Below are 57,671 nucleotides of genomic sequence, written 5' to 3'. Positions count from 1 at the left end.
TCATTGAAGACGTGAGAAGGAGGTCGCGGTCCGATGACTCTTCCGATGGAGGGCATCCGGGTACTGGAGGTCGCACAGTTCACCTTCGTGCCCGCGGCAGGAGCGGTGCTCGCCGACTGGGGCGCCGAAGTGATCAAGGTGGAGCACGCCGAACGTGGCGACGCGCAACGCGGCCTGGTGAAGGTGCTTGGGCTCGATGCGGTCAGCAAGGATTCCAGCTTCGCGCCGATCATGGAGGGCCCCAATCGGGGTAAGCGCAGCATCGGCCTGGCGTTGGGTACGCCCGAAGCCACCGAGGTCCTGCACGAACTCATCCGGCGAAGCGACGTCTTCTTGACCAACTATCTGCCCGGCGCGCGGCGCAAGATGGGAATCGATGTCGATGCCGTGCGCGCCGTCAATCCCAACATCGTCTACACCCTTGGTGCCGGATTTGCCTATCAGGGTCCTGAGGCGGACAAGGGCGGTTATGACGCCACGGCCTTTTGGGCTCGGGGTGGAAGCGGTGACGGTGCCACGCCGCCGGGGGCGGATGCGTTTCCGGGGATGCCGGCCGGTGCGTACGGCGACAACATCGGTGGGATGACGATCGCGGCGGGTGTCTCGGCCGCGCTCTTCACCCGCGAGCGGACGGGGAACGCGCCCGTCGTCGACGTATCGCTGCTCGGTGTGGGCGCGTGGACGACGCAATACTCCGTGAATCTGGCGTTGATGGCAGGTGGCCCGCTGCCAAAGGTTGCTCCGAGTAGCGTTGGCGCACCGACGAATCCACTCATCGGGGGCTACCGGACCTCGGACGGGCGTTGGCTGATGTTGTCGATGCTGCAGCCGGGGCGGTATTGGCCGGAATTCTGTGCCGCCGCCGGTCGCCCGGAGCTCGCCACCGACGAGCGGTTCGACTCCGCGGAGAAGTTGATGGCCAATGCCGCCGTGGCGGGATCGTTGGTGCGCGAGATCGTGGCCTCGCGGACCAAGGACGCGTGGGTGACCGCTCTTGAGGGCATCGAGGGTCAGTGGTCGGTGGTGCAGGATGCCTGGGAAGTCGGCCATGATGTGTCGCTGCGTGCGGTGGGGCAGATTGCAACGGTGGTCGACGCCGAGGGTGTCGAGCGCGAATTGGTGGCCAATCCTGTGCAGTTCGATCGCTGCCCACCTCATCTGAACCGGGCCCCGCTGTTCGCCGAGCACACCGACGAGATCGTCACCGAACTCGGCTACGACGAGGATCAACTGCTGGCGCTGAAGGTCGCCGGTGCCATCACCTAGTCCTTCGCCGCAATCCGGTACATCCAAGTTCTCGGACGAGCCTGTGGTCCGGGTGGCACCGCAGCCGACGCTGGCGAGCCAGGAATTCTGGGCGTCCGGGGCCGACGGGCGTCTGCGGATCGCGACGTGCGCGTCCTGCCTGGCCCGGGTCCATCCGCCGCAACCGATCTGCCCGCAATGCCGGGCACGTGGTCTGGAGATGGCCGAGGTTTCGGGTAGGGCCACCGTCGTGGCGTTCACCATCAACGAACAGGTGTGGTCGCCGGCGTTTCCCCCGCCCTACGTCGTCGCGGTCGTCGAACTTGCCGACGCACCGGGGGTCCGGCTCACGACCAACATCGTTGGCTGCGATCCGTCGGGCGTCTATATCGGGATGCCGGTGAGCGTGGTCTTCGAGCAGGTCGAGGACGTGTGGCTGCCGCTGTTCGAACCCGCTTCGACAGCAGACGACCCGGTGACGATGCCGGATCCAGGCGACGTAGGCGCAGGGTTACGGATGCCGGTGAGCGCTCGCAAGTACGAGGACGCGGTCGCGATCACCGGTGTCGGCAAGTCGCGTGTCGGACGCCGGCTGATGGTCGACCCCCTGTCCCTGACCGTTGACGCGGCGCTCGAGGCGGTGTCGGACGCGGGCTTGACGCTCTCGGAAATCGACGGCTTGTCGACCTATCCGGGTGGCTGGATGCCGGGCATGTCCGAGGGCGGCGCAAGCGCCCTCGAGGAGGCGCTACGCATTCATCCGGTCTGGGTCAACGGCGCCTCGGAGACACCCGGCCAGTTCGGGTCCGTCACTGCGGCAATGCTTGCAGTCGCATCCGGCCTGTGTCGCCACGTCTTGTGCTTCCGAACGGTGTGGGAGTCCTCGTACGCCGCGATGGTGCGGTCGGGGCAGTGGCCCGTGGCACCGGGCCGGGCTTCTGGCATGGTTGAGTATCTGGTGCCGTTCGGAGCCTATTCGCCGGCCAACTGGATCGCCTGTCAGGCGTCCCACTACATGCATCGTTATGGAGCCACCCGCGATGTGCTGGGTTGGATTGCCGTCGTCGCACGGCAGGGAGCGGCCCGCAATCCCGATGCGGTCTAACGTGATCCACTCTCGATCGAGGAGTATCGGGCAGCGCGCATGGTCTCCACGCCTCTCGGACTGTATGACTGTGACGTCCCCGTCGACGGGGCAGTGGCCGTCGTCGTATCGGCTGCCGAAACGGTCCGCGACCGACCACGTGCGCCCGTGTTCGTCGAAGCGTGTGGCACTCAGATCCTTGAGCGACTGTCCTGGGACCAGGGCACGCTGACGCATCTGCCACAATCGCTCGGTCCCGCAGCGCATCTATGGACACGGACGACGCTGAGCCCGGCGGACGTCGATGTCGCCCTGCTCTACGACGGATTCACCTTCAATGCCTTGTCCTGGCTGGAGTCTTTGGGCTTTTGCGGCTTTGGCGAAGCGACCGATTTCATCGATGAGGGCCGTGGCATTGCGCTTGGCGGAGCGCTGCCGCTGAACCCACATGGCGGACAACTGTCCGCAGGACGGCTTCACGGTTTCGGGCTGTTGCACGAAGCTGTGCAGCAGCTTCGCGGCACCGCTGACGGGCGCCAAGTTGATGGTGCCAAGGTAGCCGTCGTGACCAACGGGGGAGGCGTTCCCTCGGGCGCCATGCTGTTGCGTACCGACTGACGCTCCGAGAAGTTTTACTATCAAGTTATTCCTTTGTATATTTATCTATCTAGACACCCGCTGTGCAGACGCACAGAGACTCACCGGAAGGCAACAGTGACCGAAGCCATGATCGTGAGCGCGGTGCGCACCCCGATCGCCACCGCGTACAAGGGAACGTTGCGAGATACGCCGGCCGAGACGCTCGCGACCCACATCGTCAGCGAGTCCGTCCGGCGGTCCGGGTTGCGGGCCGACCGCTTTGACGACGTCATCCTCGCCGAATCACTCTACGGAGGCGGCGACCTCGCCCGATACGCTGCGGTCGCATCAGGAATGACCACTGTAAGCGGTCAAGCCGTGAACCGGCACTGCGCAGGCAGCCTCGCTGCGGTGGGTAACGCCGCAGCCTCTATCAGGGCTGACATGGATGCGGCCGTGATCGCCGGCGGAGCGCAGTCGACGACGCTGAGCCCGACCCTGAGCTGGAAGGCGATAGGCAGCGACTGGTCAGTTGAAAGACTGCCCCCAACCTTTCCTCACACCGCGGAAGCGACCGACGACGTCTCGCTCATCGTGGGTTGGAGTACCGCGCTCCGATACGACGTGTCCCGGGAGGACATGGACGCGTGGGCGCTGCGCTCGCACGCCAGGGCAGTCGCGGCCATCGATGCGGGTGTGTTCGCCGACGAGATCGTTCCATTGAAAGTTACCCAGCCGGACGGATCGGTGCACGACTTCGCCGTGGACGAGCACCCCAGGCGCGATTCGTCGATGGATCGTCTGAGTGGTTTGAAGCCATTGCATCCGGAGATTCCGGGGTTCTCCATCACTGCGGGAAACTCGAGTGGATTGAACGACGCTGCAGCGGCGCTCGCGCTCGTATCGGATGGGCTGGCACGGTCGGAATCACTCAATATCCTTGGGCGGGTGCGCGCCTGGGCCGCCGTCGGCGTCGATCCGCGCTATTGCGGCCAGGGTGCGATCGATTCGATTCGCAAAGTCCTCAGTCGGGCGAATCTGTCGGTGTCTGACGTCCATCTGTGGGAGATCAACGAAGCGTTCGCATCCGTACCCATCGCCGCATGTCGCGAGTTGGACATCGACGACTCCACCGTTAACGCCTTCGGCAGCGGTTGCAGTCTCGGCCACCCCATCGCCGCCAGCGGAGCGAGGATGCTGGCGACACTGACGTTCGCGCTGCGCCGTCGTGGCGGGGGGATCGGCGTGGCTGCGATGTGCGCGGGCGGGGGCCAGGGCGGCGCCATGGTCATAGAGGTTTCCTGACAGCGTCTTTCGCGAGACCTCGGGGCAATCTCGCCCGATTCTTCAGGCGTATCACCGCAAGGGGCACAGAAAATGAACAAGTCGGCGCTTGCCATCACTGACGATCACGCATACCTGGCTGACTCCGCCATCGGGCACCTCCAGCGGCTGNACAGCCGGGCATCCGCGCGTGCGACGCTCGACGGGGGTACGGCCCACCCGGGCGACATCTGGTCGGGCAACGCCGCTCTCGGATGGAACGGATTGGCGCTCGACGAAGCGTACGGGGGCTCCGGGTTCGGACTGGCCGAACTGGCGGTCGTACTGGAGTCGCAGGCGCGGCAGTTGTGCCCGGGACCCTTCCTGCCGACTGTGGCCACCGCAGTGCTGATCGACCGATACGCCCCCGGGTCGCTCCGTGAACAGCTGGTACCCGGACTGGCCGACGGGAGCTCTGTTGGTGCACTGGGTTTGACGGGCGCGGCCACTGTGGACGGCCACACCATCTCGGCGGGCGAGTTCTCGGCCGTGCTGGGGGCTCCGGACGCCGACGTGATGGTCTTGGTAGTCGGAGATGATCTGATAGTCGTCGATCCGCGCGCGGACGGCGTGACGGTGAAGCGCTCTACTGCACTGGACACCACGCGAAGCCTGGGTTCGGTGACGTTGCGAGATGTGCCCTTGGCAGCCCATGATGTGCTGACGGGTGCCGCCGTTCACGCGCGCACTGTGTTCCGGATTCTGGCTGCTGCTGAGGCGGTGGGAGTCAGCTGGGCGACCCTCGAGATGGCGGTCGAATATGCGAAGGTCCGCGAGCAGTTCGGCCGCACGATTGGGACCTTTCAAGCCGTCAAGCATCATGCCGCCAACATGCTGATGAACGCCGAGCAGGTGACGGCCGCCGTGTGGGATGCCGCTCGTACCAGCGAGCTTGCCGATTCCTCGTTCGCGTCTGCGGTGGCTGCTGCGAACGCGATTCGCGGGCAGATAGCGAACGCCCAGACCAACTTGCAGCTGCATGGCGGCATCGGATACACGTGGGAACACGATGCGCACCTCTATCTGCGGAGGGCGCGCACGCTGGCCACGCTTCTCTCCGACGCGGGCGACCCGCTGCTGGATGTGGTGGACGCCGTTCGCCGCGGCGAAGCCCACGGTGCCTCGTTCGCACTGCCACCGGAGGCTGACAAGTACCGTCAGCAAGCCCGCGAGGTGGCGGACAAGGTCAAGGCGGCACCTGCGGCGAAGCAGCGCGAGATCCTCGCTGAAACCGGCTATTTGGTTCCGCACTGGCCCGAGCCGTGGGGTCGCGCCGCTGGCGTGCTCGAACAGCTGGTCATCGACGAGGAGTTCGACGGGATGACCCGCTGGGACCTCAGCATCAGCGGTTGGGTGATGCTCACGATTGCTCAGGCCGGCAGCGAAGAACAGGCACAGCGGTGGGTTGGCCCCGTCCTGCGCGGTGAAGCGCAATGGTGCCAGCTCTTTTCAGAGCCGGGTGCCGGTTCCGACGCTGCAGCTGTGCGTACCGCGGGCCAGAAGGTTGAGGGCGGCTGGCGTGTCACCGGTCAGAAAGTATGGACCAGCTTGGCTCAACACTGCCAGTGGGGCCTGGCCACTGTCCGTACCGACCCGGAGGCCGCCAAGCATGCGGGCGTGACCATGATGGCGATCGATATGGCGGCAGCGGGTGTCAGTATCAATCCGCTGCGTGACCTTACGGGCGGCAATCACTTCAACGAGGTATTCCTCGACGACGTATTCGTGCCCGACGCCCACGTTGTCGGTGAGGTCAATGGCGGATGGCGCGTGGCGCGCGCGACGCTGGGTAACGAACGTATCTCCATCGGCGGCGGAGCGGGGCATTCGGGCGGGCCTACTGTCGGCGAGCTCGTCGAACTACTCGACAGTGGATCTGCAGCAACGGCTTCACGCTATGCGTCGCAGTGCGGTGAGGTCATCGCCGAGGTGCACACAACCCGGCTCCTCAACCTACGTCAGGTGTCGCGGGCGATGGCCGGTGCCGAACCGGGACCAGAGGGCAATGTGACCAAACTGCTGGGAGCCGAACTGCAGCAGCGAATATCGCAGCTCGCAATGGACCTGGCAGGGACAGCCGCCGTGACGGGCGAGCGAGAGGATCTTTGCCAGTCGTATCTCGGTGACCGCGCGTCCACCATCGCCGGGGGAACATCGGAGATCAGCCGGAACACGATCGCTGAACGCATACTTGGGCTCCCTCGCGATCCGTTGATGAGGTAGGCCCCGCCTACCCGGCGGTCTGCGGTCCATATCGCTGATAGGTTGCCTGTGCGGGTGCAGTACCGAAACGCTTACAGTGTCTTGCTGATTGGACCCACCGAGGAGCACACCGAGCCCTGTGGGGCGGTGCTGCCGCACCCCCGCCCGGTGACCTCGTAGGTGATACCTGGGCGGTACACCTGGTAAACCTGCGCTCCGGCCGGGCCGTACCCTTCGGCGCACTGCGGGCGGTAATCGCCGGCCAAGGGCTTCAGGCATACCGTTGATTGATTCGGAGTGATAGACCCGGAGCAGGGGAAGGGCGCGATGGTGGCGGTTGCCATACGCGCCGCACCGACCTGCACCACTTGTGGTTCGGACAGCGTGTAGACGCACGCTGGCACACCTGGGGTGGGCGAGGGATCTGCCGAAGCCGGCGCAGAGATGCCGATCGTCGCACCAACCAGTAAGAGGGCCGCAGACATCGTCTTAGTCGCCATGGCCGCATCCTAGCGGGCTTAGCGGCTGCTGTGCGGCGGACTCGAAGATTGTCATCGTCTGTACGACATCTACCGCCGTCAGAAGCCCGGTAGGTCCGCGAATTCACGTATCTGCCAGGAAGATCCCCGGAAACACCGTAGGCAGTCGCGGCAACCACTATCAAGCCATTAAAGAGGCAAACAGTAAAACAATTATCGTTTGCCTTAAAGCGCGATTGGCGCCGTGGAGATAGTGCGGTGCGCACAATGTCTGGGAGCTCTCGCCGGGGAAATGGAGAGTGCTGCCAATGCGGATGACCGACGGGATCGCCGCCAGTGTCGCGGGTCGTCGCGCCGTGCGTCGGCACGTTGGTGGAGACCATCGGTTGCGCCTCAGGCACGCTCCCAGGAAGCCATATCGCCTGGCTGTGACCCTCCTGACCTAGGTGGACGGTGTGACGTCCCGGCGCTCCGCGGGAAGTGGGCGCGCTAACGGAGTCGCGCGGGCGGTGAGTCGCGCACTCGCCTGAGACGACTGTGAAGCGCGACGACTGAACGTGTTGAGCGCGCAATTCGGCAGTTCCATATTCAACATATGGCGTCGAATTTGATCGACAATGCACGGTAGCAGAATGGCAAGTCGCCGTCCCTAATAATAACCGCGCCCATTTCTCCAGAAAAATCAACGCTGATAATCCAGCAAACTATTGATATTTCGATGTATGCCCTATCGGTGGCCCAGGGGCCACGGCGGTGGTAGCGGGCGAGGGCGACGTCGCGGTGCTGACACACGGCGGGCTACGGTCTCTTGATGCTACTAGCTGCACTAACAGCCAGAATCCTACCCTTGTCGCGCCTCACGCGGCTCGGCTGAGCGTGAAGGGCGGGCCGGATCCTCAGTTTCGACGCGTTCACAACAATCAGCCAGCAGCAATCTTGGTGCGTTCGCAATAGAGCAAGAGGCAAACCGGCGCATTTGGTTGCCGTATTAGAAATACGTGGTGTACCGTTCTGCCCCGACGCCAGCATCGGTGTTGCGTGTCACACGCAACGGAAACTGTGAACTGGCTCGCCGCAAGAAGGGACCAGAGGACCATGCCGATCTTGCCGAGCGGCGCCCACCCACAGGGCGGAGCATGAGCAGCGCTGTGCTCGCCAAGCCGTTTAGAGGCATCGGCGAGTTCTTCGCGATGTCGCTGGACACCTTTGTCCAGATGTTCCGCCGCCCGTGGGCGTGGCGTGAGTTCATCTTCCAAGCCTGGTTTGTGGCCAGGGTCGCCTTGGTGCCGACGATCCTGTTGTCCATCCCGTTCACTGTTCTGACGAGCTTCACCATCAACATCCTTCTCGTCGAGATCGGCGCCGCTGACTTCTCCGGGAGTGGCGCGGCGGTGGCCACCGTGACACAGACGGGGCCCATCGTGACCGTCCTCGTTGTCGCCGGTGCGGCGGCTACCGCGATGTGTGCCGATCTCGGGGCGCGCACCATCCGGGAGGAACTTGATGCGTTGCGAGTCCTCGGAATCAATCCGATTCAGGCTCTGGTGGTTCCGCGCGTCGCCGCCGCGACCGTTGTGTCGCTTCTCCTCACGGCGTTGGTTTGCCTCGTGGGCATTGCCGGTGGGTTCTTCTTCTCGGTGTTCTTCCAGGGGGTCACGCCAGGGGCTTTCGCAGCCGGACTTACCCTCCTGGTGGGCACGCCACAGGTTGTGGCCGCACTGCTCAAGGCTGCAGTGTTCGGCCTGGCCGCGAGTCTGATCGCCTGTTACAAGGGGATTTTCGTAGGAGGCGGAGCACAGGGCGTAGGAAACGCGGTCAATGAAACCGTGGTGTACACGTTCATGGCGCTGTTCGTCATCAATGTGTTGGCTACGGCGGTCGCGGTCAAGGCGGGAGCGTCGTGACCGTCGCCGGTGCCACCTATCCCCGGCTTCGGCGGAGGTTGAGAGCCTTTGCCGAGGGTTGGAACGACATTGGCGTGCAGGGCCAGTTCTATGCTCAGACCTTGCGAGGGCTCGCGGACGCCGTCACCCGGTACCGCGGAGAGGTATTGAGGCTGATCGCTCAGATGGGCCTCGGCGTCGGCGCGCTGGCGATCATCGGTGGAACTGTCGTGATCATCGGCTTCCTGACACTGTCCGCTGGGTCGCTGATCGCCATCCAGGCCTACAGCCAGCTGCAAGACATCGGAATCGAGGCCCTGGCCGGCTTCACGTCGGCATTCCTCAATGTGCGCCTGGTTGGACCGCTTGTCGCCGGTATCGGGCTGGCCGCCACGATCGGTGCCGGTGCCACGGCGCAGCTGGGTGCGATGCGCATCAGCGAAGAGATCGACGCGCTCGAGGTCATGGGCATCCGCGCAGTGGCCTACTTGAGCTCTACACGTGTGCTCGCCGGCACCATAGTCGTCATACCGCTGTACTGCGTCGCGGTGATCATGGCTTTCGTGGCGACCCGCGTCGGAACCACGGCGATCTACGGACAGTCGACGGGGGTCTATGACCACTACTTCAACAGCTTCCTCAACCCCGTGGACGTCATCTACTCGTTCGTACAAGCGGTGTTCATGGCGGTTGTGGTGATGCTTGTGCATACCTTCTACGGTTTCAACGCCGCGGGCGGTCCCGCAGGCGTGGGGGAGGCGGTGGGACGCGCCGTTCGCACGTCGATGATCGCCGCCGTCTTCGTCACCCTGTTCGTCTCACTCGCCGTGTACGGACAGTCCGGCAACTTGAATCTCTCGGGGTAAGTCGATGACATCGCGCAACCGGAATACGCTGCACCCAGCTTGGTGGACGGCGATCCTTCTCGTGACGATCTGCTCGCTGATATTTGTGGCATCGAGCATGTTCGCCGGAACGTTCCGGTCTTTTGTGCCGGTCACGTTGAAGTCCGATCGCGCCGGCCTCGTGATGGAACCCGGCGCGAAAGTGAAGCTGCGCGGGGTGCAAGTCGGCCGGGTGGGCGCGATCGAGAACTCGCCCGATCAGGTCAGCCTGCAACTTCAGATGAATCCCGATGATATGCAGTGGATTCCGCAGAACGTCACAGCTCAGATACGCGCGACGACGGCGTTCGGAGCCAAGTACGTCGACTTGGTCTACCCCCGCGATCCCAGTCCTCTGCGGCTGACGGCGGATTCGATTGTTCAGTCGTCGAATGTCAGTACCGAGGTGAATACGGTCTTCGAGAACCTGCGCGGCCTGCTACAGAGAATCGACCCACTGAAGCTCAACGCCGTCCTGTCCGCACTTGCGCAGGGCCTGGGTGGCAGAGGCGAGCGGATCGGCGAGGCAACCACCGACGCGACCGAGGTACTGAGCGCCTTGAATGCCCGCGCCGACACGCTGCGCGACGATTTCAGGTCGCTGAAGGACTTCAGTGACACCTACGGTGTTGCCGCACAGGACATTGTGAGGACGCTCGATGCGGCGAGTGTGGCAAGCACTGCACTAAGAGACAATGCGTCGAACCTGGATGCGTTGCTCGCCAGCACGATAGGCCTGTCCGATAGCGGGATCAAGCTCTTGGCGCCGTCGAAGGACAATCTCATCGAGGCAACGAAAAAGTTGGTGCCTACGACGGACTTGCTCATGAAGTACAACCCGGTGCTTACATGTCTGCTGGTCGGGGGTTCGGATTACGTCAACAAGAGCGGAGCGCTGGAACAGTCAGGTGGCCTGAACGGCAAATCCCTGACACTGGACGTGGCGCTGCTGCTGGGCGACGACCCATACAGGTATCCAGAGCATCTTCCGATAGTGGGCGCCAAGGGCGGCCCGGGTGGCAAACCCGGGTGCGGCTCCCTGCCCGACGTCGCCAACAACTACCCCGTGCGTTACCTGGTCACCGACACTGGCTGGGGCGGCGGAAATGACATGCGGGTCAACCCCGGAATTGGGTTCCCGGGCTATGCGAACTACTTCCCGGTGACGCGCGCAGTCCCCGAACCACCCACGCTCCGCAATCGAAATGGGCCCGCACCCGGTCCAATTCCGGCTCCGGGAAATCCGCCTTACGGTGCGCCGCAGTACGGACCGGACGGCACACCCCTGTACCCCAACCTGCCGCCCGGCGTCCACGGGGTGCCCGGCGAGGTAGGGCCTCCGCCACCGGGATCGGAGCCATTTCAGCCGGCATTCCCGGCACAGGTCGAGCCCACACCGGCACCACATCGGCCGCCGGCAGCGCCGCCGCCACCGCCGCTGCCACCCGTTGCGACGCAGGGCGTTCCACCTACGGATGTGGCCAATGGCGGCGGTCCCTTACCTGCGGAAGCCCCGACAGCACCGTGAACGAGATGCATCCGAAGTCAGNCACGAGGAGATGGCCATGACGAGCAATATGGGCGCGACCCTGTGGCGCCTCGGTGTGTTCGTCGTGGTGTGCGTACTCGGAATCTTCGCGATCTTCGCGGTCTTTGCGCAATTTCGCTTTCAGGAGGGACGCACCTACAACGCAGAGTTTTCCAACGCCTCCGGCCTGAAATCCGGGCAGTTCGTGCGCATAGCGGGTGTCGAGGTCGGCAAGGTACGCGATGTCACGCTGAATCGGGACGCGACCGTCACGGTGGCATTCACTGCCGACGACACCGTGATGCTCACTCGCGGAACTCGGGCAGTCATCCGCTACGACGACCTCATCGGCGGGCGTTACCTCGAGTTGCAGGAAGGTCCCGGCGACGTCTCGGCGCTTCCCGTGAACGGCACCATCCCCTCCTCGCAGACATTCCCCGCCCTGGACCTGGATGCCCTCATCGGCGGGTTTCGGCCACTGTTTCGGGCACTGGACCCCGACCAGGTCAATGCGTTGGCAAGCCAGCTCATACAGGCACTGCAAGGCCAAGGCCCTACCATCGGGTCTTTTCTGGCTCAGACAGCCGCATTGACCAACACCCTGGCTGACCGTGACGACCTGATCGGACAGGTGATCACGAACCTCAACACCGTTCTGGGTTCATTCTCCGAGCAGCACCAACAGTTTGACCGCGCCGTCACGTCGCTGTCCCAACTCGTGTCGACCCTTGCGAGCCGAAAGCAGGACATCACCAACTCCGTCGCATACACCAATGCGGCGGCCGGCGGTGTGGCTGACCTGCTGACGCAAGCCAGGCCGCCACTGACGAAGGTCGTCGCAGAGACCGACCGGACATCCGGGATCGTCGTCGCCGACAAGGATTACCTCGACAACGTCCTAGCCACCCTGCCGGACACCTACAAGACCCTCGAACGGTTGGGGCTTTACGGCGACTATTTCAGCTTCTACCTCTGCGACCTGGTGCTGAAGGTCAACGGCAAGGGAGGTCAGCCGGTTTTCATCAAGATGGTCGGTCAAGACACAGGCAGGTGCACACCGCGATGATCGAATTCTCCGAACGCAACCCCTTCGTCATCGGTGCCATCGGGGTCGGCCTCACCGCGGTGGCGGCGCTAGCCGCCATCAACTACGACCGAATTCCGCTGGTCGACCGCACCGAGGACTACTCGGCCTATTTCTCCGAGGCGAGCGGTCTGAAAAGCGGTGCACCGGTTGAGCTGTCGGGTGTGGAGATCGGAAAGGTCACCGATCTGGCGCTCGCTGGTGACAAGGTCCTCGTTACGTTCAAAGTCGGCACCGATGTCGCCTTGGGTGAACGCACTGAGGCGGCGGTGAAAACAAAGAGCCTGTTGGGAGCAAAGTTCCTCGAGCTGACATCACGTGGCAACGGAAATCTGTCAGTCCCCATACCGCTCGACCGAACCAAGCCTGCCTATCAGCTAGCCGACGCCCTCGGTGATCTGACGACGACGATCAGTGGCCTGGACACCGGCCAGGTGACGCAGTCTCTACAGGTTCTGGCCGATACCTTTGCAGATACCCCACCGGAACTCAGGGTTGCGGTCCAGGGTGTGGCGCGGTTCTCCGAGACTCTCGACAAGCGTGACCAGCAGCTGCGAGATCTGCTGGCGAACGCCAACAGATCGACTGCCGTATTGCGGGAGCGCGGCGATCAGATTGCGAGTCTGGTCGAAGACACCAACGCGCTGTTGGCAAATCTGCGGACGCAAAGGGCTGCCCTCGACCAGATTTCGGGCAATATCACCGGTGTCACTGAGCAACTCAAGGGCCTCATCGCTGAGAACCGCGACACCCTCAAGCCCGCCCTCGACAAGCTCAACGGAGTACTGACGATCATCGACAATCGCAAAACCGAGATCCAGGAATCACTGGTCCGCCTCAACAGGTACGCGCTGAGCCTCGGCGAAGCAGTGAGTTCGGGCCCATTCTACAAGGCCTACCTCGCCAATCTACTACCGGGGCAGTTCATTCAGCCGTTCGTCGATGCCGCATTCTCAGACCTGGGTCTCGATCCGAACGTGCTCCTACCCTCAGAGACCACAGACCCGCAAGTAGGTCAGCCGGGCACGCCGGCACTACCCGCGCCCTACCCCAGGACGGGACAGGGCGGAGATCCGAGGCTGACGCTGCCCGATGCCATCACCGGCAATCCCGGTGATCCGCGCTACCCGTACCGTCAACCACCTGCCGCCCCGCCCCCGGGCGGACCGCCCCCCGGCCCACCGGCGCCACCACCTGCTGGGCAAGAATCCATCCCGCCGCCCGGCCCGGGCTTGATGCCGGCCCCCGGCGAACAACCGCCGGCTATCCCACAGCCCGGCTCGCCAACTCAGGGGGAGGGAACACGATGAGACGCCGCGTCATCCGTAGTCCTCGACTCGTTATAGGCGTGCTTCTGGTAGCGGTACTTACCGCCGGGTCGGTCCTGGCGATCCGCCTCGGCGACCTGACCGGGCACAGAAGCATCGTTGCGTACTTTCTCAACAGCAACGGGCTCTATCCTGGCGACGAGGTCGTGATCCTGGGCGTGCCCGTCGGCGAGATCGACAGCATCGAGCCGCAGCCGGAGCGTGCGAAAGTCACCTTCCACGTCGATGACCAGTACAAGGTGCCCGCCGACGCCAAAGCGGTCATCCTGTCGCCGACGCTGGTATCCGCGCGCCAGATTCAGCTCACTCCCGCCTACACACGGGGCCCGGAAATGACCGAGGGAGCGGTCATTCCCCAGAACCGCACTGCTGTACCTGTTGAATTCGACGACCTTCGCGCTCAGCTCCAGAGGCTCGCCGAGGCACTGCAACCGACGACTCCGGGCGGTGTCAGCACTCTGGGTGCATTCGTCAACACCGCGGCAGACAACCTACGCGGCGAGGGCGACAACATCCGCAACGCGATCATCGAGATGTCACAGGCCTTTTCGGCGCTGGGCGATCACAGCCCTGACCTGTTCAGCACGATGAAGAACCTGTCCGTCTTCATCAGCGCGCTGCAGAGCAGTCATGGCCTGTTACGGAGTCTCAATCAGAATCTCGCCGAGGTCACGGGTCTGCTGGCCGACGATCCCGACGAGGTCGGGCGCATGATCGAATCGATCAACAGCGTCGTCGGTGACGTGCAGAGCTTCACCTCCGACAACCGCGAGTCACTGGGCACCGCGAGCGACAAGCTCGCATCGATCTCGGCTGCGCTCGTCGAAAGCACCGACGACATCAAGCAACTGCTGCATGTCGCTCCGAACTCGTTTATTAACTACGTCAACATCTACCAGCCTGCGCAAGGCAGTCTCACCGGTGCTCTGGCCTACAACAACTTCGCGACCCCGGTCGACTTCCTCTGCGGTGCCATTCAGGCGGCGTCCAGGGAGGGCGCAGAACAATCCGCGAAGCTATGCGCTCAGTATCTCGCACCCATCATCAAGAACCGGCAGTACAACTTCTTACCGTTTGGCGAGAACCTCTTCGTCGGAGCGGCTGCCCGGCCCAACGAGGTCACCTACAGCGAGGACAGACTCCGCCCGAACTACGTACCGCCGGCCCCTGAGCCCGCTCAGAGTTCGCCGGCAGGCGGTTCGGCTGCGGAGCCCGTGTCCCTGCCGAACAATGCGCTTCCGGCGAATCCGCAAAGTGCCTTACCACCAATACAGTCGACGGATCCGAACGCAGGTCTCGAGGGATTGATGGTGCCACCGGAAGGGGGGTCGTGATGGAAGCGCAAGCGGGGTCTACAGTCTCGCTGCCACACCGTGCCGGGCGAGCAGTCGCGGCGATCCTGGTCGCGGCGTTCGCCGCCGGATGTAGTTCCTGGCAAGGCGCCAACTCGCTTCCGCTGCCCGGCACGGTGGGTACCGGTGCGGACTCCTTCACCGTCCAAGCCCAACTGCCGGACGTCGGAAACATGGAGCGGAATTCTCGGGTGCGGGTAGGTGACGTCACCGTCGGTAACGTGTCGAAGATCGAGCGACAAGGTTGGCACGCCCTTGTCACGATGTCGATCAAGAACGATGTCGTACTGCCTGCCAACGCTATTGCGACCGTCGGGCAGACGAGCCTGCTCGGCTCGCTTCACTTGGAGCTGGCACCGCCGCCGGGCGTACCTCCGGTCGGTCGACTCAGCAGCGGCGCGGTGATTCCCCTGGCTAGCGGCGCAAGCTTCCCGAGCACCGAGCAGGCACTGGCGTCCCTGTCCGTGGTCCTCAACGGCGGCGGTCTAGGTGAAATCCAGGAGATCACGAAGTCGTTGAGCACTGCGTTCAAGGGACGCGAAGACGATCTACGAAACCTCATCATCCAGCTCGACACGTTCGTGTCACACCTCAATGATCAGTCTGGCGACATCATCGCCGCAACTGACAGCTTGAATGAGCTTGTCAGGCAAGTTGCCGACCAGAAGCCGGTGCTCGATCGGGCACTGACCACCATTCCTGACGCGCTGGCGGTGCTCGACGACGAGCGCGACGCTCTTGCGAACGCGCTCACCGAACTCGGCAAGTTCAGCGCCCTGGCAGCCGATACCACGAACCAGACGAAGGACGCGTTGGTCAAGAACCTCCAGAACATCGGTCCGGTTCTCGAATCGCTGGCCAATGCCGGGCCGGCACTCACTCGATCTCTCGACGCCTTCGCCACCTTCCCGTTCACCAGACCGACAATTCACAAGTGGATCAGGGGGGACTACGCCAACCTGAGCGCAGTCGTCGACCTGACGCTGAGTCGGCTCGATTCCTCGCTGTTCACAGGCACCCGCTTCGAGGGGGAGTTAACCGAACTCGAGATGCAATGGGGACGCACCATCGGCCAGCTCCCCAGTCCGTACACGGCGCGAAATCCTCTCGTCGCGCCCTACCGCTTCGATCAGGGGCCATAACCGTGCGCTTGAACAGACGAATCAAGATTCAGCTCGTGATCTTCGCGGTTGTCTCGCTGGTCGCCGGCTCCGTGATGGTTTTCGGCTACATGAAGCTGCCGCGACTAATCGGGGTTGACACCTACCCGGTGACGCTTGAGTTACGTTCGGCCGGTGGACTTTACGAACGCGCGCTCGTGACGTACCGCGGCACGGAGGTCGGACAAGTCAAGAGCGTGAACCTCGACGACAACGGAGTCCGAGCTGTCTTGGCGCTCAAGTCCGGAGTGGACATCCCGTCGAACCTCACGGCAGAGGTGCACAGTCAAAGCGCCATCGGTGAGCAGTACGTCGCCCTACTCCCGCGGGATTCTGACTCGCCACCGCTGCGCAAGGGCGACATCATCGACAGCGCGCGCGCCAGCGTTCCGCCGGACATCAACGACCTGTTGAGTGCTACGAACCAGGGGTTGACCGCAATCCCCGGAGATAACCTGAAGACGGTGATCGACGAGTCGTACCAAGCCGTCGGGGGTCTGGGACCTGAGCTTTCGAGGATCGTCGACGGGTCCACAGCTCTGGCGACGGACGCCAAGAGGAATCTCGCCGAGCTGACGAACGTGATCGATAACGGCGGTGCCTTGGCTGACACCCAAACCGACACGGCAGACTCCATCCAGTCGTGGGCGGGGCATCTTGCCGAGGTGACGCGTCAGGTCGAAGGGAACGACAACAACCTGCGCGGGGTCCTCAACGCGGCGCCCTCGGCGGCGCGGGAGGTCGCCGCGCTGTTCGACCGACTGACGCCGACACTGCCGGTCGTGGCCGCAAACTTCGCCAGCGTGAACCAGGTCGCGGTCGCCTACAATCCGAGCATTGAGCAGATGCTGGTCCTGCTCCCGCAAGGACTGGCGGTCGCCGGTGCCACGTATGTACCGGGGCAGTCCACCAACCAGAGGTACAAGGGCTCGTACCAGAGTTTCAACCTGAACCAGAACCTTCCGCCTCCGTGCACGACGGGCTACTTGCCTGCGCAGCAGCGACGCTCGCCGATCTTCGAGGATTCACCGGAGCCCCCGGCGGGTGACCTCTACTGCCGGATCCCGCAGAACAGCGACAACAGTGTGCGAGGTGCGCGCAACTATCCGTGTGTGACGAAGCCCGGCAAGCGAGCCCCGACAGCCAAGATGTGCGAAAGCGACGAGCAGTACGTTCCGTTGAACGACGGTTACAACTGGAAGGGCGATCCGAACGCGACAACCACGGGACAATCCATCCCGCAGCCTCCCAGTGCCGCGCCGCCGGCACCGATCGCCGTCGCTGAATACGACCCCGCAACGGGGGAATACATCGGACCCGACGGCAAGGTCTATCGGCAGGCTGATCTGGCCAACACCGCACCTGCGGACAAGACGTGGCAGTCCATGCTCATACCCGGTGGCTGACAGTAATCCGAATTGATTCGTCGCGTCGCCGGCGCATCGGGCGCATTGCGCGGAGGTAGTGGTGAGTCCCGGTTGCTGAGTCCACCCGTCGGGTCTGTTCAGGATTCACTTGGTCTCGCAGGCCACCGGGGCGGGACACTCGTAGGATGCGGTCGCCGATTCGGCGACCGAGGCGAGAACGTCCCTCGGGTCGATGTCCGTTCTCCGCGCGGCGCCGGGGCTCCACGCCAATGAAAGGACGTAGGCTGGCGGCGGTTGGCGGAACTGCCGGACTGCGAAAACCGGGTCGTCGAATACCCGCCATGGTCCCCCGGCTTCCGGGCGCAGTGACGGAATCACGCTGTGGTGGGTGCGGATTCGGCTGGCTATTGCAGCCACGTCGAGGCTGTCGATCCGATCGAATCGGGTCGCTCCGTGGCAGACCATGAAGTCACGCAGGTCGTTGAGCACTGAGGGGAACGGCGTGTCGGGTGGCAGTGTCACTTCCCTGCCGGTGATGTCGGCCCATTCGATGAGGTCACATGCGGTCAGCGGGTCGTCGCAACGCATGGCGAGCACATAGTCGAAAACGGCGACCGGCTGGTGCGGCAGCCCGACACAGTCAGACGTCTGGTTCAACAACGCGAAGTCCAGTGTGCCGGTCGCGAGCCGGCCGGGCAGCTGGGCGGGTTCGACGAGCTCGATGTCGACCCTCGACGTGGTCAGGTTGCGCAGAGCAGCGACCGTGCGGTCCAGTACGGACGGTGGCGAAAGATGCGATGCACCAACGGTAATAGAATGCGGAGGAGTCCAGAACGACCGCGCGTAGTCGCTCAGCGAGGCAGCGTGGCGCAAGGTTTCAGCGGCTCGTTCACGAAGCGCCGATCCCGCGGCGGTGAGGCGGACGTCGCGGTGGCCGCGGATGAACAAGGCCACCCCGAGCTCGCTCTCCAGCGCTCGCACCGCCCGGCTGACCGGTGCGGTGCTTAGGTGCAGCCGCTGCGCGGCCCGACCGAAGTGCAGCTCGTCGGCAACCGTTATAAAGCAGCGCAGGTGGTGCAGTTCCACTGCGCCAGTGTGACACTCGATAGCGGTACCCGTTGCGATTTGGGCAACACCGCGGTGCGCGAAACGCACTGGACACCGCTGGCCGCGGACCCCAAGATACTCGGCATGCCAATTCCGTTGACGTTCGACGTGACGGCCGGTGTCGGTACCGGTGAGCATCTGACGCAGGCTGGATGGGCGTTTCTTCCTCCGCGACCCGCCGACGCGGTGGGCACCTTGCTGTGTCTGCCCGGCGGGCTCTATGACAAACGCTATTGGCACATGCAGATTGACGGACATCCAGGTTACAGTTTTGCTGAGCACCTGGCCGCTGCTGGCTTTATCGTTATCGCCGTAGACCACCTCGGTGTTGGCGAGAGCGCTGACCCGACCGCCTCCGGTCAGCTAGGACTGAGTTTGCTGGCCAGCGGCGATGCCGAGGTGGCCCGGCAGGTCCGTGAAGGCCTGCGCAACGGAGACCTCATCGGGAACGTTCCGCCGCTGGCGGTCCCTTTGATCGGTGTGGGTCACTCGATGGGCGCATGCCTGACCACGATGGTGCAGGCCAACACGGGCGTGTACGACGCGGTGGCGCTGCTCGGGTACGGGGTGCAAATCACCAACGTATTTGAAGAATCGGCCGATGCCGATGACCTCGAAAACCGGGTCCAGCAGTCGATTGCGGCGGTATGCCAGCTCTCAGGTGCCAGTCCACAGGACAGTCACCATATAGCGCCGCGCTCGTATCTTGAGGATCTGTTCTATGCCGGAGAGGTACCGCGGCAGGTGATCGACGCCGACACCGCCGCACAGAGTCGGTTGCCGCTGCGCGCAGGCGCTGAGGTCGCCACGCCTGGATTCGTCGAGCGCCACGCGCCGCAAGTGGACGTGCCGGTACTCTTGGCATTCGGCGCGGCGATTGACGTTTCGCCCAATCCCTACTGTGAGCCCGCCAACTACACCGGCTCTGCCGATGTGACGCTGCTCCTGGTCTCAAAGTCGGGACACTGCCAGAACTTCGCCAGCCACCGCCAACAGCTGTGGGATCGAATCGCAGCGTGGGTTCCGGCGGCGACTTGACGGTCTGGTCATGGTGTCGACCGGCGACCGGTGCGAGTGTGCGGTGGCAAATCCTTGAGGTGTCCGGTCAGAATTTGCGGGGCAATGCAGGATCATTCCTTGATGTTTGGCCTCGATGCAGAGGCCCGGGCGGACGGCTAGACCGCAATCGTCGGCGGTGCCTTCCGCGGCCTTCGATTGGTTCTATCGGTTGCGCTGCGGTGTCACAGCGAGGGCTGCCCGTATACCGCCACAACGACTGAACGGTCGAGCGCGTTTTCCGACCACACGCCGATCGATATGTTGGCGCAATCCTGCATCGTGCCGCGTGAAACCGGATCCGGCCACCATCGGTCCAGGATCTCTATACCGCTGATCGCGAGCGCTGGATTGATGGCAATCGTCTCCGCGACGGTGCCGGTGAAGCCCGCCGCGGCTGCTCGATCCGACACCGTTGAACCGTCGGATCCGATGCCGCCGTTGAGTTCCCGATGATGGAGTAGGTCGAGCGCATGTCTGCGCGCCGCTTCGTCCAGCCGGCCATCTCGCTGAGGAGGCACAGGACACCCGTTCATTTTCTGAGCAGTGTAAATATTGCCAAAGACGCTTTCGTTGAGCCGCCTATTGTCGGCCGGCGCCGGAGCTGCCGAGGAAAGCGCCATCGCTGTCAGCGAACCGGACACAAGAATGACTCGGATAGTGCGCTGGAAACTGCTCACTTCTGCTCCTCAGTCACGGTGGGTCAATCGTGCAGCATATCGCGATATGAACAAAGGGTTGTCAGTTTTACTACGCCTGCTGTCCGCGGTTGGCAGTGACCTCGCCCGTGACCAGACCCCACGGGTTGTCACACGCGAGAGTGAGCCGGCCCAATTGATGCGCGAAGAGCCGAGCAGTTCCATAATCGCCGACCCAGCTCTGGGCCCGAAGCGTGAAGAGCCACAGGGGGTGCTCGCGGGTCACTCCGATTGCGCCGTGAAGTTGGTGGGCAGCGGTGGTCACCGGCCCCACGACCTGACCCAGCACGATCTTGGCCACCGCGACAGCCAGTTCCGTGCGGTCGTCACCGAAGCCGTATGCCGTGGCCGCACTGATGGCCGCATCCACGGCAGACCGTGCGCGCTCGATGTCACCCGCCATGGCAGCGAGGGAATGCTGCACTGCTTGGAGTGCGCTCAACGGACGACCGAACTGCACACGCTCTCGGGTGTGCGTCACGGTCAGTGTCGCCGCGGCGTCCAGTGCTCCTAGCACCTGAATGCAGCGTGCCCAGGCGCCACGCGTCAGCAACTCCCGTCCGATAGCGCTGTCAACGGTGGTCAATTGACTAGTCAGAAGGCCGGTTTCAATCCCGTCGCGGGGTTCGCCGGCGAGGTTGTGATCCAGAACCAGTTTGTCGACGATTACGTCGACGACACCGACCCGTGTTCCGTGGCTCCCAGGGGCCGCGAGGACAATGTGCTTGCAATCCCGAGCCCAAGGCACAGCAGTGACTCTGCCGACGGACGCCTCGCCCGTCGTGGCATCCGCGATGGCGACGGTAGCTACCCCCTCGGGCAGTTCGATGCCCGCACGGGTAGCAAGCCAGCCACCCAACAGATCGGCCTCGGCGATCGGCACCGCTGCCGCGTGGCGAGCCAAGCCGTACAGCACGATGGCCGCCTCGGTGGGCCCCGCGCCGAGGTCGGACGAGGACGCCAGGCGTGAAAGCCCGGTCTCCTCGAGCGCGGCCCAAAGCTGGGTGTCGAATGGCTCCGGGATGCCATGATTGCCCATCGCGGCGCTGTAGAACTTGCCGGCGATCCCGTCTACGAGTTCGCGCAGATCGGCATGCTCGTCCGTCGCGGTTTCGGAATCGAATACCCCAGCAGTCGTGGCACTCATCGCAATCCCATCCCGCGAGCCACCAGCCCGCGCAGTACTTCGTTCGTCCCGCCGCGAAGGGTGAACATCGGCTTGTGCAGCCAGGCGGTTCGGAGCATGGTGTCGATATCTGGTGGAGTGCACTGCCCTTCGAGCAATTGGGCAGCCACCCGGACGGATTCGGCTTCGAATTGCGTGCCGAGATCCTTGACGAGAGCGGCTCGATTGCTCGCGTCGCGGCCGTCGTTCAAAGTGCGTGCCACCGAGAACGACAGCTGGCGAAGCGATATCAGATGCGCGAGTAGATCGCCGACGTCTGACAACGTGCGGTCATCCGATACTCCGCCGTTCTGTAGCGCGCGAACGACTGCCAGCAACAGCGGCGCGGTGGACAGTATCCGTTCTGGACCGCTCCGCTCGAAGGACAACTCAGCCGTCACCTGGTGCCAGCCGTTGCCGATGTCGCCCAGCACGTCTGCATCGGCGACAAAGACCTGATCGAACGTGACTTCGTTGAAGTGGTGGGCCCCGGACATCAAGATGATGGGTTCGATGAGTACGCCGGGGCGATCGCAGGACACGAGGAATTGGCTGAATCCGGCGTGACGACGTTTCGGGTCGGCGGGTTCAGTACGGGCCAGGACCACTACCTGGTGTGCATGGTGGGCGCCGCTGGTCCACACCTTGGTCCCGGAGAGCAGCCAACCGCCGTCGGTCCGTGTCGCCTTGGTCTTCACGGCAGCCAGGTCCGAGCCGGCACCGTGCTCGCTCATGCCGATCGCCGAGTAGAAGGACCCGGCCGCGATTCGCGGAAGCAGCCGAGCGCGTTGGTCCTCGGTGCCGTAGGTGATCAGCGCCGGTGCGACTTGCCGGTCGGCAATCCAATGTGCTGCGACGGGAGCGCCTGCGGCGAGGAGTTCTTCGGTGACCACGTAGCGATGCAGATGCGACAGACCACGTCCGCCGTACTGCTGCGGGATCGTCACGCCGGTGAACCCAGCGGCACCGAGCCGCTGCGAAAACTCCTCATCCCATCCGGCAAGCCAGGCATCGACGGCGGGAACCCATCCATGTTGTTCTCGGTCGTCTGTGAGAAAGCACCGCACTGAAGCGCGTAGCTCCGCGAGCTCAGCATCCTGAGCGTTCAGGTCGCAGGGAGTCATCAGGCTCTGTCCTCGCGTTGGTAACCAGCGGACCGCTAGCGCATCACATCGCGACGGGACGCGGCACGCTGACGACACGCGGAGGGTATCCGTTAACTATTTAAGGGTATAGCCGGACAGCGCCAATGCCAAAACTGCACGCGTTGCGCGCAGCGACCGAATCAGCGAGCGCCTTGCACAAGGGCCGAGCGCGGGGGTCTACTCGAGAAGATCGACCACGGTCGACAAGTCGGAGCGGGAAAGGACGAATTCTTCGACCTTCTTGAGGTGACGCTCCCAGAGCTCGCCGGCAGCTGTTGCATCGCCTGCCTTGATGTAGTCGAGGAGCATCCGGTGCGTCTTGGTGGAGCGGCGCACCGCCTGTTGGGCGCGGGGGCCTTCGATCGATGGCAGCGACCGGTGGGCCTTCTCGATGATGTGGCGAAGCATGTCGGACACTATTTGCAGCGTCTTGTTGCCCGACAGTCGGGCGATGGCGGTATGAAAGTCGATCAATTCGTGCGGAGACTCGCCGGCCCCAGCGAGTTCCGCTTCGCGCTCGACGATCTGTTCGAGTTCGGCGATGATCTTCGGATCCCGATCGGTGGCCAATTGGACGACCATAGGGGTCTCCAAGAGAACGCGAGCGTCGAAGACATCGCGCAGCGTGACGCCCTCGTACTCGAGAATGAGGCCGGCATAACGAGCAAGGGTCTCCCGGCGCGGGCGTGTGACGCGAGCTCCACCGCGGACGCCGCGCTCAACCTGGATCAGCGACTCCGACTCGAGGACTCGGAACGCCTCACGCAAAGTGGGACGGGATACCCCGAAGCGCTCCATCAACTCCGATTCCGGAGGTAGCATCGCGCCTTCGGCAATCTCCCCGCGGATGAACATCCGGCGGAGCACTGTGGCTACCCGATCGGCCATCTTCGGCTCTCGAAGACTGGTGACCTCCACAACGACCTCCCCGGGAAAGCATCAATAAAAGATCTAACTGTCGAACACCTTAACCGAGATCAGCGAGAAGCACGGGGCCATGTCGCTGCGCAGCTTCTCCGGCTACACCGTCTGCAGGACCACGACGTCGCCACGACAGCGATACTCCGATGGATTCGACGGGCGACGCAGGCAAGCTCTGCGGACTCGGCCGCGACATCGCTGTGCCAGAACTGTCGGCTTCGGCTCACTCGCTGAGGTCAGCCCATCCGTGGCAATGGAGTGGTCAGGGCCCCCTACCCGCTGTGGTGAGTCGGGTAACTTATGCCGTATAACAGTTATATATGTCACCGGATGTAGCCGATCGTCGAGAGTGTCACGGACATGTCACTGCCTGATTTGGTCCTCGTGCACGGTGGTGCGCACGCAGCAGATTGCTGGGACCCCACTGTCGCCGAGTTGCGCACGCAAGCCCCGCACCTGCGGGTACTTTCGGTGGACCTGCCCGGTCGCCGGGGCAAGCGGGGCGATCTCGGAGAGGCCACGATCGCCGATTGGGTCGATTCGGTTGTTGCCGATATCGATCGGCACCGACTGGGCGATATCGTGATCGTCGGTCATTCGATGGCTGGGGTAACGATACCGGGGGTCGTCGCCAAATTGGGTTCGTCTCGGGTTCGCGAAATGATCTTCGCGTGTGCATTTGTTCCCCCGCAGGGCACCGCCATCGTCGATACGCTCGGCGGACCGCTGGGCTGGTTTGCCCGCCGCAAGGCCAAGACAACCAGGACGACGGCATTGCCGAAATCCATGGCGCGTTATGCCTTCTGTAATGGCATGACACCCGAGCAGCGCGAGTTCACACTGTCACGCCTCTACACCGAAGCGATTGCGATAGTGGCCGAGCGAGTCGATCGCAGCAGTCTGCCCCCCGAGGTCCCGCGCACATGGATCATGACCACTCGTGACCGTGCGCTGTCGACTCGGTCTCAGCGCAACAGCATCTCTGCGCTGGGCGGAGTCCAGACCCTGATCGAGGTCGATGCGTGCCACGACGTGATGATCAGCCACCCACAATTGCTGGCGGAGAAACTCATTGAGCGGTGCCAAGCCCGCAGTTGATGCTGGTCGGGCCGGCAGTGGCGCGGCCGCGTGGTGCGGTGGCGCGCCGCGCGGGTTGACCGTGACCGAGGACGTCGTTTCAGGGCGCCAATGTCAGCACGGACGGAAGCGGCTGCCCGGCAGTGCAAATCTCAAAAAGCCGCTCTCCCAGAACGGCCTCGAGGTGTTCGTGAGATCCGCAGAGAGCGTCGAGTTGCATCCCGCGAGCCACGTACCTGGCGATCAGGGGTTCTCGCGTCCAGCTCTGCAGCCCCAACGACTGCAGCGCCAACTCGCTCACGGCACGGTGAGCACGGCCGGCGGCGCACTTTGCGGCGAGAGCAGATAGCCGACCGCCGTAGCGCCATGATTCGGCGAGCAGTGCGCGGGCTCCTTCGAGGACCGCTGTTGCTTGGGCGACTTGATGGCATGTGACGTCAACGAAGCTCGGGAGCTCGCGGGTGGAGGTGTGGTCCCCGCCGCCATCGACGAAGACCATCAACACCGAATCGGCGAGGGCGACGAGTTCTGTGGACAGTCCGCGTTGAGCCGCCGAAACTGCCCGGTACCACTCCGTCGACGCCTCGACGAGAGGGAAGTCGAGTGGTCCGCTTACCGAGGTCCACGAGACGGACGAGTCGAAGGTGTCCAGGCGTTGGCCTTCGAGTCGCGATGCCTCGACGACCCCTACTGACACCGTGCCCATCGGACCCGACACCGGAACGGCGACACGTCCGCGAAAGGGGCCGATAATGATTCCAGAAACCTCTTGAGCTGCTCTGGGAGTCTCACCCCATCTAACATCTGGCAGCACGATGCCGTTGACGTCGTCGGGTAGCCACGATAGTTCGGCCAACATCGCTCGGCTCAAGCAGTCGGTCTGTGCAAGCGTGCGGCCCTGCGCCCGGAACAGCAGTTCGCACGCTTCGGTCGGGAAATCGGCTTCGATGGCGGGCCATCCGACATCGGCTAGCAGCGCGTCGACCGATGCAAACTCAACTGGGGTGATAGCCCCACCGCTGTCCGCAGGTTCTTGCGAGTGCGCCAGTTCTTCGAAGAGGCGGTGCACGCGTTCTTCGACGAGGTCCCACTTGATGTCACTCACGGCTGCTGAACCTTCCTGGACGAATGACCGTCGAGACCCACGTGAGGTTGACGGCGTGCCGGATGAGCAGCGTCGGCCGCGCGTGAGTACCACCAGTCCGCCCGGGCGGAGCCGAGTGACTCACCGCCCGCGTTCGTACCTCTGATGATGTGGGACCGTCCCACGTCGAGGATCAGATCGCTGACCCGCTGGCGCACCTGCCGAAGCAGTATCGTTTCGACATCTGCACCGCCGGGTAGCTGCGGAGCCTCGGCTCGGATCGTCTCACTGGCGAGTGCCTGGGCAGAAACTACGTCGACGTACACCTGTGCGAAGCGTTGCCGCTGCCCTTGGCTGGATCCATGCGTTGCCATAGCCTCTCGTAGCAGGCCGAGGTCGAAGAGAAGCTTGCTGAGATCCGCGTAGCACCCAAGGCCGCGCGGGGCTAACGAAATACGTTGCATCACAGATAGTCCAGCACCGACGTCGCCGATGACGCGCGATCCGGCGACCCGAAGGTGATTGACGGTGACTTCGACGATGTCGGGGCGGCCGCCCGCCGCCGGAACTCTGCGAATCGCGGAGCCAGGCGCGGCGGCGCTCACCAGGAACATCGATGCAGCGCCGTGCTCAGTCTTGGCCAGGAGCATGAGCTGGGTCGGGTTGGGGCCGATGTAGCTCCACGTCTGTGGGCCGCGCAGGATCACATTGTCGCGACCGGCGGCTAGCGCAGAGATCGCGAGCGTCGTCGGATCACCACATGCCGGCCAGTCGGCTGCGTTCGTAGACCACCATTCAGTGCCGCGCAGGTACTGGGGCAGGTACACCGCCGCGAGGTCGGGTGCGTGCTCGATCAGAGTGGGGAGGAACCGCTCGAGAGATTGATGCTGCAATGGTTGAGGCAGCCGGGCACGCGTCAATTCGTCGAAGTACGCCATGCGGTGCTCCTGGGTGCCGCCGAACCCGCCGGCCCACTCGGGCCAGCCGAACCGGCTCCAACCGTCGGCGTAGAGCCGGTACATCCGGTCGGCGTCGTGCTCGAACACCGACTCCGCGTTGCCAAAGCGCGCCGAGCGCCACTGATCTGCGTCGCCGAGATCCCGCAGATAGCGCCGGAATCCGTGCCGGAACGTCGCGGCTTCGGATGCGTACTCGCTTCGCGCGGCTGTATCCACGGTCTGGGTCTGCTCCTTCACGCAGTGTCACGACTTTGACACGTGAACCAACTAAACAGTTATATGTTATGGATAGCACAGGGTGTCAGCATGCGACAGGAGCAAAGATGGTGACGGTTCAGCCGACGATGAACGACACCGAAGTATTCAGTCCGGAGACGCGGCTGTACATCAACGGCGAGCTTCGGGGGGCCGTCCGCGGCCGAACCGCAAATAACATCAATCCGGCGACCGAGGAGATCCTGGGTGTCGCCGCCGACGCAGGCCCGGAGGATATGGAGGCGGCGATCGCGGCAGCACGGCACGCCTTCGACAACACCGGATGGGCGAACAACCACGGCTTCCGCGAGCATTGCCTGCTGCAGTTGCACAACGCGTTGCTCGAGGAGCTGGAGCAGCTTCGGTCGGAACTGATAGCGGAAACCGGATGCCCACTATCGTCGACGTTCGGTCCTCAACTCGACTGGCCGATGGCGGACGCGATCCGCTGGCCTGCGCATTACATCAATGTATTCCCCTGGGAAAGAGAGCTTCCCGACGCAGCTCTATTGGGCTCGCCGTATCGGCGCCGGGTGCTCAAGGAGCCACTCGGCGTGGTGGGTGCCATCTCGGCATGGAACTTCCCGTTCGAGATTGCCCTCAACAAGATCGGGCAGGCTCTCGCCACCGGCAACACCGTCGTGCTCAAACCGGCGATGGAGACGCCGTGGAATGCGCTGCGACTCGGCCGCGTCATCGCCGAGAAGACGGACATTCCGTCGGGCGTGGTGAACATCGTGCCGACGTCGAGCAACGAACTCGCACAGACACTGGTCACGGACCCGCGGGTCGATATGGTCTCGTTCACGGGTTCCACCGCGGTTGGCCAGCACATCCAGAGCCTGTCGGCAGCCACTATGAAGCGAACGCTGCTCGAACTCGGCGGAAAGTCGGCCTACATCCTGCTCGACGACGCCGACCTCGAAACCGCGCTGCCCGGGTGTATCGGTGCCTTCATCCACGCGGGGCAGGGGTGTGGTCTCACGCCGCGCGTGCTCGTACCTGCCAGCCTCTACGATGCGGCGGTCGAGGCGATCACGCAGATGTGTTTGGCTGTGCCCGTCGGTGATCCGACCGATCCCGCTACTCTGTGCGGACCCGTGATTTCAGAACGTCAACGGGAGCGGGTACTCAACTACATCAAGATCGGCAGCGCCCAGGGGGGACGTCTGACCGTCGGCGGTGGGGTCCCGAAGGATCTGAACCGCGGATATTACGTGGAACCCACGGTGTTCGCCGACGTGGATCCCGGTCACCGCCTGTTCAACGAGGAGATTTTCGGACCGGTTCTGACCATCACGGCGTACGAGGGCGGTGACGACGGAGCAGTCACGCTGGCGAACGCATCGAGCTACGGGTTGGCTGGTGCGGTTCTGGGTAGCGCTGACCGTGCCCTGGCGGTCGCTCGCCGGGTCCGCACAGGCACGATGAATGTCAACGGTGCGGTCTTCTACGGGGCTGACGCTCCGTTTGGCGGATACAAGATGAGTGGTATCGGGCGCCAGAATGGGCACGAGGGTTTCGAGCAGTACCTGGAGACGAAGACCATCGCGTATCCCTGACGCGTCCGGCGCTCCCGTTCTGCGGGTGGTTCACGCCTCGCTGGGACGGTCGTCGGTGCTGCGTTTGGCGGTCCCGGGATATCCGAAGAACTTCTCAAAGTTCGCGTCGTTCAGTGTACCCGCGCTGTTCCTGGATGCGGCGTCGAGTAATGCCTCCAGGCGCACCGACGCCTTGTCGATGGCGTCGCCGTCGCCGCTGGTGCGAGCGTCGTCGAGTTGGGTTTTCGCGTTGGCGATCTCAATGCGGAGTCGCTCACCCACTTCGCCGAAGGTCAGCAGGTCGTGATCGTCTTCGTCCAGCGGCTCGCGCTCTGCTCCGAGTGACTCGCCCGAGTCCATTTCGCACTCCCGTCCGTCGAGGTATTTGGCGCGCTTGCCACCAAATTGTATGGATCTAACTATATAACGGGTTATAGTGGGAGTCGACGCCTCGGGCTCCGCCGTCAGTGCACAGAGGGGCCCAGATGTCCCGGGCGGCCGTGCGGCCCGTTCGGCATGCCGACTGGTGCGTCCTGGTTCGACCGACACTCGAGGAGCGTTATGCCACTGCGTGACGAACATCAGATCGTCTCCGTTGATGATCACCTCATCGAACATCCCCGGGTCTGGCAGGACAGGCTGCCGCAGAAGTACCGCGAGGCTGGCCCACGTATCGTCGAGATCGACGATAAGCACCTGTGGTCCTTCGATGGCGAGATCTTCCCGACCATCGGCCTCAACGCCGTGGCCGGGCGACCGCCGCAGGAGTGGGGCCTGGATCCGGTTCGGTACGAAGACATGATCCCCGGCTGCTACGACCCGGTCGCACGTATTGCCGACATGGACCTCGACGGGGTTCAGGCCGCGCTCTGCTTCCCGTCGTTCCCCGGATTCGCCGCCAGTACCTTCGTGAAGGCGAAGGACAAGGACCTCGCCGTCGAATGTGTGAAGGCGTGGAACGACTTCCACATCGACGAGTGGTGTGCCTCGGCGCCCGAACGGTACATCCCGCTGGCACTGCTTCCGGTGTGGGACATCGAAGCTTCCGTCGCCGAGGCCAAGCGTGTCGCGGCCAAAGGCGCCCGGACCGTCACGTTCCCGGACAGCCCGGTGCCACTCGGCCTGCCGTCATTTCACTCAGATCACTGGGATCCGCTGTGGGACGTGTGCTCCGACGCCGGCATGCCTGTGTCGCTGCACTTCGGGTCGGGCTCGTTCGTTCCGGGGTTCTCGTTCTCCTCGATGGACTCGCGTAACGGGGCGGCGCTCAGCGGCGCGGTGGGTGCTCCCTTCGCGGTGGCTATCACCCTGTTCGCGACCAACCTGATGTGGACCACGGTCGACCTGCTGTTCTCCGGCAAGTTGCAGAGGTTCCCGAATCTACAGTTCTCCCTCGCCGAAGGCGGAATCGGCTGGTTGCCCTACATCCTGGAGCGGTCCGACTATGTGTGGGAGCGGCACCGCTACTATCAGTCAATCGATTTCGATGCTCGTCCGTCGGACCTGTTCAAGAGGCACTTCTGGGGCTGCTTCATCGACGATGAGCACGGCCTGCGCAACCGGCACAGCGTGGGTGTTGATCGAATCACGTTGGAGATCGACTTCCCGCACTCCGATTCGAACTGGCCGAATTCGCGCAAGCGCGCCGCGGAGGTACTTGCCGATGTCCCCGACGACGAGTGCGCCATGATCGTCGAAGACAACGCCCGGCGCATGCTCAACTTCCCACGGGTGTCGCGCCCCTCGGTGCAAACTGTGTGACAGCTGAGGTTCGAACAGCTTCTTGGGTGCGTCGGGATCTGATTCGCCGCAAAGGGTTTCAGGGTGCGCCGGCCAGCCAGCGCAAACCATCGAAGGATAGCGAGGAATACTGCGTGACCACATCAGACGGGCCTCACGAGCCTGTGCTCGTCGAACAGCGCGGCCGCATTCTGATCATCACCATCAACCGGCCCGAAGCCAAGAATGCCATCAACGGCGCAGTGAGCAGAGGTCTGGCCGACGCGATGAGTCGCCTTGATGACGACTCGAATCTCTCGGTGGGCATTCTGACCGGTACCGGGGGGTCCTTCAGTGCCGGTATGGACCTGAAAGCTTTCACGCGGGGTGAGGAAATCGCGGTGGAGGGTCGTGGCCTGGGTTTCACCGAACGTCCCCCTGCCAAGCCGCTGATTGCAGCGGTCGAAGGTTATGCCCTGGCCGGCGGAACCGAACTGGCATTGGCCACGGACCTTATCGTCGCGTCGCGCGAAGCGGCGTTCGGTCTTCCCGAGGTCAAACGCGGACTGGTAGCAGGTGGAGGCGGCTTGTTGCGGATGCCGCAGCGGATTCCGTACGCGGTCGCCATGGAACTTGCTCTTACCGGTGAGATCCTGTCCGCACAGCGCGCAAGCGAACTGGGGTTGGTCAACCTGTTGACGGAACCGTCAGGTGCGTTGGATGGCGCCATCGGCCTTGCCGAGAAGATCGCTGCCAACGGGCCGCTAGCCGTCGCGGCGACCAAGCGGATCATCGTCGAGGCTCCCGGATGGGACGCTGTCGACGTATGGCGCGCGCAGTCGGAGATTCTGATGCCTGTGGTGACTGGAAACGATGCGCGCGAGGGGGCGCTCGCTTTCGCAGAGAAGCGTGCCCCGCAGTGGACTGGAACGTGAGCTTTCGGCGACCGTAAGGCGTTACCGTCAGCCGGCGGAATCGATGTCCGCGGCGAGTACTCTGCAAGCGCTGCGGTAGAAGATCACCGGCGAAGCCTCCTCGTCGTGAACCGTGACGGAGGTCAAGCGAACGACGACGATGACGTGGTCGCCTGCATCGACGATTTGGTCGATCTCTCCCTCAAGCCACAGACCGCAGCTGTTTACGAAGACCGCACCCTGATCGGACGTCGTGACGGTCACGTCCGCGAAGCGGTTCCCTGACTTTGCCGACAGCGTACGGATGGCATTCTTGTGGCCCTCGCTCAACACGCTGATGCCCAGAGATCGCGACGACGCGAGTTTCGGCCAGGTCTTTGAGGTTTTCTGCACGCAGAACGACACGAGTGCGGGCTCGAGCGACACCGGCACGAAGCTGCTGGCGGTCAACCCACACGGTTCGCCGTCCACGAACGCGCCGACGAAGACGACGCCTGCGGGATGGCGTCCATATGCGTCGCGGAGAACATGGGTGCTGAATGCGTTTGTCATCTGCGGAATAACCCTTATGTCCTTTGTCATCAACCAAGTTGGCGGTGAAGCGAATTCTCCGGTGCGTGTCAGCTAGCGCTATTGCTGCCGGCTGCGGAGGTGTGATCCGCCAGCCGTCCTTCCTCGCATCCGCTTCGAAGCGCGTACTTCTTCACCTTGCCCGTGGCGGTCTTGGGCAGTGGCCCGAAGGTGACCCGCTTGGGGACCTTGAAACCGGCGAGACTCTGTCTGACGTGCGTGACGATGTCAGACGCACTGGCGAGAGCACCGTCGTGGAGTGTGACGTAGGCGCCGGGAACCTCGCCCCACTTGTCGTCCGGTACGGCGATGACGGCGACCTCGAGCACGGACGGATGCGATGCGATGACGTTCTCGATCTCGATCGACGAGATGTTCTCGCCGCCCGAGATGATGACGTCCTTGCTACGGTCCCGTAGTTCGAGGTAACCGTCGGGATGCATTACGCCGAGGTCACCGGTGCGAAACCAGCCGTCGGGCGCGGCCTCGGCGGTGGCGGCAGGATCCTTGAGGTATCCCCCCATCACGTTGTTGCCGCGGACCGCCACCTCCCCCATCGTCGCGCCGTCGGCAGGAACATCGGCGCCTGTGGAATCCACGATTCGCACAGGCCGAGAGACCACGTTGGCGATGCCTTGCCGGGCTCGCAGAGCTGCGGTCTGTCCCACATCCAAATGGCTCCACTTGTTCCGCCATTCGGAGAAGACGACGGGACCGTAGGTTTCGGTGAGGCCGTAGAGGTGCAATATGTCGATTCCCAGATCTGACATCCGGCGCAGGATCGCCGGGGTTGGCGGTGCACCTCCGGTCCCCACCAGCAGCTTGCGACCTGCGCTCAGTGGGCGAGCTTCCTTTGCGTAGGCCATCATGGCCAGGACCGTGGGCGCCCCATTCAGATGCGTGATGTCCGCTTCGTCGATCAGACGCCAGATATCCTCAGCAACGACCGATCGCAGGCACACATGCGTTCCCGTCGCCGCGGTGACCGCCCACGTGAAACACCAACCGTTGCAATGAAACATCGGCAGGGTCCAGAGCATAGCCGAATCCGCATTGAGACCGGTGTGCGCGACCATCGCCAGGGACTGCAGGTATGCGCCGCGGTGGCGGTAGAGCACTCCTTTTGGCTTACCCGTCGTTCCGCTCGTGTAGTTGAGCGAGATCACGCCGTTCTCGTCGGCGACCGGTTCGAAGAACTCATCGGCCGAGGAAAGCATGGACTCGTACTCATCGTCGGGTCCTCCCGCACACACGAGTGCAAGAGGTCGATTCGACAGAGCCGCAATTGCGCGCGCCTTCTCCGCCCACTCGCTGTCGTAGATCAGCGTCGAGGCCTCTGCGTGGTCGACGATCCAGGCGAGTTCCTGCTCGCTCAACCGGATGTTCAGTGTCAAGAGGGCAGAACCGGAGCCGGGGACTCCGTAGTGGGCCTCCAACATCACGTGTGTGTTCGGTGCCAGCACCGCGACCGGCCCGACGGCCGAATCCTCCCTGAGGGCGCCCGCCAGGCGCTGACACCGCTGTAGCAGCTGACCGTATGTCAGCTGAACTGGTCCGTCGATGACTGCGACGCCGTCGCGATGCACGGCGGCCGCCCGATCCAGGAAGCCGAGAGGAGTCAGAGGCTCGTACCAGAAATCGTGTGTCACGTTGCCCTCGTAGTGAAGTGGATTGCCTCGCCGTGCCACACCGTAGGGAATGGAAACGGCGCCCGGGGCGCGGCAGCTCTTGACGCTGTGTGTTCCGGCCCTACTGCCCGGAAATCGAATGGTTAACAACTGGCCGCATATATAGTAAAACATATGAACCTTAAGGGGGCGAGATGCGATAAGTTCGGCGCAATCACGCTGGCGTCGAAGCGCTGCGTCACCCGGCAGGTCCCGGCCGCGGGTGGCGCCTGATGGCGAGCTTGGGATTCGTCGGAGCTGGTCAGCTGGGTGAACCGATGGTGCATCGGTTGCTCGACGCGGGTCACAACGTGCTTGTGTGCGCCCGCCGTCCGGAGCTACGAGAACGACTGTGCCGCAAAGGTGCCGACGTAACCGATTCGGTCGAGCGTCTGGCATCGTCAAGCGATATCGTGGTCTCGTGTCTGTTCTCCGACGCCCAGCTGCACCAGCTCGCTGCAGGGCCTGCGGGACTTGTCGCCAACGCCCGGCCGAGGGCCATTCTGGTCTCGCACACCACCGGAGCGGTGTCGACATTGAAACGGCTCGCCGCGGAAGGGCTGGGCGTCATCGACGCACCAGTGAGCGGTACCGCCCAGGACATCGCCGAAGGCCGGCTCGCGGTGCTCATTGGAGGTCCGACCGACCTGGTTGATGAGGTCGTGCCGCTGTTGGCCAGCTATGCCGATCCCGTCGTGCGCACCGGAGATCTTGGAAGTGCGCTCAGATTGAAGTTGGTGAACAACGCGCTTTTCGCGGCGAATGTGGAACTGGTGGCTGCGGCGATGCGCGCCGTCGACGGACTGGGCGGTGATGGCTCCATGCTGCTGGAGGTGCTTCAGTACTGCAGCGGCGGGAGCCGCGCATCGACCAGTGTTGCAGCCGTCGGCGACGTCGTTGCTTTTGCGGCTGCAGCCGGCCCGTTTCTGCGCAAGGACGTGGCTGCATATGTGGAGGCTGCTGAACAGGCGGGACTTGGCCCCGGCCTCCTGGACACCGTTATCGGTGCAGGGCACATGCGCCTTGCGCCGAAATGATTCAAGGCATGACAGCCCGGCGCGATGGTCTAGCGCTTGTCCGCCAATGTGGTTGGCCGAACGCGGAGCGTACCTACCACACGCTAAACAGGTATATGATTTAATAATCTACGTAATGCGTCTCGGTCGCCGACATCGACTTCGGTAACGGCTACGCATGGCCTCACGAGAACGATTCACGCAATGACTGGCAGGAGAAAGTGATGCCCCACCTTCCCATTATCGACACCGACACCCACTTGAGCGAACCGCCGGATCTGTGGACGTCGCGGCTGGCATCCAAGTGGGGTGACGACGTTCCGCACACGGCGTTCGACGAGCGACGTGGCGAAGAGGTCTGGGTTGTCGGCGGCCGAAAGGTCTCAGGAATCTCGGGGTACGCGATGGCGGGCTGGCACGAGTACCCGCCCAAACATCCGCCGACGATGGAGCAGGCACATCCCGCGGCGTTCAACAATGCCGCGCGCGTGAAGCGGATGGACGAGGAGGGGATCATCGCGGAGGTCATCTACCCCAACCTCATTTCGTTCTCGGCTGACGCCTTCCTGAAGCTGGATCCCGAACTGACCCTCGATTGTGTGCGGGCGTACAACGACTTCCTGGTCGACTTCGCATCGATCGCGCCCGACCGCTTCATCCTGCTCACCACCCTTCCCTTCTGGGACGTCGACGCGGCGGTCGCAGAGCTCGAGCGGTGCCACGACCAGGGCCACCGCGGAATCAATCTGCTGGCCAAGCCGTACAAGTTCGGTTGGCCGCCTCTGAGCGACAAGCACTGGGAACCGCTACTCAAGGCGGCTGAAGAACGCGGGATGTGCGTGAACTTCCACACCGGTTTCCAGTCCCAGACGGAGGAGGACTGGCGCAAGCTGGTCAAGCAGGGGCCCACGGATTACGCCAAAGAGGTTGCCCTGAGCATGATCGGGTTGTCGGAGAACATGGCAGAACTCCTGTTCTCCGGGATCTGCGTCCAGTATCCGAACCTGAACTTCGTCAATGTGGAGAGCGGATTCGGCTGGATTCCCTACTTCCTCGAGAGCGCGGACTGGTTCTGGGTGAACTCCGGATCGCATAAGAAGCTCCCTGATCGTGAGCTGCCGTCGTTCTATTACCGCCGCCAGATCTACACGACGTACTGGTTCGAAAGGGAGACAGTTCGCCGGATGGCAGACCTCTATCCCGACAACCTGATGTTCGAGACCGACTTCCCGCATCCGACCAGCCTGTCACCGGGCCCTGCCTCCATTGCCAGGACGCCGCGCCAGGTCGTGAACGACACACTCGATGAGCTTCCGGAGGAGTTGTGCCGCAAGATCTTCTATGAGACTGCAGCCAAGTTGTACCGGGTCGAGGTACCCGTCGCCGCATCCTGACCCCACGCCAACGACACCTGAGGAACGCTGCACCTATGACCACGATCGACCACATCGCCGCGAGTTCCGATACGGCGGATGCCTACGCAGAAGCGCGCGAGATCAGCGAGGGCCTGTTCGCCTTCATCGATCGGCAGATCATCCCCATGGAGAATTCGCTGGGTGAGGTCATGTGGAATCCCAGGTTGTATTGGCGTGAGGACGGCCGCATCGCCGATGCGGTGGTGGAGGGCCGGCGGCAGGCGCGCGCGGCGTCAGCGGACGCCGGCTTCTACACCATGTTCTGTCCAGAGCACCTTGGTGGCGGTGGTCTCGGCGCGCTCACCTATTTCCTTGTCTGGGAGGCGTTGTGCCATCGGTACGGGTCGCCCCAGACGGGGCTGGCCTTCCACGTCCTGGCTCACACCAGCACGGGTCCGACGGCGCTATGGAGCCAGGCATCCGACGAACTGAAAGAGGCGGTGCTTCCCCGGTTGTCCGAGGGCAGGCTGCAGGGCTCGTTCGCCATGTCCGAACCCGACGCGGGTTCGGACGCCTGGATGATGCGCACGACGGCGGTTCGAGACGGGGACGGCTGGCGGTTGAACGGAACGAAGCAGTGGGCGTCGTGGGCGCCCACTGCCGACTTCCTCATCACCTTCGCCGTCACGGATCCAGAGCGCTTCGGCGCGCGCAGAGGCGGGTTGACGTGCTTCTACGTTCCCACCGATGCCGCGGGATACTCACTCGACGGCATCGTGAAAATGTACGACGAATTGGGTGGCGAGGAAGCGATCCTGTCATTCGACGATGTTCGGGTGCCCGACACCTATCGCATCGGACCGGTCGGCGAAGGATTTCCCGTCGCCATGCAGGGGTCCGGTCAGCTCAAGCTCACCAAACTCGGTAGGCACATCGGTGTGGCGCGCTGGGCGCACGACAAGGCCGTCGAATACGCGAAGGTCCGTGAGACGTTCGGCAAGACTCTTGCCGAGCATCAGACCATCCAGAACATGCTGGCCGACAGCGCCGTCGAGCTGTATGCGGCGCGCCTGATGGCGCTCGATGTCGCCGACAAGGTGAGCCGCGGCGTTGATACGCGTTTCGAGGTGGCCGCGAGCCACGTATTCATCAACGAAGGCATGTACCGCGTGTATGACCGAGCAATGCAGGTTCTCGGCGGCATCGGGCTGAGTAATGACTCGCACATGATGAACGGGTGGCACACCCTGCGTGTTGGCCGCCTCAGCGAGGGGCCGACGGAGATTCAGCGGAGAACCGTCGCAAAGCACGTCCTCAAGGGTCGGTGAGCAGCGCAGATCATCAGCGGCCGAAAGCCGCTTGACACCGCAGTTCGATTGTTCAGGTCCGCTCACGGTTACTGTCTGTTCAATCGACATCCGGCTGCCGAGAGGCTCCGCCGCGTGAGATTGGAGTGCACACATGGCTGCTGTCCCCCTGGGAACTCCTCAGTTCGCCCTTCACCCCTCGCATGGCGTACACAATCCGACCGTCGGCGCACCTCGGCGCAGACCGGGATCCGTGCGGCGGACATCGTCGTTGGACATGACCCGCGCCGAGGGAACAACGGATCCGCTGCATCTTCGAGGCGAAGCCCGCGACTACTACACCGCAGCCGACGGATCGGGAGAGGTCACGGGGTCGGCGAGTATCCGAGCAGCCGTCGATCGGGCGGCGGGGTCGATCTCGCACTTGCAGGTATTCCCGCCCGTGCCGGAGATCGAGAGCATGGTCCCGGTACCCGCCATGAGCGGCTTCCGTTCGGTGGTCGACCGCGTCGCACCTCAACTGCGGCGTGCTCGCGACCTGCGCTACACACTGCTCGACGACGTGCCGGTCGCGACCCTGATCTCCGGACACGCCTTGTCAGCGTCCGGCGCGGCGCGCGTGGCTCGTGAGAATTACGCCCCGACAGCCGATTTGTGCGCGGGCTTCATCAGCGGCGGTGTGTTGATGACGTCCTTCGAGGCGGGCGACCCGGCTGTGGTGACCGGTCCGGATGCCCCTGCCCTCGAGGTGGAAGACGATCCCGTGGCGTGGCATCGCATGCCTGCCCTTACAGCCCAGAACATGCGTCGGCGACGGCGGATCGATGTGTCGCCCGGTGCTTCACCGGGTGTGGTGGCGATCGACGCGATGTTCCGCGACTCCTACGTCCGCGCGGATGGAGTGGAGACGGTAATCCACGAGTACGTTCTGAACGCCGACGTCGAAGCAGAATCACGGACGATTGTCGGCTGTCGGGCCAGCACCCGCGTGTTGCCATGGCAGGAGTGTTCGTCGGCGGCTGCCAGTGCGGAACGAAGTGTCGGCATGACCTTGTCCGAACTGCACTCGAAGGTCCGTGTCGAGTTCGTCGGTATACAGACGTGCACCCATCTCAATGACCTGCTGCGCAGTGTTGCAGACGCAGAGTCGCTCATTGCGCAGCTGGCATTACGGGGTTGAGGTGGCGGCTTCTCGCCAACACAGTTTCGACCACCGGGCGGCACGCTACCGGGACAGCTGAGGTCCTCCACGCCAACGCATTTCGGGGCTTCCGATACAAGTAATGCCTTGACATTAATTTATCCGACTGGCACGCTGAGTGGCGTCGGTCACACCGCGTGCGTCGGTGGCGTCGAGAGGAACCGGTTCGGGCATGACGATCAGCAATCAACGCGGTCCGCTTGCAGGAATGCGAGTGGTCGACTTCTCGACGACGTTGGCCGGCGCCTACGCCACCCAGTTCCTGGCTGACTGCGGGGCCGACGTCGTCATGGTCGAGCCGGCGGCAGGCAATCCCCTGCGTCAGCAGCCGGGCTGGCCCGGTCTGCTTCGCGGTAAGCGCAGCGTGGCGCTGGATCTCCGTGACACCGGCGACCGCGAAGAGGTCGACCGCCTCCTGGAGCGGGCTGACGTTGCGGTCATGACTGTTCGACCAGCCATCGCCGGCCGGTACGGATTGGTTGCAGCGGACATCTCGGCGCGCCACCCGCATCTGGTCGTCGCGTCGATCACCGGGTGGGGCTCCCGCGGGCCATGGCGCGATTACAAGGGTTGGGAAGCCCTGGTCATGGCCAAGGTGGGCGTGATGCACGAGAAACAGGGCCTGACGCGGCGGCCTGGTCCGGCCTACGTGACCACCCTCTATGCGTCCTGGGGGGCGGCACACGCAGCGGTGCAGGGAATCCTGGCCTCACTGATCGAACGCGACTGCACCGGCAGGGGCCAAGTGGTGGAGTCGAATCTGGTGACCGGCCTGGGCGCGATGGATCCCTGGAATTGGTTCCACGAGATGATTCTGGATCGCTATCCGGATGCCTTTCAGCCGGCGGCCGAGCCATACGACCAGGATGCCCGCCCGGTCGGCTATCTGGTCTTCCCCCTCCTGGCAGCCCCGACGAAAGATGCACACTGGCTGCAGTTCGCCCAGGTCTCACCGAAGCTCATGCACGCATGGATGTCCGAGCTGGACCTGCTCGAGGAACTGAAGAAACCGAAGTGGCAGGACTTCCCGATGCTGCCCACCCCGGAGCTACGCACGGAATGGTGGGACATGATGCTCGAACGCGTGCAAGCCCGGACACTCGACGACTGGCAGGCCGCGCTCGACGCAAACCCCGATCTCAGTGCCGAACTGTTCCGGACGCCTGAAGCGTCATTGGAACATCCGCAGACGGTCTTCGAGGGACGCGCGGTCGAACTGATGGATCCGAAACTCGGACCGGTGCGTCAGCCGTCGACGCTGATCCACGTCGACGGGAAACCCGTGACCGATCTCCGCGCCGCCCCCCTGCGGGGCGAACACCGCATCGAGGAACTGGACTGGCATGAGTCCGAACATGGGCTACCGGATTCGGCAAACGACGGAGATTTCGGCCTTCCGCTGCGTGGGGTGACGATCGTCGAAATGGGGTCGATGTACGCGGGGCCGTATGGCGCCACCATTCTGACCGATCTGGGAGCCCGCGTCATCAAGATCGAACCCCTCGACGGCGACAACATCCGAGGCATGCTCGCCTATCCGGAGGCCGGGGGCGCCAAAGTCCTCCAGGGCAAGGAGAGCTGCGCCATCGACATCACCACCGCCGAGGGGCGAGACCTCGTCTACGCACTGATCAAGAATGCCGATGTGGTGCTCAATTGTTCTCGCGGCAAATCCGCCGAGCGCGCCAAGGTCGACGAAGACACGCTCAAATCGATCAACCCGGACTTGATCGTGTTGAGCACTTCGGGCTACGGACTCGACGGGCCGTTTGCCCATCGGGCCGCGTATGCCCCGTCCATCGGAGCCGCATCGGGGCTGTCGCTGCTTGACAGCCACGGCGCCGCGCACGCGCCGAAGGACCTCGACGATCTTCACCGCACCGCGGCAGCGCTTTTCGCCGGCGGCACCGTTCTGGCGGTGCAGTGCGATGGCATCGCCGCCCTTGGGGTCGCCTCTGCGCTGATGGTCGGAATCTATGCGAAGAGCCGGGGCGTCGAACTCTCCGGCATGGCGACGACCATGTTGGGCTCGGTGCAGCAAGCGCTGATATCCCACAATCTCAGCTACGCCGGCAAAGGTGACATGCCCGATGCCGATCCGGAGTTTTACGGACTGAACGCGCTGTATCGCCTGTATCGCGCAGCCGATGGCTGGATCTTCCTGGCGGCGCCCCTGCCGATGGAATGGACGGTGTTCACCGAAGCCATGTCACTCTATTGTGCTGTCGGTGCGGATCCGCGGTTTGCGACGCCCGCATTGCGCGTGACCAACGACGCGGCGCTGGCCGCGGAATTAGCGGCGGCCTTCGCGACGAGGGACAAGGCGGACTGGGAAAAAGATCTAGCGGCCCGCGATGTCGGCTGTGTCGCCGTGGCCGAACGCAGTTCCGGGATCGTCCTGCAGGGCGACGACTGCTTCGAGGCCGGCTACTCGGTGGAATCCCACAGCCCGGTCTTCGACCAGCACCGTCGGCTGGCGCCATTGCACCACTTCTCGCGGTCGCTCACCAAAGCCGATGGCGGTTGCACCCTGGGCCAGCACACCCGCGCAATCATGCGAGAAATCGGCCTCGACGACGAGGCGATCGACCGGCTGGAGGCGGATCGGATAATTGCCTGCGGGTGACGATCGCGGATCGCTCAAGGGGCTGGCAGTGTGTCGGTCAGCGTATTGAGCCGGCCGTTGCGGGTCAGGAGGTGTGGCCCGGATCGTCCGAACTCTCGCCGATACACCGGCGCGTCTCGTACGACACCGGAGCGGTGAGCATTCCGACCCATCCATCCACGAAGTTGTGCAGTTGAACGTCGCTCAACTCGCGCTTCGAGCGAGCCGATTCGGCGAGTACGTTGATCACGCCGATGTAGAGCTGGAAGACGCGCCCGCGCCGGATTGTGGCCGGAAGGTCCTGCATCGTGGCCTCGATGAGTCCTTCGAGTTTGTCTTCCGTCCAATCGTCGACCACGTTCTCCGGCCATAGCTCGCGCCTGGCACGGGGATTCTCGGAGAGCCGGGCGAGGAACGGGACGTACATTTCTCCCGCCCTGACGCTGTCGGCCATCGGGCGAACGACCAGCCATACGATCGCTCGCGGATCGCCCTCTCGGCCGTCGCTGCGGATCTGGGCGAGCAACTCCCTGCGGACCGGTCCCAATTGGTTTTGCCGATAGGCGATCAACGCGCGAATCAGGTTGTCGCGAGATCCGAAGTGATACCGGATGACCGAGGTATTCGACTGTTGGGCGGCCTCTTGGATCTCCCGAAGGGTGACGGCCTGGATTCCGCGCGTCGCGAACAGCCGCTCGGCCACCTCCATCAGCATCGTGCGGGTCGATTCCCCAGACGCGTTCCGGCGGCGCGCGGCAGAGGTCTCGCCAGCTGCGGTCATCGGTACTCCTTCGGTATGCCCCGACGCTACTGCACGGGTGGAAGAACCCACACGACAAAAAACTAATATTTGAACATTAAAAAGTCTGGATTTCACGGCCGGGGAATGGGATGCTGGGGGGCAGTCAATGCATCGGAGGAGCAGTGAACAAGATCTGGACCAACTCGGGCGACTCGCACTTCCTGGAGCCTGAAGATCTTTGGCAGACCAGGCTTCCGAAGAAGCTCGCTGATCTGACCCCGCGCTCTGAAAAAGATCCCGATGGGGAGTACGAGACCGTGTACGTCGACGGGCAGGTGTTCCGTCGTAAGTTGCCCACCTCGGCGGTGATGGAGAAGTTCGTCGAGGCGAGCAACCGGCCCCAGGGAAGCAGAGACGCGCGGGTACGCCTGGCCGACCTGGACCAAGAGGGCGTCTGGGGTGAGGTCATCTTCCCGTCACTGGGGATGTGGTGCTCGAGCTTCCGCACCCCCGAACTGCTGAAGGCCTGCATGCGGGCCAGTAACGAGTGGGCGCTCGATGAGATCGCGTCGGTGTCGGATCGCTACGTGGTGACTGCACAGGTCTCGACGCTGGTCGTCGAGGATGCAGTCGAAGAACTACGGTGGGCCGCGGAGCGCGGGTTTCAAGCCGTCTTCCTGCCCACCACACCACACCCCAGTGCCGACGACTGGAACCGCGATAGCTGGGATCCATTGTGGGCCGCAGCGGAGGACGCCGGCATGGTGGTGGCCTTCCATATCGGCACCGACCCGGTGGACATGTCGGTGGGTGGTGCCAGCGGTGGTCTCGGCATCGTGCACCATGGTCCCGGTGGTGCGGTGATGAACTATGCCGAAACCACCTTCTCCGGCCAGCGGGTGGCGATGAAGTTGGTCGCCTCGGGCGCGCTCGACCGGCATCCGGACCTCAAGGTGTTGATCTCCGAGGGGGGTGCGACATGGGTGCCGTTCCTCGGCGACCGCATGGTGGAAGGCTATCGCCAGCACGCGATGGCGGTGCGGCCCAAGCTGAGTCGCGATCCCAAGGAGATCCTGTTCAGTCAGGTGTATGCCTCCTTCCAGCACGACGTCACCGCAGTCGCCGCCTACGAACACATGGGCTATCGCAACGTGATGTTCGGCAGCGATTACCCGCACATGGAGGGCACTTTCGGCCACACTCAGGACACGTTGAAGACGCTCTTCGACGGGGCCAGTGACGAGGCGCGGCGCCGGATCACCCAAGGGGCGTTCTTCGAGCTCTTTCCGAACGTGCCGCCCGTACCCAGCGATATCGATCGGTGACCGGCCTGCGAGACGTCGCCATCGTCGGCGCGGGAACCACGAAGTATTACCGACGCGGCGAATCGGTTCCGCGAACGACGAACGAGATGGCCTGCGAGGCGATTCTCAACGCGTGTGCCGATGCCGGCCTGTCGGTGCGTGACATCGACGGCTTCGCCTACTACTCCGGTGCCAGTGCGGGCTACACCGGGAAGTTGGACACCGCCGACTTCATGGAGATCCTGGGCATTCCGGAAGTGCGTTTCACCGCATCTCTGACATCAGGTGGCGGCGGCTCCGCAGGAGCGATTGATCTGGCCCGGGCAGCCATCGTCTCGGGAAATGCACGAGTCGTCGTGACGGTCATGGCACTTCAACAATCCGCACAGCGCCTTGGAACGGTGTTCTCGGCGATGTCCCCCGACCCGATGAACTCTTTCCTGATGCCTTCGGGGTTGGCCGGGCCGGGTCATTTGATGGCGGTGTTGGCACGGCGGCACATGCACCTGTACGGCACGCGTCGCGAGGCGTTCGCAGAAGTCGCGATCTCGACACGGTTGAATGCGGCCAACCGGCCGCAGGCGATGCATCGTGACCCGCTGACAGTCGAGGACTACTTCAAGGCGCGGATGATCGCTGAACCGTTGTGCCTCTACGACTTCTGTCAAGAGACCGACGGGGCCGCGGCGGTCATCACAACCGGGATGGACATGGCCCGCGACCTGAAGCAGCGACCGGTGCCCGTGGTCGCGGCAGCCCACGGCGGCGTGCGCGACTGGGGCCGCGCCTTCGCGTGGATGGGCATGCCGGACGAATACTTTGCCTCCGCCGGGAACCGCCCCATCGCCGAACGGCTCTATCAACAGGCCGGCATCACCAGCGCCGACATCGATGTCGCGCTGCTCTACGACCATTTCACACCCATGGTCGTGATGCAGCTGGAGGACTACGGGTTCTGCGAACGCGGTGAGGGCGGTGCCTTCGTGGAGGGGGGCGCCATCCGTTACGAAGGCGGATCGATACCGGTGAACACCCACGGCGGCCAACTGTCCGAGGCATACATCGTGGGGATGACCCACATCATCGAGGGTGTCGAGCAGATGCGCGGCACCGCGACCAACCAGGTCGACGGCGCTGAACTGGCGCTCGTGACAGGGGGACCGGCGAGCATTCCGGTCAGTGGTCTGATCCTGGGACGCGCGTCATGAGCCGATCGGAATCTACTCTCGCGAGCACGATCCCGGGAGAACACATCCACATCTCGGTCGATGACTGCACCGCACCGTTCTGGACGGCGGCCAAGGAGCGGCGGCTATCCGCTCCGCGGTGCGGCGACTGCGGCCGGTTCCGGATGCCGCCGACCCCCTTCTGCCCGCAGTGCCAGTCTCGCGCCATGGATTGGGTAGACCTCACCGGAGCGGCCACGGTCTACAGCTACGCCGTGGTTCGCGGTCTTCCTCAGTTCCCCGATCTGGTGCTGGTGGCCGCCGTCCTGGACCTGCCGGACGCTCCCGGCGCGCGGATCGTCTCCAATGTCGTCGATGTCGCGCCCGAAGAGGTGTCCATCGGGATGCATGTCGAGGTCGACTTCATGCCAATCGCAGATGGTTGGCTCCTGCCGGCGTTCCGCCCGGCGGCTGGTGACTGAGAAAGGGGCTTGGCTATGTCAGATGAGAACCCGTTTCTCGAGCAACCGATCGAATTTGCGGCGAGTATGGCCGCAACGGGCGGCTCCTGCGACGCGCAAAGCGTCCTTCCCGTGGGCGATCACTACCGCTGCACGTGTTCGTGCGGAGCGTGGACCTACGAGGCCGGGGACATTGACGAGGGCCTGCGGCGGGTGCGGGCACACACATCACACGTTTGATCACAACAACTTTCAGGAGGTATGGCGATGGCACAGCTGCAGGGACGGGTCGCATTCATCACCGGGGCCGGCAGGGGACAGGGCCGCGCACACGCTGTGCGGCTGGCCGCCGACGGCGCCGACATCATTGCCTTGGACATCTGCCAGGACATCGAAACGATGGACTACCCGAATGCAACGGCAGACGAACTCGCGGAAACCGCAGCTTTGGTGCGGGACAAGGGTGGACGAATTGTGACGCGTCAAGTCGACGTTCGAGACGGTGAAGCCGTCGAAGACTTCCTCGCACACGGAGTCAAGGAATTCGGGCGTCTGGACATCGTCATCGCCAACGCCGGCATTATCAGGATCAGCGAGAGCGTTAACCCCCGCGCTCTGTTTCGCGACGTCATCGACGTCAACCTCATTGGCGTCTGGAACACCGTCCAGGCTGCCATTCCCGCTCTGATCGACGGTGGGCGCGGCGGTTCGATCGTCATCACCAGTTCCTCAGCGGGCCTCAAGGGTGTGGCCAGCGATCGTGCTGGCGCTCAGGCATACACCGCGTCGAAACGCGGCGTCGTCGGGCTGATGCAGGTCTGGGCGAACAGTCTTGCTCCGCAATCGATTCGAGTCAACACGATTCATCCGACCGGTGTTGCCACCGGCATGGTGCTCAATGACGCGATGGCCGAGCTCTTCGAGTCAGGCGATCCGGGCCTGGCTGCCATGCAGAATGCGCTGCCGATAGAGATGCTGCAGCCCGAGGACATTGCCAACGCGGTTGCGTGGCTGGTCTCCGACGAGGCGAAGTTCATCACCGGTACTGCGTGGCCACTGGATGCCGGCTTCTCGGTCCGTTAGGAGCGGCTCCCAGCCGGTGTCAGGCTTCCGCCCGTCAGCGCGGTGATCGTGCGCCGATCGAGGTTGACGCTGCCCTCCGCGATGTAACCAGGAAGCATCCGCAAGATCGGCAGTTGCGCCAGGGTGGCCATGATTCGTGCGGAATGCGGCGCCTGCTGTGCGCTCGGATTGTTGATGGACAGTTCGCTGCTGCCGACGAAGGCCTTGGTGATCTCACCAGAGGAGTGGAAACGGGTCACTTGGTCGATGCCGCGACCGCCGGAGATTGCGGGAACGTGACGCCAACAGAATCCGTAGCTGCCCTGCGAGGCGCCGCCGGCGATCTTGTTGAAGATGACGTCATCGACCGGCTTGGCGTCGGTGATGGAGCCGGTCACCAAGGACGTACCGTACTCGGTCATGGAGAAAGACCACTGACCGTCGCGGTCGGCGACGGGGGCGAACTCGGCGCCGATCTTCGGCCAGCCCGCGATCTCGCGACCGACCGCCGCGGCCCGCATGTCGTCCACCCACAGCACCACCCAGTAGTAGCCGCGGCGCTTGTGCTCGCCATCGTGATGCGACACACCGATCCCGACGCAGAGCTCCTCATAGCCGCGCTCGCCGAGGTAGTCGACCCCGTCGAAGGACCTCCTGCTGAACAGGACCACGGGTTCGCTCGGTAGGTCCAGGCACGCCGGGACCAGGGGCCGTGCGCTGTCGTAGGCGGTGATGAAGCTGATATCGACACCTCGCAGCCAGCCCCACCGTGACACGTCGGGCAGTTCCGTCGGCCCGAAGGTGATCGGCATGTCGTAGCGATTGCCGGGTTGTCGTTCGAACCCGTGGGATCTCATGCGTGTGTTTCTCCTTCAGTTCCGCCGCGGTCTGCTGGCGCGAAGTGGAACGGGGATTTGGGCACATGATTTGGGCACATGACGCCCACGCACCGCGATCACGAGCGAACGCGATCGCCCGAGGGTGCGGTGTCATTGATGTCATTGAGCGCCGCAAGCACTGGCTGCCACTGTTCGTCGTTCATCGAGGCGGGCTGTTGCAGTCGGCAGCTGGTGAGGACATCGCCGAATCGGCGTCGGACCACGGCGGGCAGTTCGTCGGGGGGAGCCACCACAGCGAATGCGTCGAGAACATCGTCGGTGATGGACTTGGTCATCTGATCCCAGTTGCCCTGCTTCGAGAGGGTGGTGAGTTCGGCGCCGAGATCATCCCAACCATGCAGGGACAACACTGGTCGATAGGCGGGCGTGGAGCCGTAGAAGGCGATGCGCTTACGTACGGCCTCCGCGCACTCCGCCATGGCGTTCTCATCCAAGCCCGTCACGACGAACGGCGATCCGAGCACTTCGAAGGCGCGGGCATCGGCGTCGGCTCGGCCGGCAACGCGCATGCCTTCCTGCAGTGCAGGCAATGTGACCTCGCGTAGGTAGCGCTCGGTGGTGAACCCGTGGACAAAGAACCCGTCGGCAACCATCCCGGCAACGCGGGTCATGCGAGTCCCCACCCCCGCGAGGATGACCTGCGGAGGTCCCCACGGGTTGGGGCCTGGGTCGAAGAATGGCGTCATGAGGGTGTGCGTGTAGTAATCACCCTCGAAGTCGAGTCGATCGCTCGTCGACCACGCGCTCCAGATCGCCCGCATCGCGAGGATGTACTCACGCATCCGGTCCGCCGGCGCAGACCAGGGCATCGAAAAGCGTCGGGTGATGTGCGCCTTGACCTGCGAGCCGATACCGAGCCGGAACCTGCCCTCGGAATAGAGCTGAAGGTCGTTGGCCAGAGTTGCCAACACCATCGGACTGCGCGCGAAGGCGACGCTGACCGCGGTTCCCAATTTGATGCGTTCGGTCCGCGAAGCAGCCAGGGCCAGGGAGCAGAACGGGTCGTGTTTGATCTCGGGCATCCACGCGGTGTCGTAGCCGAACTGCTCGGCACGCGCCGCTTCGTCCGGTGAGGGCAATCCACCCGTCAAGGACACGTCGGTCTTCACATGATCTCCTCACTTGGATCTCGACATCGACTCACGCTCGTCACGTGATCGTGAATCCTCCGTCGACGACGATGGTCTGGCCGGTGACGTAGCCGGCTGCATCGGAGGCAAGCCACACCACAGTTGCCGCGAGTTCCTCGGGGTCGCCGATACGGTCCAGAACGATGCGCGGAAGGATCATGTCCTCGTGTCCGGACAACCCGGTCTCGGTCATTTCCGTGCGGAATGCGCCGGGAGCAACGGCGTTGACCCGGATGCCCTTTCGCCGGCCCCACTGGCTGGCCAGCTCCCGGGTCAGGCCGACGATGGCCGCCTTACTGGCACTGTATGCCGCCTGAGGTAACGGGGACGTGGTGAACGCCGACGTGCTGGCGACATTGATGATCGACGATCCGGGCCGCATCACGCGTGCACACGCCTGGGCGGCCCAGAAGCTGCCGTGCAGGTTGGTTTCGACGACATCGCGGAAGTCTTTCGGGGTCTCCCGAGTAGCTGCGGCGACCGAACTGATTCCGGCGTTGTTGACCAGGATGTCGATGTGTCCGTAATGCGCCATCGCGGCGTCGACCATGTCCTGCACCTGCTGCGGATCGCTGATATCGGTGGTAACCGTGAACGCAGCGCCGCCCGCAGCGGTGACGAGCACCGCTGTGGCGGCGAGCTTTTCGGCTCTCCGAGCGGCAAGCACAATGTCCGCTCCTGCCTCCGCGCAGGCCTGTGCGATCGCGACACCGAGTCCGGAGGACGCGCCCGTCACCAGGACGACCTTGCTGTCGAGACGGAACCGATCGAGGACGTGCACCGGGCGAACCGCCTTCCTTTTCGAGGGGCCGTAATGAGCCCACCCATGATGGCCCCGAAGCTTAATCGCGCGCTGCGCGATCGTCGCCGAGCGCCGAAAGAGCGGTGGCTCCGATCAGCCGCCGTGCTCCGTACAAGCAGTAAAACATATACCGCTTGCCTTTCGGGCAGCGATGCGTCAGAGTGCGGTGTAGGACGACTGTGTCCGAACCAAGAAAGGGAAGCAGTTTGCACGCGACTGCCGCGGGATTCAAGTGTCAGCCGGACCTCCGTTACGACATGCCTGTCGTCTTCGGCCCGAGCGAGCTACCGCTGGTGTCGCGCTGGGGTTACCTGCGAAACATCTCCATCGACTTCGTCACTGACTACGAGTCCGTTCGACCACTGGTTCCCACGCGGCTGGACATATCGCGGGAACCGGTGGTCACCTTCTGCCGGCGGTCCTTCGACGACGTCGACTACCTCGGGGGACGGGGTTATGAGGAGATGTGCGTCGGGGTGGCGGTGACAGACCCGGACAGCGATGAGAGCAACGCGGGAATGTTCTGGCTTGCGCTGTGGGTCGACGACGCACGCGCGGCGGCCGTCGGTCGCGAACTGACGGGCTGGCCCAAGCTGGGCGGCAGCTTTTCCCCGGTGGAAGTGGACGGCACCCGGGGCTGGCGGTTCGGCCTGGCCGAGTACGGGAACGCGCTCATCGACGGCCAGGTGAGCAGCGCCGAGCCGCTCGAACGTGAGGCATTCAGCCGCTACACTCGTGACTGTGCTGAGGGCGGCTACTCGTATTGCCAGCGCCATTTCGAGGCCATCGTCGATGGTGACGGCGTCAGCCAACTGACCCGCACGCGAACCGTTTTCACGCCTACGAGCGCTTTTGTCGGGGTCGGATCCTTGGCGCTACGGGTGCCGGAGTGGATCGCCGCGCCGCACTCCGCCCGCATCATGGCGGCGCTGACGGCTCTACCGGTCCTGCGATGGCTGCCCGCGACGGTCTCCGAGGGCAGCCTGTCGATCGACCGCGGGACGACAACCGCGCTGACCGATGAGACCGTGTCGGCCCTGCGAGAAGTTGGTGCGACCAAATGACCCTCGATCTCTCCCTCTCCGACGACCAGCAGGCGCTGAGTCGGTTGTTCGGCGACTTCTTCGCCAAGTCTTCGCCCACCTCCGTCGTCCGTAAGGCGGAGCCCTTGGGATTCGATCCGTCACTGTGGCAGGCGAGCGCCGCGGTGGGATTACCGGGCATGGGTGCTGATGTGGGCGATGGCGGCGCCACGCTGCCGCAGTTGGTCGTCGTGGCCGAACAGTTCGGCCGCCACATCGCGCCGGTGCCCGCCGTCGAGCACCTCGTTGCGACGCGTGCCCTCGGCGCGGAATGGGAGGATCTGTTCGACGGCTCGACCATCGCCACGCTGGCTGTCCGTCCCCCCGCCAGCCCCGGCGCCTGGAATCTCGTTCCCGCGGGTGCGGTCGCCGGTGTCGTCATCGGCCCGCACGCGGGTGCGACCATCGCAATCCGATCGACCCCCCCAGGAGTGGCTCCGCGCAACCATGCGTGTGCACCCATAGCCAACCGTGTCCTCGAGGAGGCAGATCGGACCGAGCTCGGCCCGACGGCGATCTGGGAACGGGCACTGGTCGAGTGGAAGGTGCTCACTGCCGCGGCACTTACCGGGCTCGCGGACCGCGCTCTCGAAATCGGCGTGCAGTACACCAAGACTCGCGAACAGTTCGGCCAGCCGATTGGCGCATTCCAATCCGTTCAACACGGCCTGGCCGATCTCCCTGGAATGGTCGCCGGCTCCCGCCTGCTCGCCCACAAGGCCGCATGGGCGCTGGAGAACCCGAAGGCTGTGCCGCAGGTGTTCGATGTCTTCGACAACGAGGTGTGGGATGGCGAGATCCTCGCCAATATGGCGCTCATCCACGCGGGGGATGTCGCGGCTGAGGTGACCAAGCGTGCGCTGCATTACCACGGCGGTGCCGGCTTCGCTGAGGAGTACGACATCCAGCTCTACTACCGCCGTGCCCGCGGGTGGCCGCTGATTCTGGGCGATCCCGGCCGTACCGCCCTTGCCCTTGCCGATCAGCTGTTCGGTGCCGTCGACAACCACGCGGGGAAGGAGAACTAATGGACTTCGCACTGGGTTCAGACGTCGAGGCGTTCCGCATGGAGGTCAAGGACGTCATCGCCAGCACGTTCACCGAGGACGATCACCGGCGCCAGCACGAGTCGGGGACGTTCACCAGCTGGCCGTTGTATCGCGCTCTCGCCGAGCGCGGATTCCTCGAACGAGCCGTTCCGGGTCTGGGCAAAGGCGACCCGATTGAGCTGTACGTGCTGTTCAGCGAGTTGGAGAAGGCGGGCGCTCCCTACGAATCGCTGGCTGTCACGTTGTGCGTGGCCGGGATCGTCAACCACGTCGGCACCGATGATCAGCGCCACCGCATCCTGCCTGGACTGTTGTCGGGCGAGCACACCGCAGCGCTGGGTTACAGCGAAGCCAACAGTGGCAGTGACGTTGCGTCGATCAGGACCCGGGCGGCTCGGAGTCCAGACGGTGGCTGGGTGATCAACGGGGCCAAGATGTGGACCACCATGGCGCACGTCGCCGACTGGGTTCTTCTGCTCACGCGGACGGACCTCGACGCTCCAAAGCACAAGGGCCTCACGATGTTCGTGTTGCCGCTGAAGACGCCGGGGATTTCCGTCGAGCCCGTGTGGACGATGGGGGACGAGCGGACAAACGCCACCTTCTACGACGACGTGCGGGTCGGTGACGACTGTGTCCTGGGGGAGGTCAACGGCGGCTGGAAGGTCATGACGGTCGGCTTGTCGCTGGAACGCGGGGTGGCCGGTGAGACCAACTCTGGACCCACGTTGCTGCGGCACTTCCACGACTGGGCCGAACGCACAAACGTCCTCGCGGACAGCCGCGTCCGCGAGAAGATGGCGCGGGTCGCGATCGACAACGAGGTGACGAAGCTGCTCACGCAGCGCTCGGCGTGGATTGCGGGCTCAGGCGGTATGCCCACGACCGAGGGGGCCATGACGAAGCTGTTCGCCAACGAGGCTTTCCAGCGGGCGGCGCGGTGGTTCCAGGAGGCCGCCGGACCAGAGGGGCTGCTTCGTTTCGACGAAACCGATGCTGCCGGCGACGGGTGGCTTGAGTACGAAGTGCGACGCGCCACGGTACTGCCGATTCGGGGCGGCACCACGGAGATCAATCGAAATGTCATAGCACGACGCCATCTCGGTCTGCCGTAGCACTCGCGACCACAAAGCGCCGTCCCGGTATCGCAGGTGTCGGGCGCAGCGCGCGGCTGTTCGCTGCACAGAAGAACTTCACGGCTCGAGCCGCGATCTCGAAAGGAAAACCCGTCATGGACTTCAACCTCGACGCGCAGCAGCAAGCTGTTGCCGATGTCGTGAGTGCCGTGCTGGACAAGCATTCCGACGCTGATGATCTGTGGGAGCAGCTGGTCTCGGCCGGGGTCACCACGCTGGCCGTCCCCGAAGAGTTGGGCGGTGACGGTGTCGGTCTCCTGGAGCTGGCGACAGCCTTGACCGAGATGGGGCGTCGAGCCGCGATTACTCCGGCTCTGGCGAGCATCGGCATGGCGACCGGCGCGCTGCTGAAGTGCGCACGCGCCGATCAGCAGCAGCGCTATCTCGATGCGGTGAGCCGCGGCGCGATTTTGACCGTAGCGCTCAACGAACCGGCGCAGAGCATGCCGACTGATCCCGTGACCACGCTGGTCGACGGACGGCTCAACGGCACGAAAGTAGCTGTGCCGTATGCGGATCACAGCGAGTGGATGGTCGTCACCACTGACGCCGGCGCGGTGTGCGTTCCCGCCGATGCCAGCGGTATGGAGCTGGTATCTACGCCCTCCGCAACCGGAGCACCGGAATTCACCGTTCGTTTCAGTGATACTCCCGTCGCGGACCAGGATGTGCTGGCAGGGTCCCAGGCCCACGAGGTCAACGACGTGGTGTTGGCCGTGGTCGGGGCTTATGGCAGCGGACTGATGCAGGGTGCGCTGCGCCTCACAGCTGACTACCTTGCAGGTCGTCATCAGTTCGGCAAGCCGCTGACGACGTTCCAACTCGTGGCCGCTCAGCTCGCTGACCTCTACATCGCTTCGCGCACAGTTGATCTGGCGGCCAAGTCGGCGGTCTACCGCCTCGCTGGCGGTGACGACGCCGGCAATGACCTCGCTGTCCTCGGGTACTGGTTCGCCACAGAGGCGCCGCAGGCGATGCAGCTATGTCATCACCTCCACGGAGGCATCGGCGTCGACATCTCATACCCGATGGCGCGGTATTACGCGGCCACCAAAGACCTCGTCCGACTCATCGGCGGTTCGGCACGCCGCCTCGACATCGTTGGAGCACCATGTTCATAGAACTGACCACGCAACAACGCGACTTGGAACTCGAACTGCGCAAGTACTTTTCCGAGCTGATCAGCCCCGAGGAACGCGAGGAACTCAAGGTCGATCGGCACGGCCGCCCGTTCAAGGAAATCGTCAAACGAATGGGACGTGACGGGTGGCTCGGCGTTGGCTGGCCCAGGGAATACGGTGGCCGTGGCTTCGGCGCCCTTGAGCAACTCATCTTCGCCAACGAAGCGGCTAGAGCGGGTGTGCCGCTGCCTGCATTGACTCTGCAAACGGTTGGGCCGACGCTGCAGAAGTTCGGCAGCGACTATCTCAAGAACCGATTCTTGCCGGCCATCCTCAAGGGCGAAGTGCATTTCGCGATCGGATACTCAGAGCCGGACTCCGGTACCGATCTCGCCTCGTTACGCACCTCTGCGGTGCTCGACGGTGATCACTACGTCGTCAACGGCCAGAAGATCTTCACCACCGCTGCACACGAAGCGGACTTCATCTGGCTGGCGTGCCGGACCGATCCCGATGCGCCCCGCCACAAAGGCATCTCGATTCTGATGGTGGATACCAAGAGCCCGGGGTTCTCATGGACGCCGATCATCACCAGCGACGGCACCCACCACACCAACGCCACCTATTACAGCGACGTACGAGTGCCCGTCGACATGGTGGTCGGCGAGGTGAACATGGGCTGGCGCCTGATCACCACCCAGCTCAACAACGAGCGCAACATGCTCGGTCCCGCCGGCCGTTTCGCATCGATCTACGAACGCCTCCGACATTGGGCGTCGACACCCAGCTGCTCCGGCCGCACCCCGATCGATGACCCGGACGTCCGACGGGGTCTGGGCAAGATCTACGCGACCTGGCGGGTGAATGAACTGCTCAACTGGCAGGTCGCGGCCAACGGCGACACGATCGGCATCGCCGACGCGGCGGCGACGAAGGTGTTCGCGACGGAGCGGTGGCAAGCGATCGGACGCCTCGCCGAGGAACTCGTGTTCGACCATGGCGAGGCCGACGATCCCGCCACGACGGACCTGATCGCGTGGCTCGACAACCAGACAAAACGAAACCTGCACATAACGTTCGGGGGCGGAGTGAATGAGGTGATGAGAGAAATGGTGACAGCATCGGGACTCAATGTGCCGAGGGTCCAGCGATGACGACGATCGAGCAGGTGCTCGAGAAGATTCGGTCCGACGGTCCCGGCCAGCCGGTGCCGGGCCGCGACCCAGTCAATCAGCCGATGATCAACAACTGGGTGGAAGCGCTCGATTACCAGAACCCCATCTACGTCGATGAGGACGCAGCACGCGCCGCGGGGCATCCCGGCATCGTGGCACCACCAGCGATGGCCCAGGTGTGGACGATGGTCGGCCTCAAGGGAGTCCCAGCCGACGACGACGCCTGGTATCGGGCGATCGATGCGATGATCACAGCGGGGTACACGGGCCTGGTCGCCACCAACTGTGAGCAGGTCTACCACCGCTATGTACGGCCGGGCGAGCACGTGACAAAGACGACCGAACTCGGTGCACCCATCGGGCCGAAGAAGACGGCGCTGGGCGAGGGCTACTTCCTCAATCAACACATCACGTGGCGGGTCGGCGACGAGGTCGTCACCGAGATGGATCTGCGCGTGCTGCGATTCAAGCCTCGTGACGAGGATGCAGCCGATGCAGCCAGCACGGCAACGGTTCCCGACGACCTCGACGCGAGTGTGTTGATGCGGCCGGCCGTCTCGCGCGACACCCGGTTCTTCTGGGACGGCGTCGCACGACACGAACTGCGCATCCAGCGGCGCGCCGACGGCACATTACAGCAGCCCCCGGTGCCCGCAATCTGGTCGGACAAGTCCGAGCCGACCGACTACGTGGTCTCGTCGGGCCGTGGCTCCATCTACACCTTCACCGTGCACCACGCACCCAAGGTCCGCGGCCGCAGTCTGCCCTTCGTCATCGCGGTGGTGGAGCTCGAAGAGGGGGTGCGCATGGTGGGGGAACTGCGCAACGTCGATCCCTCCTCGGTGCGGATCGGCATGCCGGTGCACGCCACCTACATCGACTTTCCTGCTGACGATTCCGGTCCCGCGTGGACCCTCTACGCCTGGGAGCTGTCATGACAGTCACAGCAACACCCGGCACTTCGCTGCCGGACATGAAGATCTACGCCGACCCGACCTTCGTCGCCACCACCGCGATCGCCACCAGGGATTTCCAGCCGGTGCATCACGACCGCGACATCGCCGTGGGACAGGGCTCCAAGGACACCTTCGTCAACATCCTCACCGTCACCGGTCTGGTGGAACGTTTCGTCGTTGACTGGGGCGGCCCGGGAATCGTCGTGAAAACGCTTGGACTGAGGCTCGGGGTTCCGTGGTATGCGTACGACACGACGATCTTCACGGGCAACGTCGCCAGCGTCGATGAGGACGGCCTGGTCACGGTCGAGATCAAGGGTAGGAACAGTCTTGGCGATCACGTGACCGCCACCGTCACCTGCACAATGGGAGGCCAGTCGTGATCTCTGGACGCGCAGCAATCGTCGGCATCGGCGCGACCGACTTCTCGAAGGATTCAGGACGCTCGGAGCTGCGGCTCGCTGCTGAGGCGGTGACCGCGGCGTTGGCGGACGCAGGCCTGACGCCGGCGGATGTTGATGGGCTGACGACCTTCACGATGGACACCAACAACGAGATCTCGGTCGCGCGTGCCACGGGTATCGGCGACTTGAAGTTCTTCTCGCAGATCAACTACGGCGGTGGTGCCGCCTGCGGGACCGTCCAACACGCCGCCATGGCGGTCGCCTGTGGCGTCGCCGACGTCGTGGTTGCCTACCGCGCGTTCAACGAACGTTCGGGCCTGCGGTTTGGTCAGACCGGACATCGGGTGGCCGACAACGCCGACTCGAAGGGTGTCGACAACACCAACTTCTTCGTGCACGGTCTGATGACGCCGGCTGCTCAGGTGGCGATGACCGCGCAGCGGTATCTGCATCTGTCCGGTGCGACCTCCCGCGCCTTCGGCGCCGTCTCGGTGGCTGATCGCAGGCATGCGGCCAACAACCCGGCGGCGTACTTCTATCAGAAGCCGATCACCATTGAGGACCACCAGAATTCGCGGTTCATCGCCGAACCACTGCGTCTTCTGGACTGCTGTCAGGAGAGCGACGGAGCGGTGGCGATCGTCGTCACCTCGGTTGAGCGTGCGCGAGAGCTCAATCAACGACCGGCGGTCATCCAGGCGGCGGCGCAGGGTTCGGGGCGCAACCAGTTCATTATGTCGAGCTACTTCGACCGGGACCTGTTCGGTCTACCTGAGATCGGGGTCGTGGGTGACCAGCTCTGGGCTCAGTCGGGTCTGACGCCCACCGACATCCAGACTGCGATCCTCTACGACCACTTCACCCCGTACACACTGCTGCAGCTGGAAGAACTCGGCTTCTGCGATCGTGGTGATGCCAAGGACTTCGTCGCCGACGGAGCGATCGAGATCGGCGGTCGGCTGCCGATCAACACCCATGGTGGCCAGCTCGGGGAGGCCTACATTCACGGGATGAACGGAATCGCCGAAGCGGTGCGTCAGGTTCGCGGGACGTCGGTCAATCAAGTTCCCGACGTTGAGCACGTGCTTGTCACTGCGGGCACCGGAGTGCCGACCTCGGGCTTGATCCTCGGTCCGGAGTAGGCGCGGCAGCATCCAGGAGGAAACGCGCACCATGTCAGCTCGATGTTGGAACCTGTTTGGGGACAGCGCGTGACCGGCGCGGGGAAACCGAATCAAGGCGCTGGCGCGCTCGACGGTGTGGTGGTCGCCGATTTCTCCCGCATCCTGGCCGGTCCGTACATGACGATGTTGCTCGCCGATCTCGGGGCGACCGTCATCAAAGTGGAGAGTCCCGCCGGGGATGACACTCGGCAGTGGGGCCCTCCCTGGGATGACGGCATCAGTACCTACTACAAGTCGATCAATCGCAACAAGAAGTCTGTTGTCCTGGACCTGCGCCGCGAGGACGACAGGTTGCTGGCCCGCGAGCTCGCGCGGCGGGCCGATGTGATGGTCGAGAATCTGCGACCCGGGACCATGGCGCGATACGGCTTGGGCTACGACGACGTCGCGCACGACAACCGTGAGGTCGTCTACTGCTCGATCTCGGGTTTCGGTGGTCAGCCGGGTGGTGCGCATCTGCCGGGTTATGATCTGTTGGGCCAGGCCATCAGTGGGTTGATGAGTGTAACCGGTGAGCCCGACGGGCGGCCTCTCAAAGTTGGTGTCGCCGTCGTCGACGTTCTCTGTGGTCTCCACGCGTGTGCGGGGGTGCTCGCCGCACTACACGCCCGAAACGCGACGGGCAGTGGGCAACTCGTTGAGGTGGATTTGCTCTCCAGCGCATTGTCCGCCCTGGTCAATCAAGCCTCCGGGTATCTCCTGGCCGGTGCTACGCCCCGCGCAGCAGGCAATGCTCATCCGAGCGTGGCGCCCTATGAAACCTTTGCCGTTGCCGACGGGTCGATCGCCGTCGCCGTCGGCAGTGATCGCCAGTTCAGCGTGTTGTGTTCGGTGTTGGACTTGGGTCCCTTGGACCAAGACCCTGCGTACGCCACCAACGCGGCACGGGTTGCCAACCGCCCAGCCCTCGCGGGCAAGATCGAAAAACGACTTGCGACACTCGATCGTCGCGAAGCGCTCGCTCTACTGGAGGCCGCAGGGGTGCCCTCGGGTCCGGTCAACACCATGGATGAAGCGTTTGCGTTCGCGGAATCAATTGGTCTAGAACCAGTCTGGACCAGTGGCGGTGACGACTACGTACGTGCCCCGTTCCGGCTCAGCGGAACTCCGCCCGAAGTGCGCACGCCGGCGCCTGATC

The 57,671-nt window shown here is 63.8% G+C and carries 48 protein-coding genes and 1 pseudogene (1 of these 49 only partly in view); 35 read left to right on the top strand and 14 right to left on the bottom strand.

What is annotated here, in order from left to right; translation table 11 throughout:
- The first annotated feature begins 33 nt into the window (after positions 1–33).
- From BEMPMBAN_RS31680 to BEMPMBAN_RS31625, 12 genes and pseudogenes are all read left to right on the top strand, one after another.
- Positions 34–1,266 carry a CaiB/BaiF CoA transferase family protein gene (locus BEMPMBAN_RS31680; RefSeq protein WP_159235412.1) on the top strand — a complete coding sequence of 411 codons (1,233 nt, stop codon included), beginning with the start codon at positions 34–36 and terminating at the stop codon, positions 1,264–1,266.
- 43 nt (positions 1,267–1,309) lie between these two features.
- Positions 1,310–2,947 (top strand): annotated as a pseudogene (locus BEMPMBAN_RS31675) (thiolase C-terminal domain-containing protein).
- A 96-nt stretch (positions 2,948–3,043) separates the two neighbouring features.
- A complete protein-coding gene (locus BEMPMBAN_RS31670) occupies positions 3,044–4,213 on the top strand; it encodes a thiolase family protein (protein WP_159235411.1) in 1,170 nt (389 codons plus the stop codon).
- A gap of 72 nt (positions 4,214–4,285) precedes the next feature.
- On the top strand, positions 4,286–6,454 hold the full coding sequence (locus tag BEMPMBAN_RS31665) for an acyl-CoA dehydrogenase family protein (protein ID WP_159235410.1): 2,169 nt from the start codon (positions 4,286–4,288) through the stop codon (positions 6,452–6,454).
- A 1,594-nt stretch (positions 6,455–8,048) separates the two neighbouring features.
- On the top strand, positions 8,049–8,816 hold the full coding sequence (locus tag BEMPMBAN_RS31660) for an MlaE family ABC transporter permease (protein WP_159235409.1): 768 nt from the start codon (positions 8,049–8,051) through the stop codon (positions 8,814–8,816).
- Positions 8,813–9,661, top strand: coding sequence for an ABC transporter permease (locus BEMPMBAN_RS31655; protein WP_159235408.1), 849 nt, complete (start codon positions 8,813–8,815; stop codon positions 9,659–9,661). Before BEMPMBAN_RS31660 ends, BEMPMBAN_RS31655 begins: the two co-directional genes overlap by 4 nt.
- A 4-nt stretch (positions 9,662–9,665) precedes the next feature.
- The gene (locus tag BEMPMBAN_RS31650) at positions 9,666–11,207 is read left to right on the top strand and encodes an MCE family protein (protein ID WP_159235407.1); all 1,542 of its coding nucleotides are present in this window, start codon (positions 9,666–9,668) and stop codon (positions 11,205–11,207) included.
- A gap of 37 nt (positions 11,208–11,244) precedes the next feature.
- The gene (locus tag BEMPMBAN_RS31645) at positions 11,245–12,273 is read left to right on the top strand and encodes a virulence factor Mce family protein (RefSeq protein WP_159235406.1); all 1,029 of its coding nucleotides are present in this window, start codon (positions 11,245–11,247) and stop codon (positions 12,271–12,273) included.
- On the top strand, positions 12,270–13,601 hold the full coding sequence (locus BEMPMBAN_RS31640; RefSeq protein WP_159235405.1) for an MCE family protein: 1,332 nt from the start codon (positions 12,270–12,272) through the stop codon (positions 13,599–13,601). The genes BEMPMBAN_RS31645 and BEMPMBAN_RS31640 overlap by 4 nt, the downstream gene beginning before the upstream one ends.
- Positions 13,598–14,953, top strand: coding sequence for an MCE family protein (locus tag BEMPMBAN_RS31635; RefSeq protein ID WP_159235404.1), 1,356 nt, complete (start codon positions 13,598–13,600; stop codon positions 14,951–14,953). The genes BEMPMBAN_RS31640 and BEMPMBAN_RS31635 overlap by 4 nt, the downstream gene beginning before the upstream one ends.
- A complete protein-coding gene (locus tag BEMPMBAN_RS31630) occupies positions 14,953–16,113 on the top strand; it encodes an MCE family protein (protein WP_159235403.1) in 1,161 nt (386 codons plus the stop codon). Before BEMPMBAN_RS31635 ends, BEMPMBAN_RS31630 begins: the two co-directional genes overlap by 1 nt.
- A gap of 2 nt (positions 16,114–16,115) precedes the next feature.
- Entirely contained in the window at positions 16,116–17,537 is a 1,422-nt protein-coding gene (locus BEMPMBAN_RS31625; protein ID WP_159235402.1) for an MCE family protein, read from the top strand.
- A 105-nt stretch (positions 17,538–17,642) separates the two neighbouring features.
- Here the strand turns inward: BEMPMBAN_RS31625 and BEMPMBAN_RS31620 are convergent, their stop codons facing one another.
- Positions 17,643–18,584: a LysR family transcriptional regulator gene (locus BEMPMBAN_RS31620; protein ID WP_200846190.1), complete on the bottom strand. Its 942-nt coding sequence runs from the start codon at positions 18,582–18,584 to the stop codon at positions 17,643–17,645.
- Between BEMPMBAN_RS31620 and BEMPMBAN_RS31615 the strand changes: the two genes are divergently transcribed.
- The gene (locus BEMPMBAN_RS31615; RefSeq protein ID WP_234897808.1) at positions 18,570–19,643 is read left to right on the top strand and encodes an alpha/beta hydrolase; all 1,074 of its coding nucleotides are present in this window, start codon (positions 18,570–18,572) and stop codon (positions 19,641–19,643) included. The two genes, BEMPMBAN_RS31620 and BEMPMBAN_RS31615, sit on opposite strands and share 15 nt — an antisense overlap.
- Positions 19,644–19,846: 203 nt before the next feature.
- Here BEMPMBAN_RS31615 and BEMPMBAN_RS31610 read toward each other — a convergent pair whose 3' ends face one another.
- The 4 genes from BEMPMBAN_RS31610 to BEMPMBAN_RS31595 all read right to left on the bottom strand — a co-directional run bounded on the left by BEMPMBAN_RS31610 (position 19,847) and on the right by BEMPMBAN_RS31595 (position 23,587).
- The gene (locus BEMPMBAN_RS31610) at positions 19,847–20,284 is read right to left on the bottom strand and encodes a CAP domain-containing protein (protein WP_200846196.1); all 438 of its coding nucleotides are present in this window, start codon (positions 20,282–20,284) and stop codon (positions 19,847–19,849) included.
- A 127-nt stretch (positions 20,285–20,411) separates the two neighbouring features.
- Positions 20,412–21,506 (bottom strand): acyl-CoA dehydrogenase family protein, encoded by a 1,095-nt coding sequence (locus BEMPMBAN_RS31605; protein ID WP_159235398.1) that lies wholly within the window; start codon positions 21,504–21,506, stop codon positions 20,412–20,414.
- Entirely contained in the window at positions 21,503–22,648 is a 1,146-nt protein-coding gene (locus BEMPMBAN_RS31600; protein WP_200846189.1) for an acyl-CoA dehydrogenase family protein, read from the bottom strand. The genes BEMPMBAN_RS31605 and BEMPMBAN_RS31600 overlap by 4 nt, the downstream gene beginning before the upstream one ends.
- 198 nt (positions 22,649–22,846) lie before the next feature.
- Complete coding sequence (locus BEMPMBAN_RS31595; RefSeq protein WP_159235397.1) at positions 22,847–23,587, bottom strand: FadR/GntR family transcriptional regulator; 741 nt, start codon at positions 23,585–23,587, stop codon at positions 22,847–22,849.
- Positions 23,588–23,950: 363 nt separating this feature from the next.
- Here BEMPMBAN_RS31595 and BEMPMBAN_RS31590 point away from each other — a divergent pair, with 363 nt between their 5' ends.
- Complete coding sequence (locus BEMPMBAN_RS31590) at positions 23,951–24,688, top strand: alpha/beta fold hydrolase (RefSeq protein WP_159235396.1); 738 nt, start codon at positions 23,951–23,953, stop codon at positions 24,686–24,688.
- A gap of 79 nt (positions 24,689–24,767) precedes the next feature.
- Here the strand turns inward: BEMPMBAN_RS31590 and BEMPMBAN_RS31585 are convergent, their stop codons facing one another.
- Both BEMPMBAN_RS31585 and BEMPMBAN_RS31580 read right to left on the bottom strand, forming a co-directional pair.
- Positions 24,768–25,772, bottom strand: coding sequence for an acyl-CoA dehydrogenase (locus tag BEMPMBAN_RS31585; RefSeq protein WP_159235395.1), 1,005 nt, complete (start codon positions 25,770–25,772; stop codon positions 24,768–24,770).
- Complete coding sequence (locus BEMPMBAN_RS31580; protein ID WP_159235394.1) at positions 25,769–26,926, bottom strand: acyl-CoA dehydrogenase family protein; 1,158 nt, start codon at positions 26,924–26,926, stop codon at positions 25,769–25,771. Before BEMPMBAN_RS31580 ends, BEMPMBAN_RS31585 begins: the two co-directional genes overlap by 4 nt.
- Before the next feature lie 128 nt (positions 26,927–27,054).
- On the opposite strand from BEMPMBAN_RS31580, the gene BEMPMBAN_RS31575 reads away from it, so the two are divergent.
- On the top strand, positions 27,055–28,527 hold the full coding sequence (locus BEMPMBAN_RS31575) for an aldehyde dehydrogenase family protein (protein WP_159235441.1): 1,473 nt from the start codon (positions 27,055–27,057) through the stop codon (positions 28,525–28,527).
- 30 nt (positions 28,528–28,557) lie between these two features.
- Here the strand turns inward: BEMPMBAN_RS31575 and BEMPMBAN_RS31570 are convergent, their stop codons facing one another.
- Positions 28,558–28,866: an acyl-CoA synthetase gene (locus BEMPMBAN_RS31570; protein WP_159235393.1), complete on the bottom strand. Its 309-nt coding sequence runs from the start codon at positions 28,864–28,866 to the stop codon at positions 28,558–28,560.
- Positions 28,867–29,067: 201 nt separating this feature from the next.
- Between BEMPMBAN_RS31570 and BEMPMBAN_RS31565 the strand changes: the two genes are divergently transcribed.
- On the top strand, positions 29,068–30,267 hold the full coding sequence (locus tag BEMPMBAN_RS31565; RefSeq protein ID WP_159235392.1) for an amidohydrolase family protein: 1,200 nt from the start codon (positions 29,068–29,070) through the stop codon (positions 30,265–30,267).
- A gap of 113 nt (positions 30,268–30,380) precedes the next feature.
- A complete protein-coding gene (locus BEMPMBAN_RS31560) occupies positions 30,381–31,160 on the top strand; it encodes a crotonase/enoyl-CoA hydratase family protein (protein WP_200846195.1) in 780 nt (259 codons plus the stop codon).
- A gap of 27 nt (positions 31,161–31,187) precedes the next feature.
- Here BEMPMBAN_RS31560 and BEMPMBAN_RS31555 read toward each other — a convergent pair whose 3' ends face one another.
- Positions 31,188–31,691: a flavin reductase family protein gene (locus BEMPMBAN_RS31555; RefSeq protein WP_159235391.1), complete on the bottom strand. Its 504-nt coding sequence runs from the start codon at positions 31,689–31,691 to the stop codon at positions 31,188–31,190.
- 68 nt (positions 31,692–31,759) lie between these two features.
- The gene (locus BEMPMBAN_RS31550; RefSeq protein ID WP_200846188.1) at positions 31,760–33,358 is read right to left on the bottom strand and encodes an AMP-binding protein; all 1,599 of its coding nucleotides are present in this window, start codon (positions 33,356–33,358) and stop codon (positions 31,760–31,762) included.
- 251 nt (positions 33,359–33,609) lie between these two features.
- On the opposite strand from BEMPMBAN_RS31550, the gene BEMPMBAN_RS31545 reads away from it, so the two are divergent.
- From BEMPMBAN_RS31545 to BEMPMBAN_RS31525, 5 genes are all read left to right on the top strand, one after another.
- Positions 33,610–34,413 (top strand): NAD(P)-dependent oxidoreductase, encoded by an 804-nt coding sequence (locus tag BEMPMBAN_RS31545; protein ID WP_337761930.1) that lies wholly within the window; start codon positions 33,610–33,612, stop codon positions 34,411–34,413.
- 203 nt (positions 34,414–34,616) lie between these two features.
- Positions 34,617–35,786 carry an amidohydrolase family protein gene (locus BEMPMBAN_RS31540; RefSeq protein ID WP_159235390.1) on the top strand — a complete coding sequence of 390 codons (1,170 nt, stop codon included), beginning with the start codon at positions 34,617–34,619 and terminating at the stop codon, positions 35,784–35,786.
- A 35-nt stretch (positions 35,787–35,821) separates the two neighbouring features.
- On the top strand, positions 35,822–37,075 hold the full coding sequence (locus BEMPMBAN_RS31535; RefSeq protein ID WP_159235389.1) for an acyl-CoA dehydrogenase family protein: 1,254 nt from the start codon (positions 35,822–35,824) through the stop codon (positions 37,073–37,075).
- A 256-nt stretch (positions 37,076–37,331) separates the two neighbouring features.
- Positions 37,332–38,234, top strand: a complete 903-nt coding sequence (locus BEMPMBAN_RS31530) for a DUF2889 domain-containing protein (RefSeq protein WP_159235388.1) — start codon at positions 37,332–37,334, stop codon at positions 38,232–38,234.
- A gap of 193 nt (positions 38,235–38,427) precedes the next feature.
- Entirely contained in the window at positions 38,428–40,881 is a 2,454-nt protein-coding gene (locus BEMPMBAN_RS31525; protein ID WP_159235387.1) for a CaiB/BaiF CoA-transferase family protein, read from the top strand.
- Positions 40,882–40,945: 64 nt separating this feature from the next.
- Here BEMPMBAN_RS31525 and BEMPMBAN_RS31520 read toward each other — a convergent pair whose 3' ends face one another.
- Positions 40,946–41,641 (bottom strand): TetR/AcrR family transcriptional regulator, encoded by a 696-nt coding sequence (locus BEMPMBAN_RS31520; protein WP_234897807.1) that lies wholly within the window; start codon positions 41,639–41,641, stop codon positions 40,946–40,948.
- Between the two features lie 143 nt (positions 41,642–41,784).
- Here BEMPMBAN_RS31520 and BEMPMBAN_RS31515 point away from each other — a divergent pair, with 143 nt between their 5' ends.
- The 4 genes from BEMPMBAN_RS31515 (at position 41,785) to BEMPMBAN_RS31500 (ending at position 45,616) form a co-directional block, all read left to right on the top strand.
- Positions 41,785–42,927, top strand: a complete 1,143-nt coding sequence (locus BEMPMBAN_RS31515) for an amidohydrolase family protein (RefSeq protein ID WP_159235386.1) — start codon at positions 41,785–41,787, stop codon at positions 42,925–42,927.
- Positions 42,924–44,114 carry a thiolase C-terminal domain-containing protein gene (locus BEMPMBAN_RS31510; RefSeq protein ID WP_159235385.1) on the top strand — a complete coding sequence of 397 codons (1,191 nt, stop codon included), beginning with the start codon at positions 42,924–42,926 and terminating at the stop codon, positions 44,112–44,114. The genes BEMPMBAN_RS31515 and BEMPMBAN_RS31510 overlap by 4 nt, the downstream gene beginning before the upstream one ends.
- Positions 44,111–44,554, top strand: coding sequence for a Zn-ribbon domain-containing OB-fold protein (locus BEMPMBAN_RS31505; RefSeq protein WP_159235384.1), 444 nt, complete (start codon positions 44,111–44,113; stop codon positions 44,552–44,554). The genes BEMPMBAN_RS31510 and BEMPMBAN_RS31505 overlap by 4 nt, the downstream gene beginning before the upstream one ends.
- A 246-nt stretch (positions 44,555–44,800) precedes the next feature.
- A complete protein-coding gene (locus BEMPMBAN_RS31500) occupies positions 44,801–45,616 on the top strand; it encodes a mycofactocin-coupled SDR family oxidoreductase (RefSeq protein ID WP_159235383.1) in 816 nt (271 codons plus the stop codon).
- Here BEMPMBAN_RS31500 and BEMPMBAN_RS31495 read toward each other — a convergent pair.
- The 3 genes from BEMPMBAN_RS31495 to BEMPMBAN_RS31485 form a co-directional block, all read right to left on the bottom strand.
- The gene (locus tag BEMPMBAN_RS31495; RefSeq protein ID WP_159235382.1) at positions 45,613–46,452 is read right to left on the bottom strand and encodes an acetoacetate decarboxylase family protein; all 840 of its coding nucleotides are present in this window, start codon (positions 46,450–46,452) and stop codon (positions 45,613–45,615) included. The genes BEMPMBAN_RS31500 and BEMPMBAN_RS31495 overlap by 4 nt on opposite strands.
- A 98-nt stretch (positions 46,453–46,550) precedes the next feature.
- Entirely contained in the window at positions 46,551–47,603 is a 1,053-nt protein-coding gene (locus BEMPMBAN_RS31490; protein ID WP_234897806.1) for a TIGR03617 family F420-dependent LLM class oxidoreductase, read from the bottom strand.
- 40 nt (positions 47,604–47,643) lie between these two features.
- Complete coding sequence (locus BEMPMBAN_RS31485) at positions 47,644–48,405, bottom strand: SDR family NAD(P)-dependent oxidoreductase (RefSeq protein ID WP_159235381.1); 762 nt, start codon at positions 48,403–48,405, stop codon at positions 47,644–47,646.
- 278 nt (positions 48,406–48,683) lie between these two features.
- Between BEMPMBAN_RS31485 and BEMPMBAN_RS31480 the strand changes: the two genes are divergently transcribed.
- From BEMPMBAN_RS31480 to BEMPMBAN_RS31440, 9 genes are all read left to right on the top strand, one after another.
- A complete protein-coding gene (locus tag BEMPMBAN_RS31480) occupies positions 48,684–49,490 on the top strand; it encodes an acetoacetate decarboxylase family protein (RefSeq protein ID WP_159235380.1) in 807 nt (268 codons plus the stop codon).
- Complete coding sequence (locus BEMPMBAN_RS31475) at positions 49,487–50,536, top strand: acyl-CoA dehydrogenase family protein (RefSeq protein WP_159235379.1); 1,050 nt, start codon at positions 49,487–49,489, stop codon at positions 50,534–50,536. The genes BEMPMBAN_RS31480 and BEMPMBAN_RS31475 overlap by 4 nt, the downstream gene beginning before the upstream one ends.
- Positions 50,536–51,672 carry an acyl-CoA dehydrogenase family protein gene (locus BEMPMBAN_RS31470; protein ID WP_159235378.1) on the top strand — a complete coding sequence of 379 codons (1,137 nt, stop codon included), beginning with the start codon at positions 50,536–50,538 and terminating at the stop codon, positions 51,670–51,672. Before BEMPMBAN_RS31475 ends, BEMPMBAN_RS31470 begins: the two co-directional genes overlap by 1 nt.
- Positions 51,673–51,788: 116 nt before the next feature.
- Positions 51,789–52,814, top strand: coding sequence for an acyl-CoA dehydrogenase family protein (locus BEMPMBAN_RS31465; protein ID WP_159235377.1), 1,026 nt, complete (start codon positions 51,789–51,791; stop codon positions 52,812–52,814).
- The gene (locus BEMPMBAN_RS31460; protein WP_159235376.1) at positions 52,805–53,968 is read left to right on the top strand and encodes an acyl-CoA dehydrogenase family protein; all 1,164 of its coding nucleotides are present in this window, start codon (positions 52,805–52,807) and stop codon (positions 53,966–53,968) included. The genes BEMPMBAN_RS31465 and BEMPMBAN_RS31460 overlap by 10 nt, the downstream gene beginning before the upstream one ends.
- Positions 53,965–54,927 (top strand): bifunctional MaoC family dehydratase N-terminal/OB-fold nucleic acid binding domain-containing protein, encoded by a 963-nt coding sequence (locus tag BEMPMBAN_RS31455; protein ID WP_159235375.1) that lies wholly within the window; start codon positions 53,965–53,967, stop codon positions 54,925–54,927. Before BEMPMBAN_RS31460 ends, BEMPMBAN_RS31455 begins: the two co-directional genes overlap by 4 nt.
- Complete coding sequence (locus BEMPMBAN_RS31450) at positions 54,924–55,328, top strand: MaoC family dehydratase (protein ID WP_159235374.1); 405 nt, start codon at positions 54,924–54,926, stop codon at positions 55,326–55,328. Before BEMPMBAN_RS31455 ends, BEMPMBAN_RS31450 begins: the two co-directional genes overlap by 4 nt.
- Entirely contained in the window at positions 55,325–56,491 is a 1,167-nt protein-coding gene (locus BEMPMBAN_RS31445; protein WP_159235373.1) for a 17-hydroxy-3-oxo-4-pregnene-20-carboxyl-CoA lyase, read from the top strand. The genes BEMPMBAN_RS31450 and BEMPMBAN_RS31445 overlap by 4 nt, the downstream gene beginning before the upstream one ends.
- Positions 56,492–56,560: 69 nt before the next feature.
- Positions 56,561–57,671, top strand: the 5' portion of a protein-coding gene (locus BEMPMBAN_RS31440; RefSeq protein WP_234897805.1) for a CaiB/BaiF CoA transferase family protein. Its footprint extends 53 nt past the window's final position; only the first 1,111 of its 1,164 coding nucleotides appear in the window; the start codon lies at positions 56,561–56,563; the stop codon falls past the right edge of the window.

This window comes from Mycolicibacterium austroafricanum (assembly GCF_902705885.1).
GTDB lineage: Bacteria > Actinomycetota > Actinomycetes > Mycobacteriales > Mycobacteriaceae > Mycobacterium > Mycobacterium vanbaalenii_A.
This window is presented reverse-complemented; position numbering and strand designations above follow the sequence as displayed.

Bases quoted from the DNA above. Each gene is read 5' to 3' on its own strand.
- BEMPMBAN_RS31520 (WP_234897807.1), bottom strand. From the start codon at position 41,641: ATGACCGCAGCTGGCGAGACCTCTGCCGCGCGCCGCCGGAACGCGTCT.
- BEMPMBAN_RS31465 (WP_159235377.1), top strand. From the start codon at position 51,789: ATGGACTTCAACCTCGACGCGCAGCAGCAAGCTGTTGCCGATGTCGTG.
- BEMPMBAN_RS31545 (WP_337761930.1), top strand. From the start codon at position 33,610: ATGGCGAGCTTGGGATTCGTCGGAGCTGGTCAGCTGGGTGAACCGATG.
- BEMPMBAN_RS31495 (WP_159235382.1), bottom strand. From the start codon at position 46,452: ATGAGATCCCACGGGTTCGAACGACAACCCGGCAATCGCTACGACATG.
- BEMPMBAN_RS31480 (WP_159235380.1), top strand. From the start codon at position 48,684: ATGCCTGTCGTCTTCGGCCCGAGCGAGCTACCGCTGGTGTCGCGCTGG.
- BEMPMBAN_RS31680 (WP_159235412.1), top strand. From the start codon at position 34: ATGACTCTTCCGATGGAGGGCATCCGGGTACTGGAGGTCGCACAGTTC.
- BEMPMBAN_RS31605 (WP_159235398.1), bottom strand. From the start codon at position 21,506: ATGAGTGCCACGACTGCTGGGGTATTCGATTCCGAAACCGCGACGGAC.
- BEMPMBAN_RS31470 (WP_159235378.1), top strand. From the start codon at position 50,536: ATGGACTTCGCACTGGGTTCAGACGTCGAGGCGTTCCGCATGGAGGTC.
- BEMPMBAN_RS31640 (WP_159235405.1), top strand. From the start codon at position 12,270: ATGATCGAATTCTCCGAACGCAACCCCTTCGTCATCGGTGCCATCGGG.
- BEMPMBAN_RS31635 (WP_159235404.1), top strand. From the start codon at position 13,598: ATGAGACGCCGCGTCATCCGTAGTCCTCGACTCGTTATAGGCGTGCTT.
- BEMPMBAN_RS31570 (WP_159235393.1), bottom strand. From the start codon at position 28,866: ATGGACTCGGGCGAGTCACTCGGAGCAGAGCGCGAGCCGCTGGACGAA.
- BEMPMBAN_RS31460 (WP_159235376.1), top strand. From the start codon at position 52,805: ATGTTCATAGAACTGACCACGCAACAACGCGACTTGGAACTCGAACTG.
- BEMPMBAN_RS31540 (WP_159235390.1), top strand. From the start codon at position 34,617: ATGCCCCACCTTCCCATTATCGACACCGACACCCACTTGAGCGAACCG.
- BEMPMBAN_RS31660 (WP_159235409.1), top strand. From the start codon at position 8,049: ATGAGCAGCGCTGTGCTCGCCAAGCCGTTTAGAGGCATCGGCGAGTTC.
- BEMPMBAN_RS31475 (WP_159235379.1), top strand. From the start codon at position 49,487: ATGACCCTCGATCTCTCCCTCTCCGACGACCAGCAGGCGCTGAGTCGG.
- BEMPMBAN_RS31530 (WP_159235388.1), top strand. From the start codon at position 37,332: ATGACCCGCGCCGAGGGAACAACGGATCCGCTGCATCTTCGAGGCGAA.
- BEMPMBAN_RS31455 (WP_159235375.1), top strand. From the start codon at position 53,965: ATGACGACGATCGAGCAGGTGCTCGAGAAGATTCGGTCCGACGGTCCC.
- BEMPMBAN_RS31645 (WP_159235406.1), top strand. From the start codon at position 11,245: ATGACGAGCAATATGGGCGCGACCCTGTGGCGCCTCGGTGTGTTCGTC.
- BEMPMBAN_RS31505 (WP_159235384.1), top strand. From the start codon at position 44,111: ATGAGCCGATCGGAATCTACTCTCGCGAGCACGATCCCGGGAGAACAC.
- BEMPMBAN_RS31450 (WP_159235374.1), top strand. From the start codon at position 54,924: ATGACAGTCACAGCAACACCCGGCACTTCGCTGCCGGACATGAAGATC.
- BEMPMBAN_RS31535 (WP_159235389.1), top strand. From the start codon at position 35,822: ATGACCACGATCGACCACATCGCCGCGAGTTCCGATACGGCGGATGCC.
- BEMPMBAN_RS31525 (WP_159235387.1), top strand. From the start codon at position 38,428: ATGACGATCAGCAATCAACGCGGTCCGCTTGCAGGAATGCGAGTGGTC.
- BEMPMBAN_RS31500 (WP_159235383.1), top strand. From the start codon at position 44,801: ATGGCACAGCTGCAGGGACGGGTCGCATTCATCACCGGGGCCGGCAGG.
- BEMPMBAN_RS31630 (WP_159235403.1), top strand. From the start codon at position 14,953: ATGGAAGCGCAAGCGGGGTCTACAGTCTCGCTGCCACACCGTGCCGGG.
- BEMPMBAN_RS31600 (WP_200846189.1), bottom strand. From the start codon at position 22,648: ATGACTCCCTGCGACCTGAACGCTCAGGATGCTGAGCTCGCGGAGCTA.
- BEMPMBAN_RS31565 (WP_159235392.1), top strand. From the start codon at position 29,068: ATGCCACTGCGTGACGAACATCAGATCGTCTCCGTTGATGATCACCTC.
- BEMPMBAN_RS31575 (WP_159235441.1), top strand. From the start codon at position 27,055: ATGAACGACACCGAAGTATTCAGTCCGGAGACGCGGCTGTACATCAAC.
- BEMPMBAN_RS31555 (WP_159235391.1), bottom strand. From the start codon at position 31,691: ATGACAAACGCATTCAGCACCCATGTTCTCCGCGACGCATATGGACGC.
- BEMPMBAN_RS31590 (WP_159235396.1), top strand. From the start codon at position 23,951: ATGTCACTGCCTGATTTGGTCCTCGTGCACGGTGGTGCGCACGCAGCA.
- BEMPMBAN_RS31650 (WP_159235407.1), top strand. From the start codon at position 9,666: ATGACATCGCGCAACCGGAATACGCTGCACCCAGCTTGGTGGACGGCG.
- BEMPMBAN_RS31610 (WP_200846196.1), bottom strand. From the start codon at position 20,284: ATGGCGCTTTCCTCGGCAGCTCCGGCGCCGGCCGACAATAGGCGGCTC.